At 47.2% G+C, this 57,671-nt stretch carries 54 protein-coding genes and 3 pseudogenes (2 of these 57 cut by a window edge); 41 read left to right on the top strand and 16 right to left on the bottom strand.

What is annotated here, in order from left to right; translation table 11 throughout:
* Positions 1-527, bottom strand: partial view of an SDR family oxidoreductase gene (locus tag HP399_RS29555; RefSeq protein ID WP_173621139.1) — the start only. It extends 535 nt beyond the left edge of the window; 527 of the gene's 1,062 nt are visible here — the first part of the coding sequence; it begins with the start codon at positions 525-527; its stop codon lies beyond the left edge, outside the window.
* A gap of 396 nt (positions 528-923) precedes the next feature.
* Here HP399_RS29555 and HP399_RS29550 point away from each other — a divergent pair, with 396 nt between their 5' ends.
* Positions 924-2,894 carry a methyl-accepting chemotaxis protein gene (locus HP399_RS29550; RefSeq protein ID WP_173621138.1) on the top strand — a complete coding sequence of 657 codons (1,971 nt, stop codon included), beginning with the start codon at positions 924-926 and terminating at the stop codon, positions 2,892-2,894.
* Positions 2,895-2,967: 73 nt separating this feature from the next.
* Here HP399_RS29550 and HP399_RS29545 read toward each other — a convergent pair whose 3' ends face one another.
* A complete protein-coding gene (locus HP399_RS29545; protein ID WP_173621137.1) occupies positions 2,968-3,549 on the bottom strand; it encodes a TetR/AcrR family transcriptional regulator in 582 nt (193 codons plus the stop codon).
* Positions 3,550-3,800: 251 nt separating this feature from the next.
* On the opposite strand from HP399_RS29545, the gene HP399_RS29540 reads away from it, so the two are divergent.
* The 5 genes from HP399_RS29540 (at position 3,801) to HP399_RS29520 (ending at position 9,507) form a co-directional block, all read left to right on the top strand.
* A complete protein-coding gene (locus HP399_RS29540) occupies positions 3,801-5,024 on the top strand; it encodes an MFS transporter (protein ID WP_173621136.1) in 1,224 nt (407 codons plus the stop codon).
* 42 nt (positions 5,025-5,066) lie between these two features.
* Positions 5,067-6,137: an LLM class flavin-dependent oxidoreductase gene (locus HP399_RS29535; protein WP_173621135.1), complete on the top strand. Its 1,071-nt coding sequence runs from the start codon at positions 5,067-5,069 to the stop codon at positions 6,135-6,137.
* Between the two features lie 13 nt (positions 6,138-6,150).
* Positions 6,151-7,092 (top strand): alpha/beta hydrolase, encoded by a 942-nt coding sequence (locus HP399_RS29530; protein ID WP_173621133.1) that lies wholly within the window; start codon positions 6,151-6,153, stop codon positions 7,090-7,092.
* 323 nt (positions 7,093-7,415) lie between these two features.
* Positions 7,416-8,792 carry an amino acid permease gene (locus HP399_RS29525; RefSeq protein WP_173621132.1) on the top strand — a complete coding sequence of 459 codons (1,377 nt, stop codon included), beginning with the start codon at positions 7,416-7,418 and terminating at the stop codon, positions 8,790-8,792.
* Positions 8,793-8,982: 190 nt separating this feature from the next.
* On the top strand, positions 8,983-9,507 hold the full coding sequence (locus HP399_RS29520) for a DUF420 domain-containing protein (protein WP_173621131.1): 525 nt from the start codon (positions 8,983-8,985) through the stop codon (positions 9,505-9,507).
* 56 nt (positions 9,508-9,563) lie between these two features.
* Here the strand turns inward: HP399_RS29520 and HP399_RS29515 are convergent, their stop codons facing one another.
* The 3 genes from HP399_RS29515 to mphJ form a co-directional block, all read right to left on the bottom strand.
* Positions 9,564-10,073: a PepSY-associated TM helix domain-containing protein gene (locus tag HP399_RS29515; protein WP_173621130.1), complete on the bottom strand. Its 510-nt coding sequence runs from the start codon at positions 10,071-10,073 to the stop codon at positions 9,564-9,566.
* 116 nt (positions 10,074-10,189) lie between these two features.
* Positions 10,190-10,510, bottom strand: coding sequence for a hypothetical protein (locus tag HP399_RS29510; RefSeq protein WP_228088410.1), 321 nt, complete (start codon positions 10,508-10,510; stop codon positions 10,190-10,192).
* A 142-nt stretch (positions 10,511-10,652) separates the two neighbouring features.
* Positions 10,653-11,576 carry a macrolide 2'-phosphotransferase MphJ gene (mphJ, locus tag HP399_RS29505; protein WP_173621128.1) on the bottom strand — a complete coding sequence of 308 codons (924 nt, stop codon included), beginning with the start codon at positions 11,574-11,576 and terminating at the stop codon, positions 10,653-10,655.
* Between the two features lie 225 nt (positions 11,577-11,801).
* On the opposite strand from mphJ, the gene HP399_RS29500 reads away from it, so the two are divergent.
* Positions 11,802-12,563, top strand: a complete 762-nt coding sequence (locus HP399_RS29500; RefSeq protein ID WP_173621143.1) for an exodeoxyribonuclease III — start codon at positions 11,802-11,804, stop codon at positions 12,561-12,563.
* Between the two features lie 171 nt (positions 12,564-12,734).
* Positions 12,735-14,072: pseudogene (locus HP399_RS29495) on the top strand (hemolysin family protein).
* 94 nt (positions 14,073-14,166) lie between these two features.
* Here HP399_RS29495 and HP399_RS29490 read toward each other — a convergent pair.
* Positions 14,167-14,718, bottom strand: a complete 552-nt coding sequence (locus HP399_RS29490; RefSeq protein ID WP_173621126.1) for a dihydrofolate reductase family protein — start codon at positions 14,716-14,718, stop codon at positions 14,167-14,169.
* A gap of 182 nt (positions 14,719-14,900) precedes the next feature.
* Positions 14,901-16,178 carry a hypothetical protein gene (locus HP399_RS29485; RefSeq protein ID WP_173621125.1) on the bottom strand — a complete coding sequence of 426 codons (1,278 nt, stop codon included), beginning with the start codon at positions 16,176-16,178 and terminating at the stop codon, positions 14,901-14,903.
* A 298-nt stretch (positions 16,179-16,476) separates the two neighbouring features.
* Here HP399_RS29485 and HP399_RS29480 point away from each other — a divergent pair, with 298 nt between their 5' ends.
* Positions 16,477-18,081, top strand: a complete 1,605-nt coding sequence (locus HP399_RS29480) for a HEAT repeat domain-containing protein (RefSeq protein ID WP_173621123.1) — start codon at positions 16,477-16,479, stop codon at positions 18,079-18,081.
* 40 nt (positions 18,082-18,121) lie between these two features.
* Here the strand turns inward: HP399_RS29480 and HP399_RS29475 are convergent, their stop codons facing one another.
* The gene (locus HP399_RS29475; RefSeq protein WP_173621122.1) at positions 18,122-19,132 is read right to left on the bottom strand and encodes an alpha/beta fold hydrolase; all 1,011 of its coding nucleotides are present in this window, start codon (positions 19,130-19,132) and stop codon (positions 18,122-18,124) included.
* A 71-nt stretch (positions 19,133-19,203) separates the two neighbouring features.
* On the opposite strand from HP399_RS29475, the gene HP399_RS29470 reads away from it, so the two are divergent.
* The 3 genes from HP399_RS29470 (at position 19,204) to HP399_RS29460 (ending at position 21,344) form a co-directional block, all read left to right on the top strand.
* Positions 19,204-20,034 (top strand): MerR family transcriptional regulator, encoded by an 831-nt coding sequence (locus HP399_RS29470; RefSeq protein ID WP_173621121.1) that lies wholly within the window; start codon positions 19,204-19,206, stop codon positions 20,032-20,034.
* Between the two features lie 137 nt (positions 20,035-20,171).
* On the top strand, positions 20,172-20,951 hold the full coding sequence (locus HP399_RS29465) for a cyclase family protein (RefSeq protein WP_173621120.1): 780 nt from the start codon (positions 20,172-20,174) through the stop codon (positions 20,949-20,951).
* A gap of 3 nt (positions 20,952-20,954) precedes the next feature.
* The gene (locus tag HP399_RS29460; protein WP_173621118.1) at positions 20,955-21,344 is read left to right on the top strand and encodes a hypothetical protein; all 390 of its coding nucleotides are present in this window, start codon (positions 20,955-20,957) and stop codon (positions 21,342-21,344) included.
* On the opposite strand, the gene HP399_RS29455 is transcribed toward HP399_RS29460, so the two are convergent.
* The 3 genes from HP399_RS29455 to HP399_RS29445 all read right to left on the bottom strand — a co-directional run bounded on the left by HP399_RS29455 (position 21,337) and on the right by HP399_RS29445 (position 23,841).
* Positions 21,337-21,687 (bottom strand): metal-binding protein, encoded by a 351-nt coding sequence (locus tag HP399_RS29455; protein ID WP_370642584.1) that lies wholly within the window; start codon positions 21,685-21,687, stop codon positions 21,337-21,339. The two genes, HP399_RS29460 and HP399_RS29455, sit on opposite strands and share 8 nt — an antisense overlap.
* Before the next feature lie 83 nt (positions 21,688-21,770).
* Entirely contained in the window at positions 21,771-22,889 is a 1,119-nt protein-coding gene (locus HP399_RS29450) for a deoxyribonuclease IV (protein WP_173621116.1), read from the bottom strand.
* Positions 22,890-22,908: 19 nt separating this feature from the next.
* Positions 22,909-23,841 carry a DNA-3-methyladenine glycosylase 2 gene (locus tag HP399_RS29445; RefSeq protein ID WP_173621115.1) on the bottom strand — a complete coding sequence of 311 codons (933 nt, stop codon included), beginning with the start codon at positions 23,839-23,841 and terminating at the stop codon, positions 22,909-22,911.
* A gap of 172 nt (positions 23,842-24,013) precedes the next feature.
* On the opposite strand from HP399_RS29445, the gene HP399_RS29440 reads away from it, so the two are divergent.
* From HP399_RS29440 to HP399_RS29420, 5 genes and pseudogenes are all read left to right on the top strand, one after another.
* The gene (locus HP399_RS29440; protein ID WP_173621114.1) at positions 24,014-24,580 is read left to right on the top strand and encodes a bifunctional transcriptional activator/DNA repair enzyme AdaA; all 567 of its coding nucleotides are present in this window, start codon (positions 24,014-24,016) and stop codon (positions 24,578-24,580) included.
* Between the two features lie 106 nt (positions 24,581-24,686).
* Positions 24,687-24,908: a hypothetical protein gene (locus tag HP399_RS29435; RefSeq protein WP_173621085.1), complete on the top strand. Its 222-nt coding sequence runs from the start codon at positions 24,687-24,689 to the stop codon at positions 24,906-24,908.
* Positions 24,905-26,011 carry a threonine aldolase family protein gene (locus HP399_RS29430; protein WP_173621113.1) on the top strand — a complete coding sequence of 369 codons (1,107 nt, stop codon included), beginning with the start codon at positions 24,905-24,907 and terminating at the stop codon, positions 26,009-26,011. Before HP399_RS29435 ends, HP399_RS29430 begins: the two co-directional genes overlap by 4 nt.
* 91 nt (positions 26,012-26,102) lie before the next feature.
* Entirely contained in the window at positions 26,103-26,585 is a 483-nt protein-coding gene (locus tag HP399_RS29425) for a GNAT family N-acetyltransferase (protein WP_173621112.1), read from the top strand.
* A 4-nt stretch (positions 26,586-26,589) separates the two neighbouring features.
* Positions 26,590-26,688, top strand: a pseudogene (locus HP399_RS29420) (SMR family transporter); the annotation flags it as partial.
* Between the two features lie 93 nt (positions 26,689-26,781).
* Here HP399_RS29420 and HP399_RS29415 read toward each other — a convergent pair.
* Entirely contained in the window at positions 26,782-27,870 is a 1,089-nt protein-coding gene (locus tag HP399_RS29415) for a helix-turn-helix transcriptional regulator (protein ID WP_173621111.1), read from the bottom strand.
* A gap of 135 nt (positions 27,871-28,005) precedes the next feature.
* Here HP399_RS29415 and HP399_RS29410 point away from each other — a divergent pair, with 135 nt between their 5' ends.
* The 9 genes from HP399_RS29410 (at position 28,006) to HP399_RS29370 (ending at position 36,316) form a co-directional block, all read left to right on the top strand.
* Complete coding sequence (locus HP399_RS29410; protein WP_173621109.1) at positions 28,006-29,403, top strand: MFS transporter; 1,398 nt, start codon at positions 28,006-28,008, stop codon at positions 29,401-29,403.
* Entirely contained in the window at positions 29,400-30,488 is a 1,089-nt protein-coding gene (locus tag HP399_RS29405) for a saccharopine dehydrogenase family protein (RefSeq protein WP_173621108.1), read from the top strand. The genes HP399_RS29410 and HP399_RS29405 overlap by 4 nt, the downstream gene beginning before the upstream one ends.
* Before the next feature lie 35 nt (positions 30,489-30,523).
* Positions 30,524-31,027, top strand: coding sequence for a DinB family protein (locus HP399_RS29400; RefSeq protein ID WP_173621107.1), 504 nt, complete (start codon positions 30,524-30,526; stop codon positions 31,025-31,027).
* Between the two features lie 212 nt (positions 31,028-31,239).
* Positions 31,240-31,878 (top strand): nitroreductase family protein, encoded by a 639-nt coding sequence (locus HP399_RS29395; RefSeq protein WP_173621106.1) that lies wholly within the window; start codon positions 31,240-31,242, stop codon positions 31,876-31,878.
* Between the two features lie 22 nt (positions 31,879-31,900).
* Complete coding sequence (locus HP399_RS29390) at positions 31,901-32,848, top strand: ring-cleaving dioxygenase (protein ID WP_173621105.1); 948 nt, start codon at positions 31,901-31,903, stop codon at positions 32,846-32,848.
* Positions 32,848-33,465 carry an alpha/beta hydrolase gene (locus HP399_RS29385; RefSeq protein ID WP_173621104.1) on the top strand — a complete coding sequence of 206 codons (618 nt, stop codon included), beginning with the start codon at positions 32,848-32,850 and terminating at the stop codon, positions 33,463-33,465. Before HP399_RS29390 ends, HP399_RS29385 begins: the two co-directional genes overlap by 1 nt.
* A 297-nt stretch (positions 33,466-33,762) precedes the next feature.
* Positions 33,763-34,443 carry a response regulator transcription factor gene (locus tag HP399_RS29380; protein ID WP_173621103.1) on the top strand — a complete coding sequence of 227 codons (681 nt, stop codon included), beginning with the start codon at positions 33,763-33,765 and terminating at the stop codon, positions 34,441-34,443.
* Complete coding sequence (locus tag HP399_RS29375; RefSeq protein WP_173621102.1) at positions 34,440-35,849, top strand: sensor histidine kinase; 1,410 nt, start codon at positions 34,440-34,442, stop codon at positions 35,847-35,849. Before HP399_RS29380 ends, HP399_RS29375 begins: the two co-directional genes overlap by 4 nt.
* 26 nt (positions 35,850-35,875) lie before the next feature.
* Positions 35,876-36,316 carry a hypothetical protein gene (locus HP399_RS29370; protein ID WP_173621101.1) on the top strand — a complete coding sequence of 147 codons (441 nt, stop codon included), beginning with the start codon at positions 35,876-35,878 and terminating at the stop codon, positions 36,314-36,316.
* A gap of 41 nt (positions 36,317-36,357) precedes the next feature.
* Here the strand turns inward: HP399_RS29370 and HP399_RS29365 are convergent, their stop codons facing one another.
* A complete protein-coding gene (locus HP399_RS29365; RefSeq protein ID WP_007724888.1) occupies positions 36,358-36,732 on the bottom strand; it encodes an ArsR/SmtB family transcription factor in 375 nt (124 codons plus the stop codon).
* A 142-nt stretch (positions 36,733-36,874) separates the two neighbouring features.
* Between HP399_RS29365 and HP399_RS29360 the strand changes: the two genes are divergently transcribed.
* On the top strand, positions 36,875-37,171 hold the full coding sequence (locus HP399_RS29360; RefSeq protein ID WP_173621100.1) for a hypothetical protein: 297 nt from the start codon (positions 36,875-36,877) through the stop codon (positions 37,169-37,171).
* A gap of 188 nt (positions 37,172-37,359) precedes the next feature.
* The gene (locus HP399_RS29355; RefSeq protein ID WP_173621099.1) at positions 37,360-39,591 is read left to right on the top strand and encodes a heavy metal translocating P-type ATPase; all 2,232 of its coding nucleotides are present in this window, start codon (positions 37,360-37,362) and stop codon (positions 39,589-39,591) included.
* A gap of 54 nt (positions 39,592-39,645) precedes the next feature.
* Here the strand turns inward: HP399_RS29355 and HP399_RS31060 are convergent, their stop codons facing one another.
* The gene (locus HP399_RS31060; protein ID WP_173621098.1) at positions 39,646-41,649 is read right to left on the bottom strand and encodes an ABC transporter ATP-binding protein; all 2,004 of its coding nucleotides are present in this window, start codon (positions 41,647-41,649) and stop codon (positions 39,646-39,648) included.
* A gap of 322 nt (positions 41,650-41,971) precedes the next feature.
* Here HP399_RS31060 and HP399_RS29340 point away from each other — a divergent pair, with 322 nt between their 5' ends.
* From HP399_RS29340 to HP399_RS29330, 3 genes are all read left to right on the top strand, one after another.
* Positions 41,972-42,622 (top strand): polysaccharide deacetylase family protein, encoded by a 651-nt coding sequence (locus HP399_RS29340; protein ID WP_228088408.1) that lies wholly within the window; start codon positions 41,972-41,974, stop codon positions 42,620-42,622.
* Between the two features lie 69 nt (positions 42,623-42,691).
* Positions 42,692-43,657, top strand: coding sequence for a helix-turn-helix transcriptional regulator (locus HP399_RS29335; RefSeq protein ID WP_173621097.1), 966 nt, complete (start codon positions 42,692-42,694; stop codon positions 43,655-43,657).
* Between the two features lie 84 nt (positions 43,658-43,741).
* Positions 43,742-44,257, top strand: a complete 516-nt coding sequence (locus HP399_RS29330) for a DinB family protein (RefSeq protein ID WP_173621096.1) — start codon at positions 43,742-43,744, stop codon at positions 44,255-44,257.
* Between the two features lie 283 nt (positions 44,258-44,540).
* On the opposite strand, the gene HP399_RS29325 is transcribed toward HP399_RS29330, so the two are convergent.
* Complete coding sequence (locus tag HP399_RS29325; RefSeq protein ID WP_173621095.1) at positions 44,541-45,554, bottom strand: ATP-binding protein; 1,014 nt, start codon at positions 45,552-45,554, stop codon at positions 44,541-44,543.
* 39 nt (positions 45,555-45,593) lie between these two features.
* Positions 45,594-45,674: pseudogene (locus HP399_RS29320) on the bottom strand (DNA-binding response regulator); the annotation flags it as partial.
* A 190-nt stretch (positions 45,675-45,864) separates the two neighbouring features.
* Here HP399_RS29320 and HP399_RS29315 point away from each other — a divergent pair.
* The 10 genes from HP399_RS29315 to HP399_RS29270 all read left to right on the top strand — a co-directional run.
* On the top strand, positions 45,865-47,514 hold the full coding sequence (locus HP399_RS29315) for an ABC transporter substrate-binding protein (protein WP_173621094.1): 1,650 nt from the start codon (positions 45,865-45,867) through the stop codon (positions 47,512-47,514).
* A 112-nt stretch (positions 47,515-47,626) separates the two neighbouring features.
* Positions 47,627-48,631, top strand: coding sequence for an iron-hydroxamate ABC transporter substrate-binding protein (locus HP399_RS29310; RefSeq protein WP_173621093.1), 1,005 nt, complete (start codon positions 47,627-47,629; stop codon positions 48,629-48,631).
* A 19-nt stretch (positions 48,632-48,650) separates the two neighbouring features.
* Positions 48,651-49,658: a FecCD family ABC transporter permease gene (locus tag HP399_RS29305; protein ID WP_007724922.1), complete on the top strand. Its 1,008-nt coding sequence runs from the start codon at positions 48,651-48,653 to the stop codon at positions 49,656-49,658.
* A complete protein-coding gene (locus HP399_RS29300; protein ID WP_173621092.1) occupies positions 49,651-50,670 on the top strand; it encodes a FecCD family ABC transporter permease in 1,020 nt (339 codons plus the stop codon). The genes HP399_RS29305 and HP399_RS29300 overlap by 8 nt, the downstream gene beginning before the upstream one ends.
* Positions 50,671-50,679: 9 nt before the next feature.
* Entirely contained in the window at positions 50,680-52,020 is a 1,341-nt protein-coding gene (locus tag HP399_RS29295; protein ID WP_173621091.1) for an alpha/beta hydrolase-fold protein, read from the top strand.
* Between the two features lie 278 nt (positions 52,021-52,298).
* Entirely contained in the window at positions 52,299-53,525 is a 1,227-nt protein-coding gene (locus HP399_RS29290) for an MFS transporter (protein ID WP_173621090.1), read from the top strand.
* 31 nt (positions 53,526-53,556) lie between these two features.
* A complete protein-coding gene (locus HP399_RS29285; RefSeq protein ID WP_173621089.1) occupies positions 53,557-53,943 on the top strand; it encodes an MmcQ/YjbR family DNA-binding protein in 387 nt (128 codons plus the stop codon).
* A gap of 113 nt (positions 53,944-54,056) precedes the next feature.
* Positions 54,057-55,427, top strand: a complete 1,371-nt coding sequence (locus HP399_RS29280) for a sigma-54 interaction domain-containing protein (RefSeq protein ID WP_173621088.1) — start codon at positions 54,057-54,059, stop codon at positions 55,425-55,427.
* A 404-nt stretch (positions 55,428-55,831) separates the two neighbouring features.
* Complete coding sequence (locus HP399_RS29275) at positions 55,832-57,214, top strand: GntP family permease (RefSeq protein ID WP_173621087.1); 1,383 nt, start codon at positions 55,832-55,834, stop codon at positions 57,212-57,214.
* A gap of 66 nt (positions 57,215-57,280) precedes the next feature.
* Positions 57,281-57,671: the beginning of a 3-hydroxybutyrate dehydrogenase gene (locus HP399_RS29270; protein WP_173621086.1), read on the top strand. 395 nt of this gene lie beyond the right edge of the window; the window shows 391 of its 786 coding nt (coding positions 1-391); the start codon lies at positions 57,281-57,283; the stop codon falls past the right edge of the window.

The following is a 57,671-nucleotide window of genomic DNA, read 5'->3' as shown; positions in this document are numbered from 1 at the left end:
GGTCTGACAATGATGGTCTCCATTTTGTCGCTGTAGCAGAAGACGAGATGTTCTGCCAAGCATTTTGTCTCTTCGTAGTTGTTTACGAAGGAGCGTTCCGGGCTGTACAGCGCTTCTTGTCCTTCTGTTTCGGTGCCGATGGTATAAGCCGTACTCACATAGATAAAGCGGGGCGAGCCAATGGCTTCTGCGAATTGTAACGTATTTTTTGTTCCCTCAACATTTACCTCGTACGTCTGTGGTTTCTGAGCGGGATCGAAGGACAGGTATGCGGCAATATGGTACATCGCATCTATTTTTCGGTTGAGCTGTCCTAGATCATTTTCAGAGACGCCCAAGCCTTTTTTCGAAACATCACCTAGTAAAATATGTACCCGTGCTCGGTGTTTTTCGGCAAAGCTATGCAACAAATCGCTTGCCTTTTTTTCATTTCGAGCGAGTAAGTAAAGGGTATGACCCTCGTTTAATAGATCTTGGGATAGTTTTTTTCCGAGAAAACCTGTTGCTCCGGTTACAAGGATATTCATAGGGTTAACCAGCTCCGTATGTTTGGTAGGTAGGGAGTTACTGAAATATCAATAATTCATTATATGATGAAAAATGCAGCTGTGACGAGTGCGGATGAAACGGTATCGTGAACAACTAGGTAGTTTCAAACAACTGTTTAACAGCCACATGAATAGCCATTTCCCCGGATTTCCCGGTATTTTCCTCTGAAAACGACCAATCGATGGTACTTATTTAATGCCGTGAAGTTTCAAATAGATACTAACAGGGAAAATATACTTTGCAGAAAAGCCCATGTGGAAAAGGTGGGCATAGGTATGAATCTGGCCTAATAGGAACGCGCCTTCTGACGACCGGTGAGGCGTTGTTTGGGCTGCAACTCGTTATTCTACTTCACTAGAGAGGAGTCATCACAGATGATTAAGAAAATGATTACTAGTTATAAAGCATCGCTATCCAAGCAGATCCTATTTTTTCTCGTCTTGCTTATTGTTGTTCCCTCTGTCGTTCTGAGCTTGACCTTAACACAACTGGCGCGCAACCAGTTAGAGCGCGAATTGTTGTCCCAAGTCGAATCGGTTACCACGATGATTACACAAGTACTCAATAATTCGTACCAGGATTATTCTGTTACGATCGATAGCTTTGCGGATGTTCAAGTTCCGCCGGGGCAAAATGCGGATACGTATATCTATGATCGCATCCGCAATATAGAGAAAGACATCGACAATGTTTTGGCTGCGTTCATGTACTACGACAATCGATACTACAACTCGGCGAAAAAGGAAATTGATCCGACTACTCGCGATTGGTACAAGCAAGCGATGCAGCATAAGGGGCAGGTCATTGTGACGCCACCTTATATCGACGCGGTGAGCGGAAGTTACGTGATTACGTTTGCCAAGACGCTCTCGGACGGTACAGGAGTAGCGGGAATCGACGTTTCTATCGATCACTTAAACGAGCTGGTAAAGACGTACAAGATCGGGGAAAAGGGATATGTCAGCTTGTTCGATCAGAATAACGTGACACTGTCGCATCCGCGATTCCCACAAGGCAAGCCGCTTGAAGACGTGCGCTTCCAAGTGATGCGTGATCAAGAGCAGGGTTCTTTCGAAATGGATGATGACGAGCTTCGTGAATATTATCATTTCAACAAGCAAAATTCGCTCGGATTGAATGTCGTTTCCGTGATTGATTGGAGTGAAATCAATCAAAAAACGGGGCCACTGTTGCGGACTTCGTTCTTGTTCATCGTACTATTGCTTGCCCTTATTGCCCTGTTCGTTTGGATATTCATGAAACGCACGGTGCGACCAATCCTACAATTGAAGCAACTGACCGACTCGATCGCGCAGGGGGATTTGACAGTCCGGTCTATCGAGAGTGGAAGAACGGATGAGATAGGGCAGCTGCAATCCAACTTCAATACGATGTCGCAATCGTTGTCCGATGTCCTGCGTCAAATTACCGATCATTCCGAGCAAATCTCTGCTTCCTCCCAGCATTTGTCTGCGAATTCGGAGGAGAATGTGCAAACGATTGAACAAGTGGCTGCTTCCATGCAAGAAATAGCGTCCATGTCTTCCGATATGAATCGGAGTATAGATACCGTGAAGCAATCGGCGACTCAAGCGCAACAGGAGCTGGATGATGCCATCCGCATCCTGCGTGAGAGCACGGAAATGTCGCAGGTCATCACCAGTCTGGCCAACACCGGAGAGGAGTCCCTCGGAGCGGCGAGACAACAGGTGAATATGATCGTGGAGCATTCCACTCGTTCAAAAGATGAGATGGAGGAGTTAAAACGGGTTGCTGGAGAAATTAGCGGGGTGACGAATTTCATCCAAGATATCGCCTCTCAGACGAATTTGCTAGCGTTGAATGCAGCTATTGAAGCGGCACGTGCCGGGCAAGAAGGCCGCGGGTTCGCTGTCGTCGCTGATGAGGTACGCAAGCTGGCTGATCAGACAGGTGCTGCTGCTGAAAAGATCGACAGTCTGATCGGCGAGGTTCAGAATCGCGTCCTTCACATGGTAAGACGCACGGAGGAAGGCGTGGATTCTGCTACAGCGGGAAGTGATTTGACACAATCGGTTGAGCAGCGTTTTACGGAGATGAATGAGGCCATTAACCACATTGATGCGCACCTCGCGCAAGTAGCCCACGTCAGCGAAGGGTTGATGCATTCAAATACAGCGATGCTTGTAGCCTTTGGTGAATCGAGCGCCATGAGCCAAGCCACTGCACAAGAGGTCGACCAAGTCGCAGCGGCCAGTGAAGAACAGAATGCTTCGATGGAGGAAGTGGCGGCTTCGGCAGGGCATCTTGCCAACATTGCTGAAGAGTTGCAGTCATTGGTGCAGCGTTTTAAATTGGAGCGCTAACAGTAGTTGTAGTGATAAAGAGAAAGAGGACCAACATATGTTGGTCTTTTTTTGTCCAAGTTGATCCATATAGTTATCTAAGTAACGTAAGTGTAACTTCTATCGAATTATCAACAAATGATCGAGTTGGACGAGATTTCATGATTACGGTCAGTCCAATTAACGATACGATAAGCGCTTGTGCGGTAGCTTTCGCGTCTATACTCGAATCGAGTTCACCTGATTGGATACCTCGCTCGATCGTTTCTTGAAAGATGACTGAGAGGTACATTTGGTGTTCCCTTGTCAAAATCTCAAATTTCTCATCATGAGGGGCTAGCTCGACCATGGTATTAATGCAAAAGCATCCTCGGCTGAGACCTTCCGTATATTCCTCATCGGCCACCTCTTTAAAAAAAAGGCGAAATGCCGCTTTTACGGATGGCTGGTTTTGAAGCTTCGTTCGTATCTCGGAAGCACGAGACATCGTGTATCTGCGTAGTGCGGCTTCGAACAATTCTTTTTTGTCCCCAAAGGTCGAGTAAATACTGGGGCGCTGGATACCCATTCGGGAAGTTAAATCACTTAATGAGGTAGCTTCATACCCCTTCTCCCAAAAGAGCTGCATAGCTGCATCTAGTACTTTTTCTTCGTCAAATTCGCGTGTTCTTGCCATAAAGAGTTCCTCTCATTACTCAAGTATTCGAATCTATGTAACGGTCAATAGAGATTTTGTACTGAATGGTATTTTATATTTTATTGTTTTTTATCTGTTTTGTCAATTTATCGACGGTATATCCTAGTGTCAAAAGAATGCTGTTGACAGAAAAAGAAATAGTGGGATATATTTACTGGGCACAATAACGTACTGATCGGTATGTTATTTTGTTCTAAACGAAAAAATGAAAGGAGTTAAGGTGAAGTCAGATGGAGGAAGTTATTGAAAAAGTAACGGCTAAAGCCGATAGGAAGGCGGATTCAGTGCAAGGCTCTCCCATGCCTCGCTATGTAACACTATTGTTCGCGGTTGCTTGCGGGATGTCAGTTGCGAATATTTACTTCGCGCAACCACTACTTGATCATTTGTCGATTGAGTTCGGGATTGATTATTCCATCATTGGGATTCTCATTACCCTTACCCAAATCTTTTATGCAGTAGGACTGTTATTGCTTGTGCCGCTTGGCGATTTATTGAACCAGCGCCGCCTGATTATCGGTCAGATGTTTTTATCTGTGGTAGCGCTGGTTATCGTAGGGACTGCCTCCACCAGCACGGTACTATTCACAGGTATAGCTGCAATAGGATTACTTGCCGTTGTGACGCAGACGATCGTTGCATTCGCGGCGACAATGGCTGACCCTGCTGAGCGAGGGCGAGTAGTTGGAGTAGTTACAAGCGGAATCGTCATTGGCATACTTCTAGCGCGAACCATTGCGGGGATATTAACAGATCTTGCGGGGTGGCGTTCTGTATATCTAGTCTCTGCTGCATTTCTATTGGTAATGGTTTGCGTATTATTTCGGGTATTGCCAAATAGGGAGCGGGAGGTAAAGTCGCTATCCTATCTCCAGTTGCTTAGGTCGGTACTGATGTTGTTCGCACAAGAAAGGCTATTACGTATTCGCTCTGTTCTGGCTATGCTGATTTTTGCTGCTTTTAGTATTTTGTGGACGCCATTGGTACTGCCTCTGAGTGCGCCACCATTATCTCTGTCGCATACGGCGATCGGGGCGTTTGGCCTCGCAGGAGTTGCCGGAGCGTTAGCAGCAGCAAGGGCAGGGAAGCTTGCAGATCGAGGCTATGGACAGAGAACGACGGGCTTTGCTTTGAGCCTATTGTTACTATCCTGGTTGTTAATCAGCTATACAGAACAGTCCTTATTTGCCTTGGCGATAGGTATAGTTTTGCTTGATTTGGCGGTACAGGCCGTGCATGTTACGAATCAAAGTATGATCTTCACCCTGGGTGCAGAGGCGCGGAGTCGGCTCACGGCGGGGTATATGGTTTTCTATTCGATCGGCTCTTCTACTGGCTCCATTGCCTCGACCTATACATATGCGCATTTTGGTTGGGAGGGAGTATGCTTGCTCGGAGCCTCTGTCAGTGCTTTGGCTCTGGTGTATTGGGCAGTGACCAGACGCGTTTCATGAGCTGTTGACTGATATACATTTTTGCAAAAGGAGAGATGGTCTGTGGAGATTGGTATTACGTCGTTTGTGGAAACGACGCCGGATGTTCAGACAGGTGAAGTGATAAGCCACGCACAGCGATTGCGTGAAGTTGTCGAGGAAATCGTCCTCGCTGATCAGGTTGGGCTTGATGTATTTGGCATAGGTGAACATCATCGCAAGGATTATGCAGCTTCTTCTCCAGCAATGGTGCTGTCTGCGGCAGCGTCACTGACAAAAAGGATTCGGCTGACGAGTGCAGTGACAGTGCTTTCGTCGGCTGATCCAGTGCGTGTTTTTCAAGATTTTGCGACACTGGATGGCATTTCGAATGGACGGGCAGAGATTATGGCGGGACGCGGTTCCTTTATCGAGTCGTTTCCCCTGTTCGGCTATGACTTGAATGACTATGAAGAGCTGTTTGAAGAACATTTGGAACTGCTCCTGAAAATACAGGCGTCCGAAAAAGTAACCTGGAGGGGCGGTCATCGGCCAGCTATTCATAATTTGGGCGTGTATCCACGGCCTGTTCAGAATCCTTTACCCATATGGATTGGTAGCGGAGGCAATCAGGAATCTGTTGTTCGTGCAGGTCTGCTGGGATTGCCATTAATGCTAGCGATCATTGGTGGAAGTCCGCGGCAGTTTGCACCACTTGTGCAGCTTTACAAGAAGGTGGCCATGCACGCTGGTCATGACGTATCGCGATTAACGGTTGGGTCTCATTCACTTGGATTTGTTGCAGAAGATACGGAACTGGCGGCAGATACATTTTTTCCTTCTACACAAGCAGGAATGAACAAAATCGGAAGGGAGCGGGGCTGGGCGTATTATAACCGTGCTAGCTTCGATGCCGCACGCAGCTTCGAAGGGGCATTGTATGTGGGTGATCCAGAGACGGTGGCCCAAAAGATCATCCACCTTCGCAAAACAGTAGGCATGACACGCTTCATGATGTATGTGCCGATATCGACAATGCCGCATGATCAGGTAATGAGAGCCATTGAGCTGCTAGGAACAGAGGTAGCGCCTCGGGTGCGAGAGGAAATAACCAAGTGGGAAGCAGAGTCACAGCAAGAATCAACATTTGCTTAATGGAGGGATTCACGTGGATTTTCATCGTCGAGTACTGCCGGAATTAAGGCAAACATTAGCGCAATTCCCTGGTTTTCAACTCGAAGAAAATTTGGAGTCGAGCAGGGCCATGCTGAGAAATCCGCCTATTGTGAAGTCAGAGCACGTACGTACCACAAGTCGAATGATTCCGGGCGCAGCAGGAGAGATGCTAGCTAAAATATACGAGCCCGTCCAGCGAACAGGTAGTAAGCTTCCGGCCATGCTGTGGATTCATGGAGGAGGCTATGTGATGGGGCACCCTGATATGGATGACGCTCTATGCGAACGCTTCGTACAAGCGGCTAATTGTGTCGTCGTATCGGTCGATTATCGTCTGGCTCCCGAACACCCCTATCCAGCTGCCATCCATGATTGTTACGCCGGTTTAACGTGGATGACAGACGAAGCTGAGTCACTCGGCATCGATTTGGATCGGGTTGCGATTGCTGGTGCAAGCGGGGGAGGGGGGCTGACCGCAGCACTTGCCTTAATGGCTCGCGACAAAGGTGGACCATCCCTTATTTTCCAAATGCCGTTGTATCCAATGATCGACAACCGTAATCGTACAGCGTCGAGCTATGAAATTGAGGCTGAAAATGCAACCTGGAACCGAACAAACAATTTGGCTGCGTGGAGTATGTACCTGGGCGAAGGTGCCGACGACAGTCAGCTATCCGCATATGCGGTGCCATCGAGAGCAGAAAACTTGGCGGGGCTGCCACCGACTTATACGTGCGTAGGACAGCTCGATTTGTTCCGAGATGAGACGATCGAATATGTGACGCGGCTTGCACAAGCAGGGGTAGACGTAGAATTTCATCTGTATCCCGGATGCTACCACTGTTTTGAAGTGTTTGTCCCCGAAGCGGAAGTGAGCCAGCGTGCCGGCCAAAGCTATGTAGATGCGATGGCAAGAGCGCTTAATCCTAAATAATCAATGAGACAAAAAGCACAACAACTGATCGAGGGAGATCTCGGCGATTGTTGTGCTTTTCTATCATGTAACCTAGTTTAGAAGAAAATGTTTTTTCAGTAATATATATTTGGTTATATTTTTCTTGAACATATCGATTTACAAATTGTTTATAAAGTGAATATAATAATTAACGTTAGTGAAATTTATTTTACAAATAAACAAACAATTCGGAAGTGAAGCACAACGCAAGAAAAAGGAATAATCTTACTAACGATTAGGAATGCTTTTTATGATGGCTTTCCTAAAATACCGCCAACAGCAGAGAGGAAGAAGAAGCTTACGTGGAAAACAAAGAACTGAAGAGAGGCCTGGAAGCCCGTCATATTCAGATGATTGCTCTGGGCGGTACGATCGGTGTTGGGCTATTTATGGGGTCTGCCAGCACGATTAAATGGACAGGACCATCTGTCATGCTAGCTTATGCAATTGTAGGAATTTTTATTTTTTTCATCATGCGTGCAATGGGTGAAATGTTGTATATGGAACCGAGTACGGGTTCATTCGCGACCTTTGGGCATAAGTATATCCACCCGTTAGCAGGATATATGACGGCTTGGAGTAACTGGTTCCAGTGGGTCATTGTCGGGATGGCAGAGATCATCGCCGTCGGACAGTATATGCAGTATTGGTTTCCGGATTTACCGCCTTGGATTCCAGGCATTATTGCCATGGTGATTCTCGGTGCAGCAAACTTGGTCTCGGTAAAATCATTTGGTGAATTTGAGTTTTGGTTTGCCATGATCAAGATTGTAACGATCGTTTTGATGATTATTGCAGGGTTTGGATTGATTTTCTTTGGCATTGGAAATGGTGGAAACGCAATCGGATTATCGAATCTGTGGGAGAATGGCGGATTCTTTACGGGCGGTTGGACAGGCTTTTTCTTTGCCCTTTCCTTGGTGATTGGGGCGTATCAAGGTGTCGAGCTCATCGGGATTACCGCAGGGGAAGCAAAAGACCCGAAAAAAACATTAACGAGTGCGATCCAAAGCATTATCTGGCGTATTTTGATTTTCTATATCGGTGCGATCTTTGTTATTGTAACCGTTTACCCTTGGGATCAATTGCAGGCAATCGGCAGTCCGTTCGTTGCTACTTTTGCGAAGATTGGTATTACCGCAGCTGCAGGTATCATTAACTTTGTTGTGATCACTGCTGCTATGTCTGGCTGTAATAGTGGGATTTATAGTGCAGGGCGTATGCTGTATACCTTAGGCGTTAATGGCCAAGCGCCGAAAGTTTTTACGAAGCTGTCTTCGAATGGTGTGCCGTTGTTAGGTACGATTGGTGTGCTGATCGGTCTGGGTATTGGCGTTATCTTAAGCTATATCGCCCCAGAAAATCTCTTCGTGTATGTGTACAGTGCGAGTGTGTTGCCTGGTATGGTACCGTGGTTTGTCATTTTGATCAGTCAAATCAGTTTCCGAAAAGCAAAAGGTGCTGAGATGGACAACCATCCATTCAAAATGCCTTTTGCCCCAGTGAGCAACTATTTGACCATTGCTTTTCTCATCATGGTACTCATCGGTATGTGGATCAATGATGACACACGTGTTTCCCTAATTGCCGGGATTGTCTTCTTGGCGATTGTGGTCATCAGCTTTTTTGCACTAGGAGTTAGCAAGGCCGTACCACTGGACGAGCAATCAAACAAGTAGTAACGAAAGGGACCAACATTTGTTGGTCCTTTTTTTGTTCATCAAATCGCCTTTGTACGGCATACCTACTTCGTTTATCATTAGGATGACTGGACTGGTTAACCGTCTTCAGCTGCCAATGTCCGGGCTCGTCAATGGGTAGACTAAAGCGGGATACTCATTCATGATCTGAGAAAAAAGGAGCATAAGAATGAAACAACGCAACTATACACCGATTATCGTTATTCTCACCATAGCGATTAACACGCTTGTCGCCATCTTGTACTTCATGCCGAAGAACAATGATTTCAGCCATCTCGACCTGACGTTTCTGCCGTTTTTTAATGCGGTCATGAACAGTTTTACCTTTATATTTTTGATTGCCGCGCTTGTTTCCATCGTGAAGTACAAAAACATGAAGATGCATCGAGGATATATTTTTGCAGCCTTCTCCACAACAGCTCTCTTCTTGGTTTCGTATGTGATCTACCACGGAATGGCACCTAGCACTTCCTTCGGGGGAGAGGGAATTGTGCGTCCGATCTATTACTTCATCTTGATTACACATATTTTGTTGTCGGCGATTATCGTTCCATTTGCGCTGATTACGACTGCACGTGGACTCAACATGAAAGTGGAAAAACATAAAAAAATCGCCCGCTGGACGATGCCGATGTGGCTGTATGTCAGTGCGACGGGCGTTATTGTTTACATCATGATTTCTCCGTACTATTAATCAAAAAAAGAGCATTAGCTGCTATAGCTAACGCTCTTTTTTTATGGACGAAGCCTTTATATTTTCTTTTCACGTTTCTTAAACCAGCGTTTGGGCAGGAAATAAATAAGCCCGGATACGACAAGAAAAGCGGTTAAGATGGAGATAATCTCTAACACAGTCACATAATTGAGGTCTTCCCATTCGCCCACATGCAATCCGTAGAAGAAATCTAAAATGGGATCTTGTTTCAAGGCTGTGATGTGCCCTTCGGAAGAAACAGTCAGCCGCAGAATTGGTTCTCTGCTAACGTACACTTTGAAAGAGTCACCTGATTTTGCGATCGATCTGATTTCATCCCAAGTATATTCCCCAGTTTCTACTAACTTCTCACCCACATAGGAAATAGTTAGCTTTTCTGGTTGGGCAGGTACCTCGATCATTGTCGTTTTCAAGTCTGTGGCTTTTTCCTGATACCAAGGGACATTTAACAGGAGAAAACCAGTAATGGCCCACATCAGTAAGAAAAGGCTAACGATGAGTCCGATGTAACGGTGGAAGTTACGGTTCCACTTCTTAAAAAGCATGCAGGGTTACTCCTCTCGATGACGTTCTTGATGATTATATAAACTTTGGTGATAAAAGGAGATGGCTCACATGAGCTATTTTACTTGAACAATTCGTGAACCAGAACGTAGTGCTATTACCAATCCCAGTGGCTTTGTTTGACTCCGAGATTTACGGCGAGTACAGAAGCAATCGGTTGCTTTTTGGGGGCAAGTGAATTTGCCGTGCAGCTGGATTCTGGCTGATAATTCAATTCCTGCGCTTTTTGAATATCAGCTTCGGCTAGATTGTTGGTTTTGTTTGCTTGCTCATAACAGGGAGGTGAAATATACGTCTTGTTTGTGTGCTCCAATATGATTCGTGTATCGGGTGAGGGGCCAGCCTCAACAGGAATGGAAAGCACGCCTGCTACTACGACAACAGCACCAATGCCAATAAGAAGTCCTCGCTTCATCATATTCACTCCATCTATTTAGTAAAGGATTGTCCAAATGAGCCGATTTATTGTAACACCTTATTTCCAAGTCAGTAATGGCTCATTGTAGCTATTTACTTAGAAAAACCACCGCCTCCAAACGGGGACGGTGGTTGGTTATCCATTAAGAGATCTCTTTGCCGTTTTCGTCGACACCTAGAGCTTGTCGTGCCATGATCTTGAACTCTTCCAGCCCTGATTTCAACGCGAAGGTGGCAAGGATGACGGGATACGCTGATGTCATTTCTGCAATATGCTCATGCATACGCGGCCATACACGGCCTCCTGCTTTCTCATACCGCTGGATGAAATCGACCAAGCCAGTATCTCCGAACAATAGGTAAAAGACCGTGAAATCAATAGCAGGGTCAGCGACCTCGGCCTCTGTCCAATCCAGGAGCCCCGTTACCTTTCCGTTTTCAGCAACCAGGATATGCCCCGGATGGAGGTCACCATGCACAAGAGCAGAGTGAGCAGGCCAGAATGTGTCATCCGCAAGCCATTTTTGCCATCGATCCCATAGCGCCCCAGAAACGCCAAAGACGCGTTTGACTTCATTCATCTTTTCTCGAAGGCTTGCTCGTGCTTCGCTAGGCTGCTTGACGCGGACACCAGCATCGCGAGCAAGATCATGATGAATACCGTGTAATTCCACCAATGCTTCCGCCCACGTTTGTATGCACAGTTCAGGTAGAGATTCAGGGTTCAAATACCACTCATAATTTTTTGTTTCCATATTGATCGTCGCCATCGGTGTGCCACCAAGGATTGGATAAGCGATGAATTCAGAAGTGTGAACCTGCCAGTTCGGTACTTCGACACGTAGATGTTTGGCAACGAGATCTAACACCTTTTTCTCATAACGAGCTGTCTCCACGACATCGTCCCGGCGCGGTTGGCGTAATACCCATGGAACGCCATCTATCGTACTTGCAAAAATCGCAAGGAAATCTAAGCCGGATTCATTCACCTTCACGGTAGTTGGGTCTACAAGGATTCCGTTATTTTTCGCGAGTGCAAGCATTTGCTCTACATTGTTTTTTGACATAACAAAAACACCTCATTCATGAATAGTTAGAATCAATCAAACACAAATAAACCCATCCCATTCCGTTTTTGAAAATGGTTGAGCCAACATGGGGTCTTGTCGATTTTAACGAAGTCTCATGAATGCGATGCCCATTGCAATGTCCATCATCGTAACCTCCTATAATTGAAAACAAAGATAGTGTACCATGGAATCTAACGAATAGCGACGAGGAGATAAGCGATGATGAAATTGATTTCTTGGAATGTAAATGGACTTCGCGCATGTGTAAACAAAGGATTCTACGATTACTTCAAAGAGGCGAATGCCGATATATTTTGCTTGCAGGAAACGAAGCTGCAAGAAGGTCAAATCGAGATGGAGATCGGGAAGGAGTATCATCAATATTGGAACTACGCAGAGAAAAAGGGTTATTCCGGAACGGCGATTTTTACAAGAATGGAACCACTATCTGTGCGTTACGGCTTGGAAGAAGACCATGAGCCTGAGGGACGCATCATTACATTGGAGTTCCATGATTTCTACTTGGTAACGGTATATACCCCGAATGCGAAGCGCGATTTGTCGAGATTGGATTATCGGTTGGAATGGGAGGATCGGTTTCGGAACTACTTATTGCAGCTAGATGCGAAGAAGCCCGTACTGGTTTGTGGGGATCTGAATGTCGCCCATCAAGAGATTGATTTGAAAAATGCGAAGTCCAATCGCAATAATTCTGGCTTTACTCCTGAAGAGCGTGAGAAGATGACGAGTTTGCTGGCAGCTGGGTTTGTGGATACCTATCGATATTTTTATCCGGATCAGACAGATGCATATACGTGGTGGTCTTTCATGCCGAAGGTAAGAGAACGGAATATCGGGTGGCGTATTGATTATTTTCTCACGTCTGAGCGATTGGCTCCGTCGTTGCTCGGGGCGGGAATTGACTCACAGGTGATGGGAAGCGATCATTGTCCGGTCGTGTTGGAATTGGGGAAAATCGAATAAAGAGCAAGAGGAAGGGAAGGATATGGGTGAGTGACCTGAAATAGCAAAACTGCCTATAATCAAACAATTAAGACGAAATTGGATATAAGCGAACGTTGATGTGAAGGAGCTGAGTTTCGTACAATGAAAACGTAAGACTTCTAATGAAGAGGGGATAGGATATTGCTAACCATGAATTTGTTACTAATTGCTTTTCTGATTGTTGCTACTGCTTTTTTTGTGGCAACTGAATTCGCAATTGTAAAGCTTCGCCCAAGCCGTGTAGACCAACTGGTCATGGAAGGGAGAAGGAATGCTCTTGCTGTTCAGAAAGTAGTTAGTAACCTGGATGGATAGTAGTTAGTAACCTGGATGGATATTTGTCAGCGTGTCAGTTGGGGATTACGTTGACAGCCATTGGCTTGGGGGTATTGGGGAAACCGACGATTGAAAGTATCATTAGCCCAATTCTTACGCCTTATTTACCCGAACAAGTCGTTGCAGTTCTGTCGTTTGTGATTGCTTACTCACTCACTCGTTACGTTTCTACATGTGGTTGTCGGGGAACTGGCACCGAAAACAGTGGCGATCCAAAAGGCAGAAGCGGTTAGCTTACTGTGTGCGAAACCTATTATTTGGTTCTATAAATTGATGTACCCTGCAATCTGGGTGTTGAATGGCTCTGCTGCTCTGCTTGTGCGTTCATTTGGTATGAAACCGACCAAGGAGCACGAAGAAAGTCACTCAGAAGAAGAGCTGCGAATCATTCTGACGGAAAGCTATGAGAGTGGCAAAATTAATCAGTCTGAGTACGGATACGTCAGCAATATCTTTGCTTTTGATGAGATGCTGGCCCGCGAGATTATGGTTCCACGAACAGATATGAGCTGCTTGCACAAGGAATATACCCTTGAGCAAAACCTGCGAATCATGAAAGAAGAGCAATATACCCGTTTCCCGGTTATTTCGCAAAATAAAGATCATATTATCGGGATGATTAACACGAAAGAGTTCTTTCTGAATTATGCAGATGATCCGAATTTGGATATGTCCAAGCTCATCCGACCGTTTTTGACGGTTTCAGAGGCTACTCCTGTAAAAGACCTTTTGAAAAAGATGCAGAAACAAAGAACGCATATCGCCATCCTGATTGACGAGTATGGCGGTACCTCCGGAATGGTTACGATCGAAGATATTTTGGAGGAAATTGTAGGTGAAATCCGTGATGAATTCGACGCGGAGGAAAAAGCCGAGATCGAAATCGTAGAAGAGAACAGCCATGTGATTGTAGACGGAAAGGTACTTCTCTCTGAGGTTAACGACTTGCTTAACGCTAATATTAATGAAGAAGAACTCGATACCATCGGGGGTTGGTTATACAGTCAAAACTCGACGCTCAAAGAAGGTATCCAATGGCAATCCGATGATCTCGTCTTTACGATTAGAAAGAAAGACAAGCATCGCATACGGAAAATTGAAATTCAAAAAGCAGCAGAAGTTCTAACTCGTGAGCTGCAGGACGTAACGTAATCAAAAGATGGGGGATTCCCCATCTTTTTTCTATATGACAGAAGGTAAAGAAACGGGTCGAATAAAGCGGTCCCGTTTCTCTTATTAAGCGAGATTATATATAAACAATGTTGTAAGTAGGCTTCGTTACGCCGTTCGCGTACTGTTTCATGTCTACTAACTCGAGTTTGAGACGTGGCTTCGCACTTCCAAATAGAGGGATACCTTCACCGACCATCACCGGATTCACTTTCAGCACTAATTGATCAATCAGTTGATGTGCCAGTAACGCTCCTGCCAATTCACCGCCTCCACATAGCCACAGCTTGCCGTTTTCTTGCTGTTTAAGATTTTTGATAAATTCGACGGCATCGCCTTTGACCAGCTCGACTTCTGCATTGGACTCGAACTGCATGGAGTTTGAGAAAATATAATGCTTGATCCCCTTATAGCCTGGTTCGCCCGGCTTGGCACCGAATTTAAACCCAAACTCGTACGTTTTGGCGCCCATCAGCACAGCATCATATTCCTGAATTTCAGATAAAAAGTCCGGTACATGTTCTCCCTCAAATAAAAAGAGAGTGCTTTCAATATTTCCATCCATAATTCCTTGATCGGCAATGAAATTGTCTAACGATACGGCAACATGATACGTTAAAGTAGCCATTTAGAACTTCCTCCTTTTTTATACTTACAATTTACGGGAAATATGATGGGATTTGTACATGAAAACTGTGTGACAGGGTGGATTGACAGGATGTAGGGCATCATTTATCTCGATTCTTAAGTTAGCTTAATTATTGGTGGTGGTTAAATAGAAGACGGCAATTTTTACTAGGCGTTTAGTAGTTACCAACTGTCCTTATTAAATAAACTTCTAATGTTTCGCCCCATATAATCACTGTTCATATGTAAAATCCTCGAAGCAGAATCGACGTATTGTAGAAGTGCGAACTGTGCTTCAAGCGAATTAACAATTGCTTCAAGGATTAGTTCATACATAAATTCCTCATCTTTACGTAATGCTTCTATTAATTCATTTTCTTTGTAGTTTTCTATATTTGTTATGTAAAGTATGTTTTGAGGCTTAGCTTGATATAAGATTTCAAGCCCTTTGGGTGTAAAAAAATAAGTTTCCAACCGATTTAAAGAACCTCTATAAGGTCTAAGTAGGTGATAACCTCGGAGGAGGGATGAAAAGTGTATAAAATATCTCATTTCTTGACCATAGTAGAGTGCTCGATTTGATTGGAATTTGCTATTAATAGTCTGTAAACCTTCTGTATTATGCAGCTCCATCATATACCGATCAATATTGTAGATTGATTTTTTATAATATTTATTTAATAAAGGCTGAAGATTAATATTGTCTTCGTAGGTTCTATGCACCCATGCTCTCGCCAGACCTCTCCGATTTAACATTACGTAATCCAAATTGTCAAAAGCAATGGGGAGGCTAGTAGCTATTCCGTATACAATTTCTCGGTGCTCATTTATGACCTCCTCTAATTTTTTTCTATTAGCAGAAGCAACGGCTCTACGAATGAAGCCTTTTGTTCCATTCAAGTAGATAAAGATAAATATCATGCCAAGCACAGCAAGCAGAGCGGGCATTTTAGATATGTATTCGTTCCAAACTACATCTAACCTAGTGTTACTAATGAAATTCAGTGTATCCTGCCAAATGAGGGTTAAAGAAATGTTCCAAATTATACAGGTGGTAATAACTGCTGATGAAAAAGTAACAACGTTAAAAAGTAGTGTTTTCACGTTGTAATAAATAATGTCCCAAGTAGATTGAGCTAGATATGTACCTGTCTGACTATCAAAATTGTACTTTTTTTGGAAGTAGATGCGCGATTGAAATACCTTAAGTATATTCTTAAAAACAGCATGATAGAATTTTATAAGCCAAATTAGTTCCTTAAGTAATCCCCAATCGGCTAATTTTTTTGTTGAAATTTTATATGCGACTTCAGATAAATCCCCAAAGTGACTCCAAAGCTTGACCCACCATAATCTAAGAAGGTAAATAAATAGTGTATAAAAAAAGAAGATTTCTAAATAAGCTGGCCATTCAACCCACTGTCTTATCCACTGTTCACTTGTTGATATTATTTCAAACACTTGTTCCCATCCATATTTTGTAAAAAGAACGGCACAAAAAACGATAGATACAAGAATATAAGCAAACGATTTTAATAAATCTATTTTATTGAAAGTGTTATACAGAAAGTAACCATAGTTAACTCCTGTTTTAGTTTAGGTTTATTAACTTATATTACCATATTGAATCCGGATTAGATAAAACTTTAAATATACATCCGGTCGAGTCAATAAAAAACTATACAATTGAGTATTTATTGACGTTCGAATTTTTATAACCTAGTGATCTTGGATGATTTTGTACCATAGGAGGATCGACATGAAACAAATGACGCCGGAAGAACAAGGGCTACTTGAGGAATTGTATAGATCGGACGAAAGAAAAGTAGAAATTCTCCACTCCTTGGGCAAGTTGGGGAGCATGATCACTCTGACCTTTCTATTACCATTTGCCTCGGAAAAAAGAGAAGAAGTACGAATGGCAGCACTTGCGGCTGTCCATCAAATAACCTCGCGTCTGCGTAAACCAGATTTAATTGGCTTGGATCAATACATACGGAGATTGACTCCTTATTCAAATAGAAACCAGTTGGCAGCGTGGCATGAGTTGTCGCCGGAGGATATCCGGAACTTTTCGATAAACGACGAGTCAGACCTTTGTTTCATCGGGATATGTAGCTTCCATCGAAACGGATATGTAAGGGAAGCGGCGATTGAAGTGTTGTTAAAACAGGTTACGGGTGCGGAGATTCCCTTTTTGCTGATCCGTTTGAATGATTGGCAGCCTAAAATTCGTTATCTGGCGTTTAAGGCATGTAAGGTGAGATTCCGTCCAGATTATGTGAAACACTTTCTCGAATCCATTTTCTTGTTGAAGCATTTGTCCGCATACTATAACCGTGAAAAGTTCTCTGATTTCCTAGAGGAGATCGACGCAATGTTTCGTCATCCAAATAATCGGGATGTGTTACGCAGTGGGTTTCACTCAAAAGACCCGGTTGTTCGGCGATTTTGCTTTGATTTGGCAATCAACCTACATGATATCGATCCAGATGAGGTCATTGCAGAGGCTTTGATTCAGAAGGATGCCTTGATCAGGCTCCAGACGGTTAGACATATGTGCAAACAGGACGAAAATGATCGCCTGCGAAAATGGCTCGGTCGAATCCGACGTGACGTTTTTCCTTCTATTCGCCAACTAGCTCTACAAGCTTATGTGGATCGCTTTCCTGAGGAATCGACGGATGCGTTACTTGCTGCTCTGCTTGATGGGCATAAATCCATCCGCGAAATGGCTCGATTTTATTTGAGGGACAAAAAGATCGATTTCGCTGCCTTCTATCGAGAAAAATTGGGTGGTACCGAGGAGCAGGTGATACCCATTGCGATTGTGGGAGTAGGGGAAACGGGTGTGAAAGCAGATGATCAATGGATTCTCCCATTTTTGCGGCATGAAAATGAACGAATACAAAGAGTAGCCGTGAAGGCACTCGCTATGCTGAATCCGGAAGATCACATCGAAGTTTTTATCCGCGCGCTACAAACCAATAAACGAAGCGCATCCCGTGAAGTAAGACAAATTCTAGCGGATAGGGTAGAGCTTCGTCATGCGGACATGCTCTGGGAGATGCTCGAAAAAGATGTAGGCCTTCACGTGAAGAAAAACATTCTCTTCTTATTTTCGAAGATGAACAAGGCAGACAGTATTTCATTATTATTACGGGCATGTGCTGTGCAGGAAAAAGAAATACGCGAGGATGCAATCCTGTATGTCGTGCATTGGCTGTATGGATATAATAGAAGGTTCTATCTGCGATTAAAGGATGAACAGTGTGAAAAGATTAGCCATATTCTTGATGAGGTTCGAGAGTTCCTGCCGGAGGATATAACTGAATCCGTCGAGTCACTCCTTGCGAAAAAATAAGGAAGGGGCACCTTTATAGGTGTCCCTCTACTTCGTATTTTCAGTTTGTCCCCAACTGTTCTTTTAAGGTGTTATCAATAAACGCAGTATCGACAGGGTTAAGTCCAAACCCAGCCAAGTGTCCCCAGATTGATTCAATCGGCTTAAAGGTAGCGTTAGGGATGTGCTTCGTCTCATATTCACTGTCTTCTGGCGTGAAATACAAATCAGTCCGTACAGGCATCACAACCGTTCGTGCCTGAATGCTTCGTAACGCAGCTTCAAAGTCTCCCTTGTATCTATCATTTTGGCTAATGTCGGCATGCTGCCACGTCCACATCATCGACAGCAAATCGTTTGCATCTGACGGAACAAAGCTCTCCTCCCAAAATCCCGAGATAAATTCGGAAAGTGTCTCATAGCCCAAAGCTTTATAGCATGCCTCGCGGTAAAATGGCTGTGAAAACCCCCAACTTGCATAAACGCGCCCCAAGGTACGTAAGCCAACCTCGGGAGATGCTGTATACTGCCCGTTATTCCAAGCTACATCGGCCTGTAATGCTGCTCGAATCCCTTCGATCAAGACGATGTTATGCGGCCATGTTTTTGCGGTTCCGGCAAAAGGAGCCAATCGTTCGACCATATCTGGGTAGCTCGCCGCCCAATGAAAAGCCTGGATGGCCCCCATCGACCAGCCGGTTGCCAGCGCAATTTTTTTGATGCCAAACCTCTCCGTAATGAGACGATGCTGAAGTGCGACATTATCGTAGATCGTAACGTGTGGAAAATTGGCCTGATCATACGGGCTGGCTGTATTGCTCGGGGAGGACGATAGCCCGTTGCCGAGCATGTTGGGAATGATGATAAAATATTGATTCGGATTCAAAGCCTTATCTTCCCCGATGAGCCATTCGTTTTGGTAATGCTGGTCTCCAAACGATGTAGGAAATATAATGACGTTATCCTTGGCTGCGTTGAGCGTGCCATACGTTTTGTAAGCAATAAATGCATGTGGCAGTGTCACTCCGGACTGCAAGCGAACATCTCCCAAGTGAAAAATGTCGTAATCCATCTCACATTGCTCCTTTGTAAGCATGATTTTTTTCAACTATAAACGTTCCCGTACAGGGGAAAGTCAAGGGAATGACAGATTGGGGTTTTTCCATGTTTAAGATCAGTGAATTTTCCCGATTGAGCAGAGTGTCCTTAAAGACGCTTCGTTTTTATGATCAAATTGGCATTTTGAAGCCAGCGGATATCGACAAAGAGACGGGCTATCGGTTTTATGCAGCAGAGCAATTGGTTACGCTCAATCGAATTCTCATGTACAAGGACTTGGGATTTACGTTGCAGCAAATTCAGCAATTGCTTCATGAAGAGATGTCCCTGGAACAACTCCAAGGCATATTCAGGCAAAAAGAAAGGGAAATGGAACAGCTACTTGAGGAGGAGCAAGCACGATTGAATCGAATCAAGGAGCGTCTGCTATGGATCGAGCAAAAGGGGTACGTAGAACAAGAGGTTGTTTTTAAACGAGTCGAAGCCCAAAAAGTTGTCTCGTTTCGTGCGGAAGGTACAGTGGAAGAGATTCCGATGCTTTTCGATCGGTTGGCTCATTATGCAGGTAAGCAGCAGAGAGGGATGCTTTCTCCTATCGTTTTGTGGAAGGAGTCGGAGAGAGACGAGACGGCATTCGAAATGGAGATCGGCTATGTACTCAAACAGGACATTCCCTTGCCATCCGCATCCGACATGCTGGACATACGTACGCTGCCAGAGGAGCCGATGATGGCCACCCTGGTCCAACGTGTAGAGCCATTCGTTCCTTCTACGGCCTGTATTGACTTGGCAAGATGGATAGAGCGCAATCAATACCGTATTAAAAAAGATCAGCCAGGCAGAGAAAACTATCTGCAAACCCCGCATGGGGGCGATACGTATGTAGAAGTACAAATTCCCATAGAATCCCCATGAAGAAGGCCAGTACCTGTATAGACGACGAGGTACTGGCCTTTTGCTTGTGTTCATTTGACGCTGGTGGAAGGCAGGTAGTACAGTGGAGTTGACAAAAAATACAGAAAATTACAAAGCGGAAAGAAGGGAATCCTGCTATGAATAGAAAAGCGCGTCGGTTCATTGATCTGAGTGTGCCTCTTGATCGTCTGGCAAAAGAACCGTTTCCACCTGAGATTCAATACAATAGTCATGAAGAAGGGGCTGTCCAAGCTGCCCAGTATTTCGGTTTGCAACCAACGGATTTTCCCGAACAGAAGGCTTGGGCGAGTGAAACGGTGACACTCACGACACATACAGGGACACATGTAGATGCGCCTTGGCATTACTGGCCTACTTCAGAGGGAGAGCCGGCGAAAACGATTGATCAGTTACCGTTGGAGTGGTTCTACGGAGATGGTGTCCTGCTTGACTTTAGTGAAAAGCCGTCTGGCTATGAGATCACGGTGAATGACGTAACACAGAAACTCGCCCAAATCGAATACGAACTGAAACCGTTCGATATTGTCCTGATCAGGACGGACGCGGATAAAAGATACTATGAAGAGCACTATTTTCAATCACATGCTGGAGTATCCGCCGAAGCGACACATTGGCTGATCGATCAAGGAATCAAGGTCATGGGAACCGATGGGTGGGGATGGGATATTCCGTTTTCCGTTCAAGCCGCTGATTATAAACAAAATCCGCGCGATGGCGTTTTATGGGCGGCTCACTATGTGGGAAAAGAGAAAGAGTATTGCCAAATTGAAAAGCTGGCGAATTTGGAGCAATTGCCGAGGCCCTACGGGTTTACCGTTTCTGTGTTCCCTGTAAAAGTGAAAGGAGCGAGCGCGGGATGGGCGCGTCCTGTTGCGATTTTTGAGGAAGAGGAGTAGGACATGAATAAGAGAGCGAAAGCACTGTTCCTCGTATTCTTCTTGGGCTTTTGTTTCATCATATTCACGTATGTTTCTCTGATCTGGTATCCTGCATTACCATTCGAATCCAAGTCCAAAAGAGAAGTGACGGAGCTATTGGGCGAAAACACAGGAAGCATCGTCAAATTGACGACGGAGGGAAACGTCGATTGGTATGGGTATGGGCCGCAAGCGAATCAAGCATCAGCGGCAGAAGCGATGAAACGAACGGTGACAGAAAAAGGCTGGACCTTTATCCAGCAAGAAGGGGCGGGATACTTTTTTGAACGGGGGAAAGAGAAGATGATTATCACGTCACAAATGTGGACGGGCAACTATGTACTCTTTCGAATCCCCGCAGGTGTTATATAGGAAGATCAGGAGGCAAAATGAACGGAATGGCAGGGATCATTGACCTACGCACGCATCGCTTTCCACAACAAATATTTCTCTCGTAAACAAACGCACAAGGCCGATACCCCGCAGCAATAGCGATAGCTTCATCCGCAAAAAATACGCGATGGCGCACATAACCGCCTCGCGTAATGGCTCTGATGGCAGAGGGACAATCCAGCCGGCCATATATTTTGCGTGGCTGGTACCCTCCTAATGTACCCGGAGTATTACTTTGATAAAACGAGCGATCAGCTCCGAGCAACGTATATGTTTTAGCAGAGTCAGCATCTTGAGGTGCTGGCTTTTTTGGCGTAGGCATATGGCTCCCCCTCTATTGGTACGTGTGTCGGGTTCACTCCAACAGGAGGAAGCCACAGTCAGCCTACATGAAGTGCTTTTACATTACGAGAATTTCGGAATCGCGAAGTAGGCACTCAAGCGATGGTTGATCTGCTCTTCGGTAAGCTCAGGGAACAATCTCGCTTCCTTCACCATATCGTACAGACGCTCCATCGGCTCGCGGCCATCGGCTTTCTTTGCCTTCGCGTCGTTTTTGAGCAGCTCCCAAATTCCAATCACATACTCGCGTCTGGTAATATCTTGTTTACGGAAAAAGAAATCGAGTCGCTCTACATGGTCCATGAATTCGTTGCCGAAGCGCTTGTCCACTTCCCCACGCAGGAGGGCAATTTCTGCTTCGTACATCGGACGCTCGTTGCCTTTATCTTTGCTGATCCAAGGTGTCTCCAGTACAAGCGGCAGGTGGCGGATTTTCTCGTGGTTCACGATGTAGTTCATCGCATCAAAGCCGATGAGTCCCGCACCGATTGGCGCGTGGCGGTCTTTGCCTGCCCCACGGAAGTTTTTGCTGTCATTCAAGTGAACGACGGCGAGACGATCCAAGCCGATTGTCCGGTCAAACTGTTCCAAGACGCCATCGAAGTCGTTGACGATATCATAGCCAGCGTCGTGAATGTGGCAAGTATCCATGCAGACGGTCAGCCTGCTGTTGTCTTCTACTTTCTCGATGATGGACGCGATTTCCTCAAAGCTACGACCGATTTCCGTTCCTTTGCCCGCCATAGTCTCCAGCGCGATTTTCACATCGGTGTCTTTGATGCCTGTCAGAACTTCATTCAAGCCTTCTGCGATTCGGGCAATGCCGTACTCCGCATCCTTGTCGGTGTATGCGCCAGGGTGCAGCACGATATTTTTGACGCCAATGTAGTCGGTCCGGCGAATCTCTTCTTGCAGAAAGCGGACAGCGAGCTCATAAGTATCGTCCTTGTAAGAGCCCAAGTTAATAATGTACGGGGCATGTACGACAATTTCATCCACGCCCTGCTTCGCCATTACTTCTTTGCCTTCCGTAATGTACTGGTCTTCAATCGGCTTGCGGCGGGTGTTTTGCGGTGCACCCGTGTAGATCATAAAGGTACTTGAGCCGTACGTGGCTGCTTCTTCGGCGGCATTCAGCAGTCCTTTACCAGAGAATGATACGTGCGAACCTATTTTTAGCATAGGATAGAACCTCCTTTGATTAATAAAGAAAACGCCATAAATAAAAAGTAGCGTACGACTCCCAATTCGTCCAAGCCTTGGACAGCTCTCGTATTTCTGCTTTTGTCGGCTTTTTTTCTTTGCCTAGTAAAAATTTGATCGCATTGTGCAGGCCGACATCGTCAATGGGAAAAGCAGAGGGTATTCGCAGACAGCGCATGAGCACATAGTTGGCCGTCCACGGTCCAATCCCGCGGATGCTGGTCAATCGTTTCTCCGCGGTTTGATAATCTCCTCCGTCCCATAATAGCTCTTTCGATAGTTTCCCTTCAACGATGAGTTGTGCAACGTCAATCAAATACTCGCATTTCTTTGTCGTCATGTGCAATCCATCCAGATCAGCGACGGTCAAGCCGGCGATTTTTTCCGCTGTGGGAAAAAGCCAATACGTCTCACCTTCGAACTCTACCCGTCTTCCAAATGTCTCTACCAACCGCCGTTTAAGCGTGTACGCATAGGTCAGGTTAATTTGTTGTCCAATAATTCCCCAACTGAGCGCTTCAAACAGGTCGGGAATGCCCATGGTCCGCAGCCCGTAAAACTTTTCAACGGCCTGCTGTAGAAGAGCATCCCCTGCGGCAAGCTCATAAAACGGAACCAGGTCTCGATCGAGATCGAACCAATCGCGGACATAGCGTGCTACCTCTATCCGGACTTTTTCAGTGGGAAGCGAAGGGCTGAGAAAACGCACAGTCAATCCTTGATCGTTATCAGCGTGAATTTCGACCACTTGTGGATCTTGTTCCATCGGGATGGCTTTGTAGAGGTGCCCGTTTTGAATGTGAAACATGCATTCGTTGGATGCTCTGGACAAGTATTGAAGATTTTGCGTAAAACTGAATTCCGTAGGTACGGACAAGATTATTTCTTCTCTATTATCGACCCAAGCCGAGTGGGATAGACCGCTTGCCATGCGAAAACCTCCTGTCTGACTTCCTCCTAGTTTTATAACAAGAAAAGCTATCCTGTCATTTCGTTATCTTGCTATTTTAATCTTCTAGCAGTACGGATCACGTAGCGTGGGGGTATACTGTCGGTAAGAGCAAGCGATTCGAAAACGGCTATGGCAAAGGAGATGACATGTCTTGGAGGAACGGGTAACCGATGAGCGATGGCAGGCCATTATTCATAACGATGCGTCTTACGATGATCAATTTTTTTATGCGGTAAAAACGACGAAGATCTTTTGTAGACCGTCGTGCAAGTCGAAGTCACCGAAGAGGGAGAATGTGCGAGTTTTCCAAAATGCAAGCCAAGCCCTGCGGGAAGAATTTCGTCCATGTAAACGTTGCAAGCCCACGGGAGAGAGGTTGCCTGATCGTGAGTGGGTATCACAAATTACACAGTACATTGATTCTCATTATAACGAAAAGCTGACGTTGGAGCATTTGGCTGATATGTGCCATGGTAGTCCGTTTCATTTGCAGCGGACGTTTAAGCGACTCATGGATATGACGCCCGTGGAGTACATCCAGAAAAAGCGGATAGAAAGGGCACGAGAGCTGCTGGCTCATTCGAACAACCAGATCGCGGATGTTGCACAATTGGTAGGAATGCCGAATACGCCCTATTTTATCACGTTGTTTAAAAAAATGACGGGCAAGACGCCGAGTGAATATCGTCATCTGTACGTCAAACAACAAACGACATAAGCTTCTTGTGAAATGTGATATCTTTAGAAGTAAGAAGCATCTGCATCCGAGAATAACCACCACTTCCATAAGAGTTTTTTTGAAAACCGGACTGAGGGGTTAAGGGGTGAGCAAGGGAGCATTTTCATTAGACAGACTCGGACGCATGTATGACAGGCTGAGTGGCTATGTCGAGCGCGGAGAACTGCCAGGACTGGTCACACTGGTTTATCGTAAAGGAGAGGTGCATGTCGATGCGATTGGCAGGGACGGTGCTTTCCTTGATTTCTGGACCACTGCCTATCAAGCGATTGAAGATGACAAAGGAAAAGGAGCCCTGCCAAGATGAACGATACAAAAAGCTTGCGAGAAGTATTTAAAAAGACCACTTATCAAATCGCCGGACACAGCAAGATAGACATCCATCAATTGCAGCAGGTCCTGTCCAGAGTGGATGGGAATGTGGAGGGTGATATGTATGGGTCAGGCGAACTCATCGAGAATTTTCAACACAAGATGGCCGAATATTTGGGCAAAGAATCTGCCGTATTCTTTCCCAGCGGTACGATGGCCCAACAAATCGCGTTACGCATCTGGTGCGATGAGAAGGGAATCAAAAAGGTCGCCTATCATCCGCTCTGCCACTTGGAGATTCACGAGGAAGATGGGCTCAAGGAGCTGCATCAGATCGAGGCTGTCTTGCTGGCGGATAAAGACAGAGTGATTGAACTGGATGATGTGCTCGGCATGGACGACGATATCGCGTGCCTTTTGCTGGAATTGCCACAACGTGAGATTGGCGGACAGCTGCCTGCGTATGAGGATTTGGAAGCGATCTCCCGCTATTGTCGGGAAAAAGGAATTCGGCTGCATCTAGATGGTGCCCGGCTTTTGGAAATCCTGCCGTATTACCAGAAGACAGCCGATGAGGTATGCGCATTATTCGATAGCGTGTACGTTTCCTTTTACAAAGGGATAGGCGGCATTGCCGGAGCGATCCTGGCTGGGGATGAAGACTTTACGAAGCAATCGAAGGTATGGAAAAGACGCCATGGCGGGGACCTGATTAGTTTGTACCCGTATATTGTCACGGCAGAATACCATTTTGAGCTGAGAAAACATAAATTCAGTCAATATTACGAGCATGCAAAAGAACTGGCGGGATTCTACAACAAATGCCAGGGGATATCCACGAGACCGGCCGTGCCTGTATCCAACATGTTTCATGTGCACGCAGATTTGCCGAAAGAAGAGCTCGAGCGTATCCTGGTCTCACTCAGTGAAGAGACAGGGATTGGCTTCACGCATTATGTCAGACAGGACGACGAGTCTTCTAGCTCCTTTGAGGTAAGCATTGGTGATCGGTATGCGATGATCCCGAAGGAAGAGCTCGGGTCAGCATTCGAAAAGCTGAATCAAAAAATAGGGGAGCAGAAATCAAAAGCCGAGTAAATGAATCCATTTCGGGGCGGTGGCAGTCTGGTGCTTACCGATTCATACCGGGCTGCCGCGAATTTTTCCGTAAGAAGAGAAAGGAACTAATATGTTCATTATCAGACCGTACGAAAAAAGCGACTCCCCTTCGATCATGGCTTACGATTTGCCGCAAGAACAAGCGATCTACACGTCTATGCCAGTCGATGTGATCGAAGCATCTCAAAACAATCCTGGTTATAAGCTCTATGTGGTTTTCGACCAAGGCCATCTGATCGGCTGTTTTGCCTTATTCACACCAGACACAGGCAATCCCTACACACCAAATGATCAGGCGATTATTTTCAAATCATTTTCGATCGATTCCCGCTATCAAAAGAAAGGCTATGCTTTGCGAGTATTCCATGGCTTGGCTAACATCGCGAGAGAGCATTACCCGGAGCGAGATGAAATCGTGTTGACGGTTCATCATACGAATACGCCGGCGATCCAACTGTATAAAAAGGCGGGGCTTGTCGATCAAGGATGTAGATTTGCGGGCGAGTATGGCGAGGAGCTGATTTTTCATCTTGATTTGACAGTATCTACATAAATGGTTGCAAGTAGTAGCTTTTATTTGCTCTCGACCGCTCGCTGTACAGACGCTCCCGGTCGGAACAGCTTATGCGGTATGGACAGGCATTGGCTCAGCAGGAAGCGAATTCTGTTCATTTCAGGGATTGTCATCAGTAGCGAAAAGCCCCTTTCTAGCAGCGTGTGCTGTAAGAAGGGGGCTTTTCGCTAGGTTTTCACTGATTCGCCTGTACGCCAAATCGGGTAAACAATTGCCAGATCAGCTCTCGTCTGCTGGACACCCCGGTTTTTACGAAGATGGATTTCAAATGATCCTGAACCGTATAAGCGGAGATGTGCAGTGTACGTGCGAGCACCTTCGTGGAAGCGCCGCGGACAATCTGGTCGAGTATTTGCTTCTCCCGTACAGACAGTCCATACGCTTCGGCGATGAGCGGTAGCATGTCAGCAGGTTTTGCGGGACCGAACAAGACAGCCAAGTGGACCGTGCTGCTTTGGCTGTTCATGGGGCTTGCCTGAATCGTCATGTAAGGGCCATCTGGCATGCGAATGCAGACTTTTGCCATGGATGTCGTGTGACCTGCTTCTGCCAGCTGAGAGAGTGCCCGCGAACAAACCGCTCGCACTGGTCGGGGCAAGGTATCGCGATCAATCGACTCCCATTGACGCAGCAGGCTCAGCCATTTTTCCGCTATGGGATTGGCAGCGAGCAAGGTGAACTGATCCGACAGCATCAATATTCCCATCTCTTCTTCCATCCACGTATTCTCCTCAGCGGGTAAGGACAGACTCGTCTTTCGCAACTGATAAGCAATTAGCGGCGCCAAAGCCAAAATACATTCACGTTCTTGCTCAGAAAAAAAGGGAAGCCCCTGCGAACGAAACAACGTTAAATAGCCCCAGCATGCACCGTCGTACTTGAGGGCAGCACGCATTTCATCATGAAAGCCGGCGGGGAGCAGAACATTACGATAGCGATCACTGCGTTCAAGCTGGCCCCCGGTCGCTTGGCTCAGCGTAGCAACAGGCACAGCCGCTTTGCACAGAGCATCATACCGGTTGAAGTCCTCGCGCAAGTATTCATGCTCAAATATGCCAGGATGAATGGCTTCTACCCCTTCTTCCGTAATGGCTCCGGTGGACAAAAGTGTTTGCGGATCAACGGCGGTACAGCAGGCCCCGTCAAAAGGGACGAACTCACGCAATAGCTGCAAGAGCGCTGTCCGATAGTCTTGTGAGGAGTGAGAAAAGCGTTCAGCCAGTGCCATCACTATTCGTTTGTTCGCTTCCCGATTTGTGCTCATCTGCATTCTCCTGTACGTCTATTGGCAAAAGGAAAATCCCATCTTTGTGGGATGGTGCTCTCCTCGTTCCTCTCTATAATTGAGAATAATTCTTAGTTTAAATTTACAAGATACGCGAGGAGTTGGAAAGACCATATGAGCCAGCGGCAGCGCTTTTTCATGATGATCGCGATTTGTCTGGGTGCATTCTTGTCTCATTTTACGGCGGGGATTGTCAATGTCTCGCTCCCTCAGTTCACATACATTTTCCAGACGGAGCTGGCGGTCGCACAATGGATTACAACGGGTTATTTGCTTGTCATTGCGTCTCTTCTTCCTTTCATGGGCAAGCTGGGAGATCGATACGGGCATCGTGTGCTGCACAATTACGGCTTCCTGCTGTTCACGGTAAGCTCTGTCTTGGTGGCATTCTCGTCGACGATTACGATGCTGTTGGCGCTTCGAATCGTGCAAGCCATCGGAGCAGCTATGTTCCAGGCTACCAATATCGCGCTCATTGCGATTTTGCTCCCAAAAGAAATGCGGGGGAGGGCACTGGGGATCATGAGTACAGCTGTTGCGCTTGGCGGCATGACCGGGCCGATTGCAGGTGGGATGATCGCGTCGTGGTTGAGCTGGGAGTGGTTGTTTCTGATTCATGTTCCTGTCGCCATCTTGGCTACGGGGCTGGCTTTTCGTTACATTCCTTCCCATGAGCAGACGAAGAAGGCCAGTTCACTTGATCTCGTTGGGGCAGGTCTGTTCATGTTACTGGTCAGCTCAGTCATTATCGCGATCTCCAATGGAAACGGGTGGGGCTGGGCTTCAGAAGGGATGCTCATTCTTTTTGGGGGTGTACTCGTCTTGGTATGGGCGTTTGTCTGGTGGGAGCGGCGACAGTCAGTGCCGTTTTTGCCCGTGGCGGTCTTTCGCCTATCGGTTGTGCCCAGTGGACTGTTCATTAGCTTCACTTCGTTTGTGCTCGCTAATCTCGTACTGGTTGTCCTGCCGTTCTACTTGCTTGATCAAGCGCAGGTTTCCCCTTTGACGGCAGGGTATATGATGACTGCTTATCCATTGCTGCTGGCGCTGACGGGTCCTTTTAGTGGCTGGGCTTCAGACAGCTATCGTGCACGACCACTCATTTTTGCAGGTCTCGGTGCGATGGGGGCAGGGATGACCGTCTTGGCGATTTGGCTAGAGGCATTATCTACGGTAGAAATCATCGCGGTACTGGCTTTGGTAGGGGCAGGTATGGGGCTGATTGCTTCGCCCAACAACAGCTACATCATGCGCCACGTCCCGATGGAGCATGCAGGCGCAATCGGAGGCATGATCGCCTTGACGCGCAATGCAGGGATGGTGGTCGGCGCAGCGTTGGGACTGGGCATGATGAACGGCGAATCGAGTCAAGCTGTGCAGCCGACAATCGATGCGTATCGTGCGGTTTTTGAAGCAGGAGGGTTGATTTGCCTGAGCGGATTGTTGGTCTGGTGGTATGCGGGACGTCTGGAGCGGCAGAAAAAGAGAGGCACAGAGGTGGAGCAGGCATGAGCAAGGATCGAATTGTGGTAGTCGGAGGGTACGGTCATGTAGGGGCAACCATATGCAAGAATTTGGGTGACGCATATCCGGGACGGGTGTATGCAGCCGGACGCAGCTGGGAGAAGGCTGAAGCATTTTGCCGAGAAGCAGATGGGAAGGTGCTGCCGCTGCAACTCGATATTCACAAGCCGTTAGACCAAAGCATGCTGGAAAAAGTAAAGCTGGTGGTCATGTGTCTGGATCAGACGAATACGGCTTTTGTGGAAGGGGGTGTGCGGAATGGAACACATTATCTCGATATTTCGGCGAATGGCCATTTTTTGACGCAAATCGAACAATGGGGGAGCCAAACTGAAAATAAGAACATAGGAACCGCCGTGCTCAGTGTAGGACTGGCACCAGGTCTGACCAACCTGCTCGCGTGGGAAGCTCATCGCTTGCTGGATCAGGTGAGTGAGCTGGACATATTCATTATGCTTGGTCTCGGTGATCGACACGGGAAGGCCGCGATTGAATGGACTGTCGATAACTTGTGCACGAGCTACGAGGTGATGAATAAGCATCAACGTGTGACCGTAGAGAGCATGACAGAGGGCAAGCTTGTTGATTTTGGGCCGGAGCTGGGGAAAAAGCACGCATATCGATTCCCGTTTTCCGATCAGCAGACATTGGCACGCACCTTGGATGTCCCTACAGTATCTACCCGACTTTGTTTTGATCTGGATGCGATGACGAGAATAGTAGCAGGCATGAGGAGCATAGGAATTTGCCGATTACTCCATCAACCATCAGTACGGGAAGCCGTGATTGAAGCGTTTGGGCGTTGGAAAATGGGGGAGGATCGGTTTGCCATCAAGATAGAAGCACGGGGAAAACGGGCAACGAACGAGGCGACAGTAGAGTGTCTGCTTTACGGGCGCGATCAGTCCAACATGACCGCAATGGTGGCGGCTGCCGTAGCAAAATCGCTATATGAAGAAGTATTTCCTCCAGGAGTCCACCACATGGAACAACTGTTTTCAATAGAAAAAATGAGATTTTGGCTAGAGCAGGAAGCATCACTGACCATATTTGTCAGGGAAGCCGGTCTATGATAGAGCTATCGACGAACCAAAGAGGGGGCTTTATCATGACACACTATGCCAAAAACATGTACGACTTTCACGCGTGGGCGAATCAAACGTTAATGAATCGCTTGAAGGAACTTCCGGAAGGTGCTTACGAGCAGGAGGTCCAAAGCGTTTTTCCGACCGTGGCAAAAGTGATGGAGCATATTTATATGGTGGATCAAAGCTGGCTTCTCATATTGCAGGGGATGGATATGCAAGCGGCCATGAATGAGACATGGCAGCAAGAGAAGAAAATTACGGGAAAAAGCTTGGAGGAAGTAGAGCAGTTGTATGTCGAACTGGTCGAGCAATTCAGAGCTTTTCTCAGCCAAGAAGAAGACTTGGAGCGGCGCATTGTCCTTGATAATCCGTACACGAGAGTACGCGATACGAGCTTGGCAGAAATCATCATGCAAGTGGTCAATCACGGAACGTATCATCGTGGGAATATAACAGCGATGCTGCGCCAAATGGGGTATCCTTCTGTCATGACCGAGTATGCTCTTTACTGGTACGCCAACTGACAAGAGCCTTAGGCTGGAAGAGATTTCATTCTTCTGGCCTTGGGCTGTTGACAAGGGAGAATTTTAGTCCTATAATTATCTTAAATTCAAGATATTTATTTTTGTAACATCGTCATCCTACTTCCCCAAGCAGGAACATTTTTAAACGCTATTATCTTTAATTTAAGATATTCAAAAATGATTGAGATAGAAAAAATCGAGGAGGAAGTCCCATGAGTGAATTCACTACCCTTGTAAAAAACAGAAGATCCGCAAACAAGTTTCTAACGGACGTAACGATAACACCTGCCGAGATCGATGAAATCATGTCGCTGGTCAAATTCGCGCCATCTGCATTCAATTTGCAGCATGCCCATTATGTAGTTGTCACCGATCCAGAAGCAATAGAGCGTGTATATGAAGCGGCATATAGACAATATAAGGTGAAAACCGCTTCGGCAGTGGTGCTTGTATTTGGAGACAAGGAAGCGTACCAAAGCGTAGAGCGCATCAATGAAGGTCTTCTTCATTTAGGGATCATGGATCAACGCGAGTACGACCACAATAATTCTTCTGTCAGAGCAATGTACGAGGGTGGAGGAGAGCAATTCAAGCGTGATGAAGCGCTTCGCAATGCAAATTTGTCCGCAATGCTGTTCATGCTCGCTGCAAAGGATAAAGGCTGGGATACGTGCCCGATGATCGGATTCGATCCAGTAGCTGTCCAAGAGATAGCAAAGGTTCCGGACAGCTTTGTGCCAGCTCTGATGATCACGATTGGAAAAGAAGATACATCCAGCCAGCGAGTCAGAGGGTACCGCAAGCCCGTTGGAGAGTTCGTGAGCTACAACACATTCCAAGCAAGTAAATAATAATTAGAGGAGGCTATTCAAAATGACACAGCAAACAGCAGGGATTCACCATATCACGGCTTTTGTTACAAGCGCCCAAAATAACGTTGATTTTTATGCAGGGTTTCTCGGATTGCGCATGGTGAAAAAAACGATCAACTTCGATGCGCCAGATGTATATCATCTGTACTTCGGGAATGAGGTCGGCAGTCCAGGTACCGCGATCACCTTTTTCCCGTGGGAATCTGGTCGCCGCGGACGCGTGGGCGGTGGGCAGGTGGGCTATACCACTTTCTTGATTCCAGTGGGGGCGTTTTCCTTCTGGGAGGATCGACTGAAAAAGTTCGGAATCGAGTACCGTCGCGTGGAGCGTTTTAACGAAACGTATCTGCAATTTACGGACAAAGACGGCTTACAGCTGGAGATTGTGGAACGTGAAGGCGGTCCAGCGAGCAAATGGTCCTTTGGCGGAGTGCCAGCTGACAAGGCGATCAAAGGCTTCGGTGGAGCGATCTTGTACAGCATGGCTCCAGCCCACACCATGGATGTTCTCGAGAGACTGATGGGACTGACTAGAGTTGGCGAAGAAAACGGCCTTGTCCGGTTCCAGGCTAACGGCGATTTGGGCAATGTCATTGACGTGAATGCCGAGCCGATACCAAGAGGAGAAGGTGGCGCAGGTACGATCCACCATATCGCATGGCGTGCCTTAGATGATCAGGATCACCAACTGTGGCAGCAGCGCGCGGCTCAATCCGGTCTCCATCCGACGGATATTATCGACCGTCAATATTTCAACGCCATCTACTTCCGCGAGCCGGGCGAGATTTTGTTTGAGATTGCGACCGATCCTCCAGGCTTTGAAAGAGATGAGCCATTTGACACATTGGGTGAAAAACTGATGCTCCCCGAGTGGTATGAGCCACGTCGTGCCCAGATAGAGCAAGGCCTGCCGCCGATTACAGTCAGAGTGTTGGAGGAAGATAAATAATGAATTTGAAGCACATTTTTCGAAAAGGAACCGATTCAGAAGCACCAACACTGTTGCTGCTTCATGGAACAGGTGGAGATGAAAACGACCTCTTGCCACTGGCCAATCGCATTTATCCAGGCGCTTCTGTTCTGAGTGTCCGTGGGAATGTTCTCGAAAACAGCATGCCGCGATTTTTCCGACGTTTAGCTGAGGGTGTTTTTGACGAAGAGGATTTGGTCTACCGCACGCAGGAGCTGCATGAGTTTTTGGATCAGGCGGCGGATACGTATCAGATCGAGCGAGACAATATCGTGGCAGTCGGCTATTCGAACGGGGCAAATATCGCAGGTAGTCTCCTGTTCCATTACCCGAATCCGCTAAAAGGGGCGATTCTTTACCACCCAATGGTTCCACGCCGTGGGATCGCTCTGCCTGATATGTCAGCTATTCCGGTGTTCATCGGAGCGGGTACGAATGATCCAATTTGTACTGCACAAGAGACGGAGGAGCTGAACCGACTACTGACAGGAGCAGGTGCTGACGTGACTGTGCATTGGGATTCATATGGTCATCAGCTGACGGTGAAGGAAGTAGAAGCTTCGGCCGCGTGGTTTACAGAGATGTTTCGTAAATAATTGTTGAGTAACAAGAAGTAACAAGAGCGGCGGGCCTAGGTGTCTGCCGCTTTTTTTTGTGCGCAAACGGCTGTTTTTCCGGGAAAAGAGCATGCTTTCCGCAGATTTAATCAAATGTGTAAGAGTCTTCAAGGGCCAGCAGTATTCGTTCATCTCTTGTTCATATTGCTTCTTTACTATTGATCCGCGTAGATAGGTGCAAGGCATTGACGATTTGCAGGATGGTAGACAAGTGAGTATCATTCAAAATAATGAAGCAGGATAACCAGAGGGCGGAGTAACAAGGGGGCAAGCTTGATGAAACTGACGATTCTGATTGCAGATGACGATCCACACGTACGTGAGCTATTGCGATTTTACTTAGCAAAAGAGGGATACAACGTCTTGGTTTGTGTGGATGGAAATGAGGCTTCGCAGCTGTTGGAACAGGAGTCTGTCCAGCTCGCCATCGTGGATGTGATGATGCCAGGTAAAAACGGCTGGGAGCTGTGCCGGGAGATACGGGAGTTTTACGACCTCCCTGTTATTATGCTAACGGCAAAGGGAGAGGTGCGGGATAAAGAAAAAGGTTTTTTGGCGGGGACGGATGATTATTTGACCAAGCCATTTGAGCCTACCGAATTGCTGTACCGCATCAAGGCCTTGCTGCGTCGCTATCAGATGGTCAGCAAACAAATCATCGTCATGAACGATACCGTCATCGATCGTATCAGCCATGTCGTGAAGGTGAAAGAAGAGTTGATTCATTTACCGTTAAAGGAATTTGAACTGCTTGCCCAGCTTGCCAGTTTTCCTGATCGGATTTTTACCCGAGATCAACTATTGGAGCTCGTGTGGGGCGGCGACACCGAGAGCGATAGTCGTACCATCGATGTGCATATTAAGCGGCTGCGAGAGAAATTTACAGAGAAAACAAATGACTTTGTCATTTCTACCGTTCGCGGCTTAGGCTACAAGCTGGAGGTACGAGGCGTGTGAAAACTCTTTACGTCCGGGTAGTTCTTACCTTCGTCGCAATTGTACTGATCAGCGGCACACTTGGATTTTTGTTGGCAAATGAGTATTATCAACGAAATCTGCGCGCTTATAATGAACAAAAAATCACGAGCATCGGACAGCAAATTATCGATTTGTACGAGCATAAATCGTCGCTCGACCTGCCCTCCTTCATGACCCATGTCGCCAATTTGAATTTTCAAATGCATCTCGTGGATGAGAATGGCGCAGTAAGCCAATTCGGAGCACCTTTTCGCGATCAGCAGATAGAGCCTGCCATTGTTCAAAAAGTGTTGGCGGGTGAGACTTACAGAGGGATTACAGAAGAACAGCACGGCTTGTTTGTGACCGGATTTTTTGAAAATACGTTGACAAACAGCATTGGCTTGCCGCTTACAGCAGAAGGGAAAAAATACGCCCTGTTTGTACGGCCAAATATTGAGCAGCAGTTTGGCGAGGTGCATATTATGTTTGCCTTGCTACTGGCAGCGATGTTTGTACTTAGCCTGATCCTGATCCTGATATTTACCCGTTATTTGGTGAAGCCGATCGAGAAGCTGAGCCATGCGACCAAAAAGCTGGCAGAAGGCCAGTACGACATCCACCTGGACATTGCTCGCCGGGACGAAATCGGCGATTTGGCCATGCATTTTGCCAGGATGACAGAGTCACTCAAACAACTGGACGAGATGCGCCAAGAGTTTGTCTCCAATGTCTCTCATGAAATCCAGTCTCCATTGACATCGATCCAAGGCTTTTCTCAAGCCATCCGCAGCGGTGGTGTGACAAACGAACAGCGGGAGACGTACTTGACTATCATCGAAGAAGAGAGCAGGCGGCTGTCTTCCTTGAGCAAGCAGTTGTTGACGCTCGCTTCCCTGGACAAAGAGACAGGTCTGTACGAACCGACACGTTTCCGACTAGATGAGCAGATCAGGCAAGTCCTCTTAGTTTTGCAGCATCAGTGGCAACAAAAAAAGCTCGCGATGGAGCTGACTTTACCGGAGACCTTCATCGTGGGTGACAAACAACTGCTCAATCAAGTATGGATGAACCTGCTTGCCAATAGTATCAAATTCACCCCAACGGCTGGCTCTATTTCCATTGCGATACAGAAGGATACGCGAATTGTCGTGACCATTCGGGATACGGGGATCGGCATGTCAGAAGAAGAGCAGGAGCATGTCTTTGACCGTTTTTACAAAGGAGACAAGTCACGCAATCGAGAAGCGACGGGAAGCGGTCTCGGTCTTTCTATCGTGCAAAAAATTTTGCAGGTTGCAAAAGGCAGCATACATATTCAAAGCCGTATAGGCGAAGGGACAACGGCTACGGTCAGCCTACCGACGGGTGAGCATCCTACTGCGAGAACGACAATCGAATCATAACGAAGCGAAGCAAGGGAGTGATTTCCATGAATATCGGCATGCGTATACTCGCCGCAGTCATATCCCCTTTTATTACCGGTCTGTATGCTGCATTGATCATCTATAACTACCGTGATCCAAGCGCGCCGTTCGGGTTCGGGCAAGAGTATTTGCTGGGCGTACTTATAAGTATGGCATTGAACCTGATTGTCTTCTTATGGCTGTCGGTATTCGTGGACTGGCTAGTGAGTCGATCACACTTGTTCGGGTGGAAAAAATACGCTGTGCGTTTCGGGGGATATGCTGTCATCGGCTATGTGCCTGTGTTTTTTCAATGGCTAATGAGTGTTGATCCGCATGCTGCATTGTTTTATCCGGAGGCAACGGTTTTTGTGTTCGCCAGTATATGTTACTTCCTTATATTTGTGGGAATAGAGGCGATCAGGCAGCGTTTTACCCGGAAAACGAGTGTAAATCGCCATGGTTAATCAAATGTTTAAATTGCAGGAGTAACAAAAAAGCCCGAGCATCAGGTAGCTCGGACAATCGTTTTCTGTTCTTTGGCGTGTTCAATCCCCGCAGATATGAGATGGCGTACATGGTCATCATCCAACGAGTAAAAAACGAGCTTTCCTTCTTTTCGATACTTGGCTAGTCCCATGTTGCGAAGAAGCCGCAGATGGTGGGAGGTGTTAGCGATCGAGCTTCCGATGATAGCAGCCACATCACAGACACAGAGCTCGTCTTCCATCGAGAGGATGTGAATGATTTTTGCGCGGGTGTCATCGGCCAACGCCTTGAAGATTTTTGCTACCCCTTCTGATTCTGTGGCGAGCGGCTTTAACCGATTTACTTTTTCCTCATCAAAACATTGGATTTCACAGATGTCATCCACTGTATCCATCACCTCATGCTCTACAATGTCCTACTATTATAGACATTCGCGGAGAAAGTGAAAAGGAAAAACGACATTTTCATGGCAGTGTAGTGTGCCTCTCTGTTTTCGTGTAAGATGTACATGATCCAAGAAATGGGGAGAGAATACCATGAGTGCGCAACCAAAGTGCCCGAAGTGCCGTTCTGCAAAGATCGATTTTACGGATTCGATCAATAAGCCATTATACATAACCATTTATGTAGCGGTTTTGGCAGTGCTTGCCTTGATCGGCATTTCGGTGAAAGGGACTCCTGTCATCTTTTTGTTCCTCGGGCTATCAGGGGCCTTTATCCTGTTTGCCGTTCGTCTTGCCTTAGAAAAGCGTAAAGTAATCAAGTGCAAATGTCTGGATTGTGGGGAGCGTTGGCAGACCACCCCAACACCAGTAGAAGCCCGTACCAAGTAACAGACTCCTAGTAATAGGGGTCTTTTTCTTATTCTCAATCTGTAAAAAAATGGGCGAAATATTCAAATCAATTCTTGAACGAACCAAAAGGATGCGATAATATTATAATTAAATATTTGTTTGAATGTTTGTGGATTGATTTCATTTGAAGCTGGGCAAAATAGATGCTTGGAAAAAGGTGAGGACAAATGGCAGAAGAACGAAAAAAAGATGAGTGTTGCAGTGGGCATCAATGCGGAAGTGAGCATAAGCATGCTGGTAAAATTCTCACGGTTCTCGAGCCTGCGGCAACAGCAACAGAAAGCGCAGGCATTCTTTCTTCACAGGCTGTTGTCTATCGCGTTACAGGTATGGATTGCAGTTCATGCGCCAAATCGCTGGAAAAGCATATGCAGACGTTGCCTGCCGTAAAAGAGGTAAACGTGAACTTTTCCACGGGTAAAATGCAGCTCGTCACGGATGGGCTGGGAGAAGACGCGGTGGTCAAGGAAGTCGCCAAGGCCGGATACAGTGCCATGCTGCTTACGAGACGCACGGCCAAAGCAGTACCGAAAACGGATCAGGCAGGGACGGTACTGACGACGATTTCCGGTGTGCTGTTGGCTCTCGGTTTTCTAGGTTCCTTATCGCCTAGCATATCTCCGCTGGTCGTTACTGTACTCTATGCGTTGTCGATCATAAGTGGCGGCTACCGACCTGCGCGCAGTGCTTTTTACGCGATCAAAAGCGGTTCACTGGATATGAACGTATTGATGACTGTTGCGGCTGTAGGTGCAGCATTAATCGGTGAGTGGCTGGAGGGTGCGACGGTCGTCTGGCTCTTTTCCATCGGAAACTTGTTGCAGACCAAGTCGATTGAAAAAACGCGCGACTCCATACGCAATCTGATGGATTTGGCTCCGCCCGAGGCATGGGTCAAGGTGGGGGAGTCGCTTTCCCGCAAGCCAGTTGAGGACATCGCTGTCGGCCAAGTCATCGTAGTGAAGCCGGGAGAGAAAATCCCGCTGGATGGTGTCATCGTACATGGGACATCGAGCGTCAATCAGGCCCCGATTACAGGTGAATCGATTCCCGTAGATAAGCTGGTCGGCGACAGTGTTTTTGCAGGGAGTGTCAACGAAAGCGGCGCGGTGGAGATCAAGGTAACAAAGCTGGTGGAGGATACGGCGATTGCCAGAATCATTCATCTCGTGGAGGAAGCGCAGGAGAAAAAAGCGCCTACTCAGGCGTTCGTCGACAAATTCGCTGCGATCTACACGCCAATCGTGCTCGTGCTCGCTTTGTTCGTGATCGTATTCCCGCCATTACTTGGACTCGGTACTTGGGGAGAATGGTTTTACAGAGGGCTTGAGCTGCTGGTTGTTGCTTGCCCGTGCGCACTGGTTATTTCCACGCCAGTTGCGATTGTGTCCGCGATTGGAAATGCAGCGAGAAACGGTGTCCTGATCAAGGGCGGTACGTTTTTGGAAAAGGCAGGAGCGATCAATGCAATTGCCTTCGATAAAACGGGCACATTGACGGAAGGAAAACCACAGGTTGCAGCAGTTATCGAGATGGAGGGAAGCGAAGACGAGGTAGTGTCGATCGCCAGAACGATTGAAGAGCGTTCTTCCCATCCGATTGCACAAGCGATTCTCACTTATGCGAAACAAAAGCAGGTCGCTTCCCAGAGTGGGCAAGATTTCAAGGCGATTGTCGGAAAAGGGGCGAGCGCTGTCATTGGAACCGAGACATTTTATGCAGGGAAGCCCGCCCTGTTTCAAGAGCTGGGAGTCGATCTGTCGGCATGGCAAACGAAAATCGAGTCGTTGCAGAGTGAAGGACATACGCTGGTGGTTATCGGTACCGCAACGAAATTGATCGGGATGATTGCTGTTGCCGATACCATTCGTGAGATTACGGTTAGTGCCATTGGCAAGCTCAAGGCCGCAGGTATCGAAGACATCGTGATGCTGACTGGTGACAATGAGGGTACGGCGAAAAAAGTAGCGAGTCAGACCGGTGTAAATCGTTATTTTGCAGAGCTGCTGCCACAAGATAAGGTAGAGGCGGTCAAGCGACTACAGCAAGAAGGCAAGGTCGTCGCCATGGTGGGTGACGGGATCAACGATGCGCCTGCTCTCGCATCAGCTGACTTGGGGATTGCCATGGGTGGAGCTGGCACTGATACGGCAATGGAAACCGCAGATATCGTACTGATGGCTGACAATCTCGAAAAGCTGCCGCACACGATGAAGGTCAGCAGAAAAGCACTCACGATTATCAAGCAAAACATCTGGTTTTCGATCATCGTAAAGCTGGTCGCACTCGTGCTGATCTTCCCTGGCTATCTAACCTTGTGGCTGGCGGTGCTCAGTGACACGGGAGCCGCATTACTGGTCATCTTAAACAGCATGAGACTATTGCGAATGAAGGACTAAATAAAAAAGGGAGATGAGCTGTCGAAGCTCTCTCCCTTTTCTTTTGTAGATGGTTTACACCAAGACGCCGCCGCCGTATCTTTCGAATTCTTTCTGGGTGCAAGCGACAAAGTGACCGCGCTCAATTTCACGCAAGACGCGTTCTTCCCCTTGATCTCGCAAATATTCCTGATCATCGAAAACGATGCGCTTACGGTTGCGCTCATAATCAGGGTCTGGCAATGGAATTGCCGAGAGCAACGATTTGGTGTACGGATGAATCGGATTCTCGTACAGGCGATTGCTTTCTGCCAGCTCCACAATACGTCCGCGGTACATAACACCAATGCGATCACTGATGTATTTAACCATGGAAAGGTCATGGGCGATGAACAGATAAGTCAGGCCTTTTTCTTTTTGCAGGCGCTTGAGCAGGTTAATGACCTGCGCCTGAATGGACACGTCGAGGGCAGAGATCGGTTCATCGGCAATGATGAATTCCGGATCAACAGCCAATGCCCGTGCGATCCCGATCCGTTGGCGCTGTCCGCCGCTGAACTCATGCGGATAACGGTTTGCGTGCTCGCGGTTGAGGCCAACGGTTTCCAACAGCTCGTGTACCTTTGCGATGCGTGCTTCCTTGTTCGCCAGACGATGAATGTCCAGACCTTCCGCAATAATATCGGATACAGTCAGACGTGGATTCAACGATGAGTACGGGTCTTGGAAAATCATCTGGATTTTGCGGTTGAGCCATTTCTTATCTTCGACCGATTTCTTTCCGTGTACACTGTTCCCATTGAACAAGACCTCTCCGCCAGTTGCATCGTACAGGCGAAGGATGGTCCGTCCGGTAGTGGATTTACCGCAACCGGATTCACCCACAAGACCGAAGATTTCCCCTTTGTAGATGTCAAAGGTGATACCATCTACAGCTTTCAACGTATGACCATTCCCGAGGTCAAAATGCTGTTTCAAATCTTTGACTTCAACCAGCTTCTCACGGTTCTCGTAGTTGAACGTTTTTTTGGTGCTTACTGGAGCCTCAGTCGCATCATCAGAATTGACTTTTCGTCTCACAGCCGAAGCAGGCGGTTTGATGTCAGGTGCCATTTCATGCAAGAGCCATGTTGCTGCATAGTGCGTATCGGAGATTTTGAACATCGGTGGTTCATATTCCAGATCGACCTTCAAAGCAAATGGGTTCCGAGCCGCAAAAGCATCACCTACAGGTGGCTTGAACATGTCAGGCGGCGATCCAGGAATGGACATCAGCTCGTCATCGCTGGCATCGAGGCTAGGCATGGAACCTAATAGACCCCATGTATACGGGTGCTTAGGATCGTAGAAAATTTCATCGACTTTACCGATTTCCACAATTTTACCTGCATACATAACCGCTACACGGTCTGCCATGTTTGCAACTACACCGAGGTCATGCGTAATAAAGATGATCGAGGTACCCATCTTCTTTTGCAGTTCCTTCAGCAGCTCCAAAATCTGCGCTTGAATCGATACGTCCAGAGCAGTTGTCGGCTCATCGGCGATGATAATTTTTGGATTGCAGGCTAGTGCGATGGCAATGACAATCCGTTGACGCATCCCACCGGAAAACTGGTGCGGGTATTGATCGATACGTTCCTTGGCAAATGGAATCCCTACCATTTCCAACAGTTCAATAGCACGGTTGCGCGCTTCTGCACGGTTCAGCTTTTGGTGCTTGATGAAGCTCTCCATGATTTGGTTACCGATAGTCATCGTCGGATTCAAGGAAGTCATCGGGTCTTGGAAAATCATCGAGATATCGCGACCGCGAACATCCTGCATTTCTTTTTCGGAAAGCGTAACCAAATCTCTTCCTTCAAAAAGAACTTGTCCTTTTGGAATGCGTCCAGGAGGAGAAGGAATGAGGCGCATAAGTGCTTGTGAAGTTACGGATTTACCGGAACCAGATTCCCCAACAATCGCCAGCGTTTCTCCTCTTTCCAGATCGAAGGAGACGCCTCGTACTGCTTTGACTTCACCTGCATACGTATCGAATGACACATGCAAATCTTTTACTTCTAAAACTTTTCCCATATAATCCTCCCTTTCGAGCATGCTTTGTCGTGATTCACCCACCATGTATATCCAACAATCTCTCTAGTAGAGGTAGTCCAAAAAGTCGACTTTTTGAATACGCACTAGTATAAATTTTTGCGAAAATGAAAATCATTATCATTATTATACTATATTCATTAACCGTTGTTAAAAATTTTTTTTGTACATTGCATATCTATACAGATCTTTTCCTGAATTTTGCCAAAAGCCCAGAATAGGGGCTTTTTTAGCGTTACCAAATGAGAGCCCAGTCATACTATGCATCAATACAGCAGAATACTGGCTTATAGGGGGAACGCTTGTGAACAAGCTCAATCAGTCAAAGGAAATCGCGCTCACTTTTGATGATGGACCGGATCAGTTGTGGACGCCTCGTGTGTTAGACATATTAGCCCACTATCAGGTAAAGGCAACATTCTTCTGTGTGGGACAAATGGTGAAGTACAACCCAAAAATACTGGATCGGATCGTAAAGGAAGGTCACTTGGTAGGAAACCATAGCTGGGATCACCCTGACTTTACGAAAATACCTCTCTTGGCTGTTCATGAGCAGGTAGAACATACCTCAGATCAGATCGAAAAGGTAGTAGGTGTGAGACCTCGGATGGTTCGACCGCCATATGGAGCAGTGAATGAGGAGGTCATCCAGCTGCTTGCAGCGAGTGACTACGAAATGATTTTGTGGGATATAGATAGTTGGGATTGGAAAGGTCTCACCGGCCCACAGGTAGCTAGAAACATCTTGGGACATGTCACCCCAGGCGCAGTCGTGCTTCAACATTCCGCTGGCGGTACGAAAGACACGCTAAAGGGGAGTATGGACGCCTTGCCCTATGTCATTGAGGTGTTATGTGAGCAGACATATACCTTCTCAACCGTTTCCACCATGTTTCAATTGGCAGCTTATCGAGAAAGAAGCGATCCTGTCGAGAAAAGGAGAAGGGGCAGATAGAGGAAATGGATTGAAATCTGTGGTAATTAGTAGAATCAGAAGATTTCTTTCAGGGGAGCGAATCAGAAAATGTCCAAAGCCGATAATATGCTCTCCATTTTGTGGCTGTTGAAGACCGGCAAACGTATGACAGCCAAGCAATTGGCAGAGATTCTCGAGATTAATATTCGCACCGTTTATCGCTATATTGATTCACTGTGTGCGAGCGGTGTACCCATCATTTCCGATGCCGGACACAATGGTGGCTACAGTTTACTTCAGCATTTCAATGAAGCTCCGCTGTTTTTCGACCTCAACGAGCAAAAAGCCCTGATTCATGCAGCGGCTTTTGCCCAAGAGGCCGGGTATCCCTTCGGAGCAGATTTACACCGGGCCATTTCCAAGCTAAAACGTTACACAAATGAAGAGCAGCGTGACGCGATTGACCGACATAGTATCGGCTTCGAGGTGATCCAGCCTCCTGTTGATCCTTCTCTCGAATCTACCCTACAGGAACTGGAGCTGTCTGTTGCCAATGGGTACACCCTTTCGATGGAGTATCAGAAAGCCTACCAGACAACGAGACAGATGCGCCACGTCGATCCATACGGGCTCGTTTATTGGAAGGGAAACTGGTATATCGTTGCCTATTGCCATCTCCGTAGTACCATTCGCAGCTTTCGTGCAGATCGTGTCTATGAGATCCAACGTACAGAAGCCAGCTTTCAACGCCCTCCTGAATTTTCTGCGCGCTATTTTTTTCTCTCGAATTTACTACCGGAAGCAGACAAGCAGGGAAGCACCATTATGATCAAAGTCAAAGGAAGAACACAGTCACTCGCCGATTTGTGCAGGCATTGGTATCTCGGGCATACTGTGATCGAGCGCAGCGAGGCACAGGTGATCTTTCAAGTAGATGAGCAAATGGCTCATTCGATCCTTCCTCATTATCTTTTGCCATACGGAAAATCTATTCAAGTTGAAGAACCAGCTTTTGTAAAAGAGCGATTGGCCGCCATCGCTGCCGATTTATTTCATTTTTATCAGTCGACGTGAATTCACTGACCATTTTTGTCAGTAGAGTTGATTTATATTGAAAGCAAAGAAGAGATGGAAAAAGTGAATGGAGGCAGGTTGATTATGAAGCATGAAGCATTGCGTTTGTACGAATATCATGTATGGGCAAACGAAAAGGTATTCGAGCGGTTGCAGGAGGTACCAGAGGGAGTAAGCGAGCAGGAGGTTCCGAGTGTGTTTCCGACCATCACCCAGACGTTGGCTCACATTCTTAAGACGGATTATGTTTGGTTGTTGGCTATGAAGGGGGAGAGCTACGAAGAGGTAGGACCAAAAGTAGGGGTTCTCTTGCAGGAATTAAAAGGAAAGAACGTACGCGAGCTGCGAAAATTGTTTGCCGAATCAGCCCAGCAGTTCAGAGATTTCTTCGGGCAAATCTCGATGGAAGACACCTCGGCTTATACGCACCCAGCATTGGGCACGGTTCATGCTCGTTATGCCGACATCGTCCAGCACGTCGCCAACCACGGAACCTATCACCGAGGCAATATCTCCGCCATGCTCAGACAAATGGATCACGCGGGAGCTTCCTCCGATTACATTTTTTATTTGTTCGAGACTTCCGCGGTAGAACAATAGAGGTTTTTTTCTCTCCATCAACTACCGAAAAAAACAAGCAGCTTGTAAGAGGGAACAGGAGAAAACAGCGAAGATCTTAGGGACACCGACCGAGACGTAATGCAAAAAGCGAAACACGCCCTTAAGCGTCCACCTCTGAGATGCTTCCAGATTGGACCACTTTGGACGCGGTTTCGCTTTTTGCATGGAGTCGGGCAGTCAATCTCCCAGGGGGTGGCCCTAGAAGCTGAGCGTTTTCTCCTGTTCCCTCTCCTCCACTACAGCAACGAAAATGACTTGCTTTTTAAGGATTCATCGTCCGAGCAATCCGTACCTCGAGCCCGTTCAAGAACTGACTAATGTTCGGCTTTACGTCTCCGATGATGCCTTCACCAGGCTTGCCGGGTTCAAAGATCACGTCATTGTCTTTAGCGACCTCACTCAAGTAATCCTTCACGATTTGTCCCGTTTTCGTAGCCTCATATTTCTTGGCAAAGTTCTGATACTCTTTCTTGACGGCCGGGAGCAGCTTCATGGTTGCTTCGTCTATTGTCTCGTAACGGTAATTAGACAAGTATGCTTTGAGATAGTCGATATAGAGCGTACGGAGCTTCACTGCACGTGGGCTGCTGCGGTAGTCGACCAAATACTCTTCGACTTCAACCATTCTGGGTCCGAGCTCGGCCCGCGTGATTTGCAACCCGCCGTCCTCCAAATACGGTTTGCCCGTTTCTGTTTCTTGAATGGACAAGTAGTCCTTCCCTTCCTCACCGAGTGAAGAGGCATATTTTTGCAGTGCTTTGTAATCCACTTGCCAGTAGAAGGACATGTCATTCGTTGCCTGTAAGACGAGTCCGCCCTCTGTTTGATTGAGGAGCCATTGCTTGAAGCTGTCATCGCCTTCTAGCTTGTTGAAATCGTAAGGGTATTGCAAGGCATACAGCTTATCCGCATTTCCCGGCTGGGCGAGGAGTGTCTTGAAGTTATCGTTTATCGTAGGCAAATGTTTTTCATAATACTGCTCAAGTGCCCAAAATAGTTGATCGGCAGTTTTCGTGTCCGTTTTCGCCAGGTGCTGATCCAAAAAGGCAGTTAGCTCTTTCGCTTCCTTGGCTTGTGCAGCTAGTACGGTGAACTGCTTGAGCAAATCATCGGCAGGCTTTTCTCCTTTGGTCGCATCAGCAGGAGGCTGCCCAGTGTTTTCCGTTGCAGGTGGGGTAGGGTCTTTTACTGTCAGTTGATCAGAGGAAGAGATGCACCCTGTCACAAAAGTAATCGCGACGAGGCTAGAGACAAAAGGTAGAACATATCGTTTCATATCTTCATTTTCACTCCGTAATGTTGAATGGTTTCAGTCTTTGACCCGCGCTACTAAATCACGCAGATCAAACGGTTTGGTCATGTAGTCATCGGCTCCCAATTCCAATCCGACAACCTTACATTCCACGGACACTCCCTCCCGTCGTTCCCTTTCTATTGGTACGTACCATACCACGTTAAAGTTATCGGTTCAATTCGATTAAATATTCCTGATAGGAAGCAAGCGTCACTTTTGATATACTTTCTCTATTGATGATAATGAGAATGATTATCAATATTTACATAGAGGATCGGGCAGAGGTGAGAACATGAACGAAACACAAGCCTTGGTTCAACAATTCACAGAGAAGACCATGGCAGAAGCCATTTTTAAGCTGCGTGACATTACATGGCTCAAAGCACAAGGACATGACCGACTACGCCAACAATTCACTCATTCGCATATTTTGCTGGTAGTAACCGGGGGACGAGGGCGCCTGCGACTGGAGGACGAGGAGTACCAATTGCGGCAGGACGCGATTTACGTATGTCCTCCTATGCTTACGTTTGGCATCGTCCCTGATTCGGCTGATCATTTGGAGATGTACATGCTTCGTTTTGATGTCTTTATGGAAACGAGAGACAGACAGCGGCGCTTCCAAGCCCTTCGAGAAAAGCATCTGTTTCCTTTTCGGGGAGAGATCTCTGTCCAATCGGCAGGGCAGCTTCCTGTCTATTGTGATTTGATCCAGAATCTATGGAAGCAGGAGACGGCGCTCGAGCGCTTTCGAGGTCAACACACTTTTCAAGAGCTATGGTACCACATCGTCAAGCATGCTCACTTCTCGGCCACAGATTCTGGAATGGCGCTGGAACGGGCACGCGCGCATATGGAAGAGTATTACTCAGAAAATGTGACGATTGAACAGCTGGCTCGCATCGCAGATGTGAGTCCAAAATATTTCGTCGATCTGTTCAAAAAAACGTATGGCATCTCAGCTATGGACTATTTGGCAGAGCTACGCATCAGCCGAGCGAAGCAGATGATGGTGCAGTCGCATGCCAAGCTGCGTGATATCGCTCATCAAGTGGGTTACAACGACGAGTTTTACTTTAGTCGAAAATTCAAGAAAGCTGTCGGAGTTTCACCCACTCTCTATATGAAAAGCCGCCAACGAAAAATTGCGGCGTACGGCTCTACCATCATCGGGCATTTGCTGGCTTTGAAAATGATTCCTTACGCGGCGCCACTGCACCCGAAATGGACGGCTTACTATCATCACAGCTATCGAAACGATATCCCGATACATCTGAGCGCGTTTCGAATTAATCAGAATTGGAAAGCCAACATCGAAATGCTTCGCGAAGCCAAGCCGGACGTGATCATTGGCTTGGACGAGACGAGTTTGCAGGAACAGAAGCAACTGAACGAGATAGCGCCCACCTTGTATGTACCCTTTGAAGAGCGGGGATGGAAAGAACAACTGCAGCTTATGGCAGACTTTTTAGGTGAGTCCGTGGAAGCCAATCATTGGCTTTGCGAGTATGAGAAAAAGGTGAAGAGGGCCCGGACAAAGCTTCAACATGTTCTAGACGATGAAACGGTGCTCATCGTGCGGATTTTGAAAAACCAGCTCTATGTCCACTGCAATCGCAGTATGAATGAAGTGTTTTATCAGGATCTGCAAGTCAAGCCTGCTTTTGTCTCGGAACAGAACGAGTACGACCAGCTTGTGACCGTACAGGAATTAGCTGCACTCGCGCCAGATCGCTTGCTGCTGTTGGTTTGCCAAGAGGCTGAAACGCTGGCATGCTTCCAAGCCTTGAAAGCATCGGGACCATGGCAAGAGATCGAAGCAGTCCGCAACAATCGGGCGCATGTCATTACGTCCGACCCCTGGCGGGAATACTCGGCAACGGCTCATGAACGGATCGTGGAAGAGAGTGTGAGATTGCTTTCAGGAGATCGTCCATGTTGATTCTGGATTTCGTCCATGGTCGGGCATGAGTGGATGCATTATAATCACGAATGATAATCGTTATCACTCATATAGAGTGAAACCTTACATTTCTGAGAGGGGTCTTTCAAGAATGAAAAAGATATACCTAGGCTTGAGTATTGCAGCGCTGACATTAGCTCTGACAGCGTGCGGTGGAGGAAAAGAAGCAGCGAATAACACAACTGCACCTACGGCAGCACCTGCGACAACAGCTACAGCAGAAAAGCCAGCCGATGATGCCAATAAAGCAGAGACACGCACGATTAAATATTTGGATAAAGAATACACCGTCCCTAGCAAAACAGAGCGGATCGCCATTGTAGGCAGCATGGAGTCCATGGAAGATTCGCTGGTACTGAACGTGAAACCTGTAGGAGCGATTTCTGTAGGCGGTAAATTCCCGGAGATGTTTGCACCGATTACGGGCGAAGCCACATCCATCGGGGAAAAAATCCAACCGAACCTGGAAACCATCCTGTCCTTGAAGCCTGATGTCATTCTGGGAAGCAGTAAATTCCCGCCCGAGATGGCTGAGAAATTGAACAAAATTGCGCCTACCTTCCCTGTGTCCCACATTTCGACCAACTGGGAAGCGAATCTGCAGTTGCTGGGTGAGCTGACTGGGAAACAAGCGGAAGCCGAAAAAGCGCTCCAAGCGTACAAAGCAGAGGCAGAAGCAACCAAAGCAAAATGGGGCGAGAGCTTGAAGGATAAAAAAGTACTCGTGATTCGTCTGCGCCAAGGAAATATCAACATCTATCCAGAGAAGGTGTTCTTCAACCCAGCTCTGTACGCAGACCTTGGTTTGACTGCACCTGAAGAAGTAAAAGCAGCGAAGGCACAAGAAATTATCTCCATGGAGAAGTTCAGCCAGATCAACCCGGACTACCTGTTCATTCAATTCTCTCCAGACGAGAATAAAGACAAGCCAAACGCATTGGAAGATTTGCAGAACAACCCGATTTGGAAGAGCGTGAATGCAGTGAAAAACGGCAATGTTTACGTAAACGTGGTTGATCCTCTCGCACAAGGCGGAACTGCTTGGAGTAAAACACAATTCCTGAAGGCGGCTGTAGAAAAATTGTCTGCCAAGTAAAAGTGGGCGAGGGTAAGCTATGCAATCCAAAAAAGCAACTTCTATGATCATACTAGCCGTTTCGCCAGTGGTGATCCTGCTTACAATCTTGCTCTCCATTCATTACGGGGCGAAGCCGATTGATGCGGGGACGATTTATCAAGCTTTCTTTGCCTTTGATGAAGGGAATGTCGATCATCAAATTGTCATGCACTCTCGCTTGCCGAGAGTCTTGGGCGCACTCATGATCGGAGCATTCTTAGCGATATCAGGAGCGTTGATGCAGGGGATGACGAGGAATTACCTCGCGTCCCCCTCTATTATGGGCGTTTCTGATGGTTCGGTTTTTGCTGTTACGCTGTGCATGGTTTTCATTCCATCCGCTACGAGTGTCACGATGATTACCATGTCCTTGATCGGTTCAGCACTTGCGGTCGCGATGGTTCTCGCTTTTTCCCGATTGTTGCCGAACGGTTTGACGCCAGTAGGGATGGCGGTCATCGGTACGATTACGGGTACCTTTCTAAGCAGTATTTCAGCCGCGATTTCTACTTATTTTCAAGTCTCACAAAATGTCAGCTTCTGGTACAATGCAAGGCTACATCTCTTGGAGCCTGGGTTGGTGAAGCTGGCGGTTCCTTTTGCCATCGTCGGTATTGTCCTCGCACTTCTTTTGTCCAAATCGATTACGATCTTGTCCTTGGGAGACGAAGTATCTCGAGGTCTCGGACAGAGAACGGTGATGGTCAAAGTGCTGGCAACGACCGCTGTTGTCATTCTGACAGGCATTTCCGTAGCGATGGCAGGAAAAATCGCCTTTGTCGGGCTGATTATTCCGCATATTACCCGCTTTTTGGTAGGTCTCGATTATCGATGGATCATTCCATGTGCAGGATTACTGGGCGGTATTTTCCTTGCCTTGTCTGACGTTCTCAGCCGATTTATGAATAGTCCGTTTGAGACCCCAATCGGCGTGGTAACGGCTTTTATTGGCGTTCCGTTCTTCCTCTATTTGATTTACAAGAGAGGAGGAGGAAAGCATGCCTAATCAAAAAGGTAGATTTCGTTTGCTGTTATTCGTCAACAGCGCCTTAATTTTGCTGGCGATTTATATGAGTTTGACCAACGGTGTATTTGACATGACGGTGATGGATGTCATCCGTACGTTATTGCGAATTGATCCTGTAGCGGAATACGATTTGGTTATTTTCGATTTTCGCCTGCCTCGGATTGTTATTGCGGCGTTGGTCGGCTTTGGTCTGGGGGTCGCTGGTACCGTCATTCAGGGGATCACCCGTAACGGGCTGGCTGATCCGGGGATTCTGGGCATTAATGCTGGGGCAGGAGCCGCTATCGTCGCCTTTATGTTTTTCTTCGGTGGACAATTTATGGATGCGAGCTGGTATTCCATCATGGCCATGCCTTTGTTCGGTTTGACAGGCGGATTGCTTGCGGCTGGACTGATTTATTTATTTGCCTGGCGTAACGGAGCGCTTGACCCACAACGACTGATTCTGGTGGGGATCGCGATTGGCTCCGGATTGGGTGCCGTGTCACTGTATCTCTCGTTAAAAATGAATCCCAATGATTTTGAAATGGCAACTGTATGGCTCTCGGGAAGTATTTGGAGTGCCAACTGGACGCATATTGCTGGGATGCTCCCATGGCTAGTCATACTCATTCCTGTTTTGATGCGCAAGGTGCATATTCTCGATTTGCTTCAACTGAGCGAGGAGTCCGTCAAGAATCTGGGTGTGTCTGTGGAAAAGGAGCGCAATACTCTCCTGCTGTCGAGTATTGGCATCGTGAGCGCGTGTGTCTCGGTTTCCGGAGGCATCGGATTCGTCGGCTTGATGGCACCGCATATTGCGAAGCGTCTGACGGGAATCCAGCACAGGTATGTTCTTCCCTTGTCGGGAACAATCGGGATGCTCATGGTCGTGGCGGCTGACTTTATCGGCAAAACTGTGTTCACACCCATTGAACTGCCAGTGGGTATCGTCATTTCGATCATCGGTGTACCGTATTTCTTCTATCTACTGAGTAGAAGAAAAAAATAAAGAGGGGACGTGCAAATTCTGAAGGGACAATTGTTTGCAGACGTATGCCATCACCGAGCGCTGCTCGTATATTTGCCGCCATCCTATGACAAGAGTACGTCCCGTTTTCCCGTCATGTATGTCCATGATGGCGGTGACTTGTTTGATCCTGCGTTTAGTACTGCACTCGATGTAATCGAAGATCAGTTTGCAGAGGGAAAAATTCCTGAGCTGATTCTCGTCGGCATCCAGCCAGGAAACCGCAGGGATGACTATACGCCTTGGTTTTCCAAAGCGATCTCGCCTGAGCGCAACATTGATTTTGGCGGGCAAGGAGATGCGTATCTTTCTTACGTCGCCAATGAATGTAAGGCGTATATCGACAGCAAGTACAGGACAGACCCTAGACCGGAGAAAACAGGGATCATCGGTTTTTCGCTTGGTGGCTTGATCTCGATGTACGCTGCGCACCAATATCCGGATGTTTTCACGAAAATCGGCAGCATCTCGGGATCGTATTGGTATGAGGGCATGGTTCCGTTTATGCGGGAAAAGAAAATGTACCATTCCGGGCTGCGCATCTATATGGATGTTGGCAGTAAGGAAGGCGCCAAAAAGCAAAACATCCAGAAACAAATGGTTCCGCTGACAAAAGAAGCGCATGAGATATTAGCTGATAGTGGCTTCACAGCAGATCAGCTCGTCCTGTTCATTGACGAAGGAGCGGATCATTTGAGCAAATGTGCAAACGCCAGATTTCCGGGGGCGTTGCAATGGCTTTGGAATGAGAAGGAGGAGACAGAAATGGAACTGGCCAAATTGATTAGAGAGCGTCGCTCGATTCATCGCTTTACAGATCGTGAGGTAGACCCTGCGTTGGTTACTGAACTGATGGATACAGCCGTGTGGGCACCGAATTATCACATGACACAACCGTGGCGCTTTATTGTGACGTACGGGGAAGGCAAGAGAAGAATCGCCGAGGCCGTGCGGATCATGAAGGAAAAGCGGGAGATTGATCCTGCGAAAAAGAAAGAAGTCGGCGAGAAGTTTTACAATAAAATCATGGCGATTCCGATGCTGATGACGGTCATCATGGAAGAAAGTCCGAACCTGATTACACGTCAGGACGATTTCGCTTCGACCAGCATTGTCATTCATAACTTTAGCTTGCTGGCGTGGGAAAAAGGCATCGGTCTGACGTGGGAGACGTACCCGTGGATTCACGAGCCTGAATTCCGTGAAGCGATGGGCATTCGACCAGGAGAAAAAGTGCTGGGGAACCTGCATATCGGTTATCCAGCCGCGATTCCTAACGCACAGCCGCGCATTCCTGCAGCAGAGCGCATCACACTTGTCGACAAGGCATAGGACAAGATCAAGTGAATTTTTCTTGTCACAGGATTACTTTTTGTGGTAACCTTGGGTCATTCTACAAGAAAGGGTGACCATTAAGCCAATGATCTGCTAACTCCTATTTCCAACAAAACTAATCGGATAAAACGATGCGTTTTTGGATAGGTGTAGTATGTGCATATTGGCGAATAGATGGTAGATCCTTTTTAGACTCACCAAAGGGTTTCTATGTCTTTTTGACGATAATATGCGTAGCCTCCTGTCCAGATCGCAATGGATAAGGAGGCTTTTTTATGTCAAATGTTTTGAAAAACCGCTATGTCAGGGCTATTTTGTTATCAGCATTTCTGTTGCAAATCGGAGTATGGGTGCGCAACATGGCGATTCTGCTCTTTGTGATGGATCATACAGGAGGCGATCCGTTCGCTGTCTCCATGATTTCTGTGGCGGAATATGCACCAATCTTTCTGTTTTCCTTTCTTGCTGGTACGTTTGCTGATCGCTGGAAACCAAGAAAAACGATGGTCTGGTGTGAGCTACTCAGTGCTCTATCGGTTGTCGGAGTGCTGCTTACCTTCGTTTACGGCTCGTGGAAGGCCATCTTTTTTGCCACACTCATTTCAGCCATTCTTTCTCAGTTTTCCCAACCGTCCGGAATGAAGCTGTTCAAGCTGCATGTACCTGGTGAACAACTTCAGGTAGGAATGTCAGCGTACCAGACTATTTTCGCGATTTTCATGGTATTTGGTCCAATTGTCGGTACGTTTGTGTTCCAGCAATGGGGGATGGAGGTTGCCATGGTCATCACGGCAGTAGCGTTCCTCTCTGCGGCCGGCGTCCTGTATTTGTTGCCGCCAGATCGTGTCGAGAAAGAAGAGCAGCAAGAAACGGCACTGCTTGGGGAGATGGTCAGCGGGATTCGTTATGTGCTATCCAGTCGCGTATTGTCAATGCTGGGCTTTTGCTTTTTGGCTGTGGGTTTCTCATTGGGAATGATTCAGCCGCTTGGGATTTTTATCGTGACCGAACAACTGCAATTGCCAAAAGAAAGCTTGCAATGGTTAATTACCGCCCAAGGTGTGGGGATGATTGCTGGAGGGGCCATGACGATGGCAGCTGCCAAAACGATTCCACCGCAAAAGTTATTGGTCATGGGACTTCTTGGAAATGCGGTCGCAGTAGCGATTTGTGGGATGTCCACGAATCTGTGGCTGACGCTTGTTGCCCAGTTCATCGCTGGATTGCTCTTGCCCTCCATTCAAATTGGAATCAACACTATGCTGCTTAAAAATACCGAGAGTACCTTTATCGGTCGGGTGAATGGAATACTGACCCCGTTGTTTACAGGCTCCATGGTCGTCATGATGAGTATCACGGGGGTATTGAAGCTGCATCTTTCGCTCGCAGTCATATATGGGATCGCTGGATTCCTGATGATTATTGGTCTCAGCTTTATTTTGCCGCTTTATCGTATGAGGGAAGGAAACGTAGTGCAAAGTACAGAACAGACTGGTATATAAGCGTTTGGAAGCAAAGGGAGGCTTGGACCAGATGGTGCACGAACAGATTTCTTCTATAGAAGGTTTGAAGATGGTGGCTGCTGTTCGCGAGCTGGCGATGCGGTTGCCAGAAGTATCGGAGCAGGTAGACGCTTTTGGACATACATCGTTTCGCGTAAACGACAAGCCGTTTGTCATTTTGGGAGAGGGGGGCACTGAAGGCCCCTCCTTTTCTGTGAAGGTGCTGAAGACGACCCAAGAGATTTTGCTAGCACAGGAGCACTTTTACAAGACACCGTACATCGGTCATCACGGCTGGGTTTCGATCCTGGACAAAAACGTGACTAGCTATGGTGAAATCGAGGATTACATACGGGAAGGCTATATGTGCGCGGCTCCCAAGCGATTGGTCAAGCAATTACAAGAGCAGCCTAGATAACACAGCCTTTATGAAAAAGCACACCTCCCCTGATCGTTCCTGTATAATTTTAACGTAACGAGTAGTGAGCGAACGTTCGACACAGCAGCATTCAGACAAAGGGGGAGCCGGTTTTGGATTGGAATCTCCAGCAGATGAGCAAATTGCTTGAGGTCGTTTTTGAAAATGCCCATGAACCGATGATCGTAACGGACAAGGACGGAAAAATACTCTTATTGAATCGGAGCTATCGGAAATTTCTTAATGTACAGGACGTGATCGGACAGCCAGTGACGGATGTCATCGAAAACACGCGGATGCATATTGTCGGTCAGGCTGGCGTTGCCGAGATCGCCGACATTCAGCATATAAAAGGACAGAACATGATTGCGCATCGCATCCCGATTATGGACGAAGGTAAAGTGATTGCCGTTCTGGGAACGGTGCTGTTCCAGGATGTGCAAGAGCTTACTGCTTTGGCTGCGATGGTTGCTCAACTGAAGGATGAGCTGACCTATTATAAGAAAGAGCTGCGGCGGCGGATGGGGGCTACCTATCATTTTGATCAAATCGTCGGGTACAGCCAGAAGCTGCAGGAGCTTAAGAAATTTTCTCAGAAAGTTGCGAAAAGCGATTCGACTGTGCTCATCACAGGCGAAAGTGGGACGGGCAAGGAGCTGTTTGCCCACGCCATTCATGCCGAGAGCAAGCGCAAAATGGGTCCTTTCATTCGGGTGAATTGTGCCGCTATTCCGGATTCTTTGCTGGAATCAGAGCTGTTTGGCTATGAAGAAGGAGCGTTTACCGGAGCTGTTCGCCGCGGAAAAAAAGGAAAGTTCGAGCTGGCTAACCACGGAACCATTCTGTTGGATGAGATCGGGGACATGCCGTTGCCGCTACAAGCCAAGCTACTGCGTGTTTTGCAGGAAAAAGAAGTCGAGCGGGTAGGTGCTGTTCGGACGACGCCAATCGATGTGCGAGTGATTGCTTCCACGAATTCGGACATGCTTCAAAGCATCAAGGAAGGGAAGTTTCGGGCGGACCTCTATTATCGGTTGAATGTCGTGTCACTCTCGATTCCTCCGTTGCGCGAGCGTCTGGAGGATTTGCCGGAGCTGGTTTCGAATCTGCTCAAACAGCTTGGCGAGTCCACTGGCGTTGCGGTCAGGGCCATTGATGAAGAGGTGTGGAACGTACTTCGGGGCTACTCCTGGCCAGGCAATGTACGGGAGTTGAAAAACGTGCTGGAACGAGCCCTTCATCTACTCGAAGACGATGTCCTGAAAAAGGAGCATGTTTGGCTGCCTGTATCTGACGAAGGGGCGCTTACGTCCTTGTCGGTTCCAACGCATGCCGTTCGACCATTGAAACAAGTCCTAGAAGAGGCTGAGCAGGAAGCACTTCGCCAAGCGATGCAGCAAGCAGGGGGGAACAAGCTCACCGCCGCCAAGCTGCTGCAAATCAGCAAGTCCAGCTTTTACGAAAAGTGGGAGAAGTACCAGTAGTCGAGGCGCATATAAGTCGGGGATGTGGCGTTGAGCCAGGTTCGCGGCTTTTTTCATCTGCAGGAATAATGTTTTGCTAGATTCCGGTTTTCTGGAATAGAGCAAGATGACCTCCCGCTTAAACCCAGTAGCCTTCCTTGAGCAGATTCCCGAAAAAGCGGGCAGATTTTTGCTAGATTCCATGAAACCGGACAAAAGATTCCGGAAATCCGGAAAAATTGCAAGCGCTATCATCTGCTTACCAACAGTCCAGGCACGATGAACGGGTATGGTTGAGCGATTTTTCTGGAATCGGCTGGAGTTGGCATGGTCTATGCAATTGAGTTGGATATGAAAGCGTTTTCTCCAAGTGAATACACACAATCTCCTCTGTAACCGGAGGAGAAAATTGAAAGGAGAATTATATGATCATCGAAGTGTTATCCATCTTGATTTCGCTCGGTCTCCTGATGTTTTTTGCGTATCGGGGCTATCCTGTTATCGTATTTGCCCCTATTTTTACGCTGCTAGCCGTTGTCCTTTCCGGGATCTCTCTGCTGCCGAGCTACACCGAAACCTTTATGACGAATGCAGCAAACTATGTGAAATCATTCTTCCCTATTTTCTTACTGGGTGCCATTTTCGGAAAAGTCATGGAGTTGAGCGGTGCTGCCTCGTCCATTGCCCACACGATTGTAAAGGCACTTGGCTCCAATCGTGCGATCTTGGCTGTCGTTCTGGCATGTTCGATTTTGACGTATGGCGGGGTTTCCCTGTTCGTTGTGGCATTTGCTGTGTATCCGTTTGCCGCTGCGATTTTCCGTGAAGCCAATATTCCGAAGCGTCTCATTCCAGGAACGATTGCGCTCGGGGCTTTTACGTATACGATGGACGCCTTGCCAGGTACACCACAGATTCAAAACATCATTCCTACGACTTATTTTGGTACGGATGCTTATGCTGCACCTGTTCTTGGAACGATTGGCGCCATCATGGTTTTCATTGGCGGGATGCTATGGCTGGAGCGCAGACGCAAGCAAGCTGCCGCTGCTGGGGAAGGCTACGGCGAGGGACATACGAACGAGCCAGAGCTGATCAAAAATGAATCCTACATGAACATCTGGGTTGCGATTCTCCCGTTGGCATTGGTGCTTGTGGGTAACTATATGTTCAGCAGAGGGATTTGGACAGTAGAGACGTGGTACGATTCGGGGATCCTCAAAGAATCATTTAAGATTGAGAAAGTGAAAAACGTTGTATCTTCTTGGTCACTGATTATTTCGCTCTGTCTTGGAATTATTGCTGCAATTTTAATCAATGTGAAGCAAGTAAAAAACAAGCTGGCGAGTGGTTTGACTGCAGCCGCGATGGGTTCTCTCTTGGCGATCTTCAACACTGCTTCCGAAGTTGGGTTCGGAAACGTTGTGAAAACATTGCCGGGCTTCAAGCTCATCCAAGGCTGGATTATGGGAGCAAGTGATCATCCGTTGGTTTCTGAGGCACTAGCTGTAAACGTACTGGCAGGTGTGACAGGTTCAGCGTCGGGCGGTATGTCGATCGCGCTGGAGGTTATGAGCAAGCAATACCTAGAGATGGCAAATGCTGCGGGAATCAGCCCTGAGTTGCTGCACCGTATTGCCTCGATGTCTTCCGGTGGTATGGACACATTGCCGCACAACGGAGCGGTCATTACATTGCTCGCGATTACTGGTTTGACTCATCGTCAATCGTACAAAGACATTTTTGCGATTACGGTTTTGAAAACAGCTGTCGTGTTCATTCTGGCATTTGCCGTTTCTATTTTCTAATTTTCATCAGAGATCAGCAGTTTTATAGACAGAGAAAATCAGGAGCAGGAGAGGAGATAGTAGGGTATGGAGAAGTTATTGGAGCAGCAGGTAGCGGTAGTAACAGGGGCTGCGAGCGGAATTGGATTGGAGATTGCCCGGACGTTTGCTGAGGAAGGGGCAAAAGTCGTCATATTGGACTTGAATGGGGAATCAGCGGAAGCAGCCGCCGCCCAATTGCAAAAGGAAGGTCACGAAGCAATCAGCTTTGGTTGTAATGTCACCGACGAGGAACAAATGCAGGAGTGCATCCAGCAGACAGTCAAGATTTTTGGCAGACTCGATATCTTAGTGAATAATGCCGGATTGCAATTTGTCTCTCCAATAGAAGAGTTTCCGACTGCAAAATTTGAACAAATGCTCAGTATTATGCTGACAGCGCCTTTTGTTGCGATTAAACACGTGTTCCCTATTATGA

The sequence above is a fragment of the Brevibacillus sp. DP1.3A genome, from assembly GCF_013284245.2.
Lineage (GTDB): Bacteria > Bacillota > Bacilli > Brevibacillales > Brevibacillaceae > Brevibacillus.
Note: the sequence above shows the minus strand (reverse complement) of the source record. Positions and strands in the feature narration are given on the sequence as shown.

Excerpts from the sequence above, each read along its gene's own strand:
- HP399_RS29305 (WP_007724922.1), top strand. The coding sequence starts at position 48,651 with ATGCAATCCAAAAAAGCAACTTCTATGATCATACTAGCCGTTTCGCCA.
- HP399_RS29455 (WP_370642584.1), bottom strand. The coding sequence starts at position 21,687 with ATGCCTACGCCAAAAAAGCCAGCACCTCAAGATGCTGACTCTGCTAAA.
- HP399_RS29380 (WP_173621103.1), top strand. The coding sequence starts at position 33,763 with ATGAAACTGACGATTCTGATTGCAGATGACGATCCACACGTACGTGAG.
- HP399_RS29315 (WP_173621094.1), top strand. The coding sequence starts at position 45,865 with ATGAACGAAACACAAGCCTTGGTTCAACAATTCACAGAGAAGACCATG.
- HP399_RS29330 (WP_173621096.1), top strand. The coding sequence starts at position 43,742 with ATGAAGCATGAAGCATTGCGTTTGTACGAATATCATGTATGGGCAAAC.
- mphJ (WP_173621128.1), bottom strand. The coding sequence starts at position 11,576 with ATGTCAAAAAACAATGTAGAGCAAATGCTTGCACTCGCGAAAAATAAC.
- HP399_RS29490 (WP_173621126.1), bottom strand. The coding sequence starts at position 14,718 with ATGGCTACTTTAACGTATCATGTTGCCGTATCGTTAGACAATTTCATT.
- HP399_RS29275 (WP_173621087.1), top strand. The coding sequence starts at position 55,832 with ATGATCATCGAAGTGTTATCCATCTTGATTTCGCTCGGTCTCCTGATG.
- HP399_RS29500 (WP_173621143.1), top strand. The coding sequence starts at position 11,802 with ATGAAATTGATTTCTTGGAATGTAAATGGACTTCGCGCATGTGTAAAC.
- HP399_RS29515 (WP_173621130.1), bottom strand. The coding sequence starts at position 10,073 with ATGCTTTTTAAGAAGTGGAACCGTAACTTCCACCGTTACATCGGACTC.
- HP399_RS29545 (WP_173621137.1), bottom strand. The coding sequence starts at position 3,549 with ATGGCAAGAACACGCGAATTTGACGAAGAAAAAGTACTAGATGCAGCT.
- HP399_RS29365 (WP_007724888.1), bottom strand. The coding sequence starts at position 36,732 with ATGGATACAGTGGATGACATCTGTGAAATCCAATGTTTTGATGAGGAA.
- HP399_RS29370 (WP_173621101.1), top strand. The coding sequence starts at position 35,876 with ATGAATATCGGCATGCGTATACTCGCCGCAGTCATATCCCCTTTTATT.
- HP399_RS29475 (WP_173621122.1), bottom strand. The coding sequence starts at position 19,132 with ATGGATTACGACATTTTTCACTTGGGAGATGTTCGCTTGCAGTCCGGA.
- HP399_RS29415 (WP_173621111.1), bottom strand. The coding sequence starts at position 27,870 with ATGAGCACAAATCGGGAAGCGAACAAACGAATAGTGATGGCACTGGCT.
- HP399_RS29395 (WP_173621106.1), top strand. The coding sequence starts at position 31,240 with ATGAGTGAATTCACTACCCTTGTAAAAAACAGAAGATCCGCAAACAAG.
- HP399_RS29360 (WP_173621100.1), top strand. The coding sequence starts at position 36,875 with ATGAGTGCGCAACCAAAGTGCCCGAAGTGCCGTTCTGCAAAGATCGAT.
- HP399_RS29390 (WP_173621105.1), top strand. The coding sequence starts at position 31,901 with ATGACACAGCAAACAGCAGGGATTCACCATATCACGGCTTTTGTTACA.
- HP399_RS29290 (WP_173621090.1), top strand. The coding sequence starts at position 52,299 with ATGTCAAATGTTTTGAAAAACCGCTATGTCAGGGCTATTTTGTTATCA.
- HP399_RS31060 (WP_173621098.1), bottom strand. The coding sequence starts at position 41,649 with ATGGGAAAAGTTTTAGAAGTAAAAGATTTGCATGTGTCATTCGATACG.
- HP399_RS29285 (WP_173621089.1), top strand. The coding sequence starts at position 53,557 with ATGGTGCACGAACAGATTTCTTCTATAGAAGGTTTGAAGATGGTGGCT.
- HP399_RS29470 (WP_173621121.1), top strand. The coding sequence starts at position 19,204 with ATGACAGATTGGGGTTTTTCCATGTTTAAGATCAGTGAATTTTCCCGA.
- HP399_RS29310 (WP_173621093.1), top strand. The coding sequence starts at position 47,627 with ATGAAAAAGATATACCTAGGCTTGAGTATTGCAGCGCTGACATTAGCT.
- HP399_RS29385 (WP_173621104.1), top strand. The coding sequence starts at position 32,848 with ATGAATTTGAAGCACATTTTTCGAAAAGGAACCGATTCAGAAGCACCA.
- HP399_RS29335 (WP_173621097.1), top strand. The coding sequence starts at position 42,692 with ATGTCCAAAGCCGATAATATGCTCTCCATTTTGTGGCTGTTGAAGACC.
- HP399_RS29465 (WP_173621120.1), top strand. The coding sequence starts at position 20,172 with ATGAATAGAAAAGCGCGTCGGTTCATTGATCTGAGTGTGCCTCTTGAT.
- HP399_RS29400 (WP_173621107.1), top strand. The coding sequence starts at position 30,524 with ATGACACACTATGCCAAAAACATGTACGACTTTCACGCGTGGGCGAAT.
- HP399_RS29445 (WP_173621115.1), bottom strand. The coding sequence starts at position 23,841 with ATGGCAAGCGGTCTATCCCACTCGGCTTGGGTCGATAATAGAGAAGAA.
- HP399_RS29520 (WP_173621131.1), top strand. The coding sequence starts at position 8,983 with ATGAAACAACGCAACTATACACCGATTATCGTTATTCTCACCATAGCG.
- HP399_RS29355 (WP_173621099.1), top strand. The coding sequence starts at position 37,360 with ATGGCAGAAGAACGAAAAAAAGATGAGTGTTGCAGTGGGCATCAATGC.
- HP399_RS29300 (WP_173621092.1), top strand. The coding sequence starts at position 49,651 with ATGCCTAATCAAAAAGGTAGATTTCGTTTGCTGTTATTCGTCAACAGC.
- HP399_RS29550 (WP_173621138.1), top strand. The coding sequence starts at position 924 with ATGATTAAGAAAATGATTACTAGTTATAAAGCATCGCTATCCAAGCAG.
- HP399_RS29430 (WP_173621113.1), top strand. The coding sequence starts at position 24,905 with ATGAACGATACAAAAAGCTTGCGAGAAGTATTTAAAAAGACCACTTAT.
- HP399_RS29410 (WP_173621109.1), top strand. The coding sequence starts at position 28,006 with ATGAGCCAGCGGCAGCGCTTTTTCATGATGATCGCGATTTGTCTGGGT.
- HP399_RS29540 (WP_173621136.1), top strand. The coding sequence starts at position 3,801 with ATGGAGGAAGTTATTGAAAAAGTAACGGCTAAAGCCGATAGGAAGGCG.
- HP399_RS29460 (WP_173621118.1), top strand. The coding sequence starts at position 20,955 with ATGAATAAGAGAGCGAAAGCACTGTTCCTCGTATTCTTCTTGGGCTTT.
- HP399_RS29510 (WP_228088410.1), bottom strand. The coding sequence starts at position 10,510 with ATGATGAAGCGAGGACTTCTTATTGGCATTGGTGCTGTTGTCGTAGTA.
- HP399_RS29425 (WP_173621112.1), top strand. The coding sequence starts at position 26,103 with ATGTTCATTATCAGACCGTACGAAAAAAGCGACTCCCCTTCGATCATG.
- HP399_RS29325 (WP_173621095.1), bottom strand. The coding sequence starts at position 45,554 with ATGAAACGATATGTTCTACCTTTTGTCTCTAGCCTCGTCGCGATTACT.
- HP399_RS29450 (WP_173621116.1), bottom strand. The coding sequence starts at position 22,889 with ATGCTAAAAATAGGTTCGCACGTATCATTCTCTGGTAAAGGACTGCTG.
- HP399_RS29405 (WP_173621108.1), top strand. The coding sequence starts at position 29,400 with ATGAGCAAGGATCGAATTGTGGTAGTCGGAGGGTACGGTCATGTAGGG.
- HP399_RS29480 (WP_173621123.1), top strand. The coding sequence starts at position 16,477 with ATGAAACAAATGACGCCGGAAGAACAAGGGCTACTTGAGGAATTGTAT.